Origin of the sequence: Streptomyces sp. DH41 (assembly GCF_029813785.1) — a bacterium.
Lineage (GTDB): Bacteria > Actinomycetota > Actinomycetes > Streptomycetales > Streptomycetaceae > Streptomyces.
Genome location: NZ_JARVKY010000022.1, coordinates 1 through 57,671, shown reverse-complemented (window position 1 = coordinate 57,671; position 57,671 = coordinate 1). Strand labels below are relative to the sequence as shown.

The 57,671-nt window shown below is 72.1% G+C and carries 43 protein-coding genes and 2 pseudogenes (1 of these 45 running past the window's edge); 10 read left to right on the top strand and 35 right to left on the bottom strand.

Features of this window, described 5'->3' with window-relative positions:
* The 5 genes from QC283_RS29785 to QC283_RS29765 all read right to left on the bottom strand — a co-directional run.
* A protein-coding gene (locus tag QC283_RS29785) for an arginine deiminase (protein ID WP_279564825.1) crosses the window boundary here: on the bottom strand, window positions 1–186 show its start. Its footprint begins 1,038 nt before the window's first position; only the first 186 of its 1,224 coding nucleotides appear in the window; the start codon lies at window positions 184–186; its stop codon lies off the left edge, out of view.
* Window positions 187–270: 84 nt separating this feature from the next.
* On the bottom strand, window positions 271–2,175 hold the full coding sequence (locus QC283_RS29780; protein WP_279564824.1) for an aKG-HExxH-type peptide beta-hydroxylase: 1,905 nt from the start codon (window positions 2,173–2,175) through the stop codon (window positions 271–273).
* Between the two features lie 142 nt (window positions 2,176–2,317).
* A complete protein-coding gene (locus QC283_RS29775) occupies window positions 2,318–2,554 on the bottom strand; it encodes a hypothetical protein (protein ID WP_279564823.1) in 237 nt (78 codons plus the stop codon).
* 101 nt (window positions 2,555–2,655) lie between these two features.
* Window positions 2,656–3,789, bottom strand: a complete 1,134-nt coding sequence (locus QC283_RS29770) for an effector-associated domain 2-containing protein (RefSeq protein ID WP_279564822.1) — start codon at window positions 3,787–3,789, stop codon at window positions 2,656–2,658.
* A complete protein-coding gene (locus QC283_RS29765; RefSeq protein WP_279564821.1) occupies window positions 3,786–4,961 on the bottom strand; it encodes a hypothetical protein in 1,176 nt (391 codons plus the stop codon). The genes QC283_RS29770 and QC283_RS29765 overlap by 4 nt, the downstream gene beginning before the upstream one ends.
* 130 nt (window positions 4,962–5,091) lie before the next feature.
* Here QC283_RS29765 and QC283_RS29760 point away from each other — a divergent pair, with 130 nt between their 5' ends.
* Window positions 5,092–6,414 carry a cation:proton antiporter gene (locus tag QC283_RS29760; protein ID WP_279564820.1) on the top strand — a complete coding sequence of 441 codons (1,323 nt, stop codon included), beginning with the start codon at window positions 5,092–5,094 and terminating at the stop codon, window positions 6,412–6,414.
* A gap of 46 nt (window positions 6,415–6,460) precedes the next feature.
* Here QC283_RS29760 and fxsT read toward each other — a convergent pair whose 3' ends face one another.
* The 10 genes from fxsT to QC283_RS29710 form a co-directional block, all read right to left on the bottom strand.
* Window positions 6,461–11,119: an FxSxx-COOH system tetratricopeptide repeat protein gene (gene fxsT / locus QC283_RS29755; protein ID WP_279564819.1), complete on the bottom strand. Its 4,659-nt coding sequence runs from the start codon at window positions 11,117–11,119 to the stop codon at window positions 6,461–6,463.
* Window positions 11,120–12,274 (bottom strand): MoxR family ATPase, encoded by a 1,155-nt coding sequence (locus QC283_RS29750; protein WP_279564818.1) that lies wholly within the window; start codon window positions 12,272–12,274, stop codon window positions 11,120–11,122.
* Window positions 12,271–13,761, bottom strand: a complete 1,491-nt coding sequence (locus QC283_RS29745) for a VMAP-C domain-containing protein (protein WP_279564817.1) — start codon at window positions 13,759–13,761, stop codon at window positions 12,271–12,273. Before QC283_RS29745 ends, QC283_RS29750 begins: the two co-directional genes overlap by 4 nt.
* A gap of 217 nt (window positions 13,762–13,978) precedes the next feature.
* A complete protein-coding gene (locus QC283_RS29740; RefSeq protein WP_279564816.1) occupies window positions 13,979–16,546 on the bottom strand; it encodes a polynucleotide kinase-phosphatase in 2,568 nt (855 codons plus the stop codon).
* Entirely contained in the window at window positions 16,543–18,039 is a 1,497-nt protein-coding gene (locus QC283_RS29735) for a 3' terminal RNA ribose 2'-O-methyltransferase Hen1 (RefSeq protein WP_279564815.1), read from the bottom strand. Before QC283_RS29735 ends, QC283_RS29740 begins: the two co-directional genes overlap by 4 nt.
* 158 nt (window positions 18,040–18,197) lie before the next feature.
* Window positions 18,198–19,121: an LLM class F420-dependent oxidoreductase gene (locus tag QC283_RS29730; protein WP_279564814.1), complete on the bottom strand. Its 924-nt coding sequence runs from the start codon at window positions 19,119–19,121 to the stop codon at window positions 18,198–18,200.
* A 120-nt stretch (window positions 19,122–19,241) separates the two neighbouring features.
* Window positions 19,242–19,712 (bottom strand): DUF6099 family protein, encoded by a 471-nt coding sequence (locus QC283_RS29725; protein ID WP_279564813.1) that lies wholly within the window; start codon window positions 19,710–19,712, stop codon window positions 19,242–19,244.
* Between the two features lie 224 nt (window positions 19,713–19,936).
* Window positions 19,937–20,323, bottom strand: a complete 387-nt coding sequence (locus QC283_RS29720; RefSeq protein ID WP_279564812.1) for a nucleotide pyrophosphohydrolase — start codon at window positions 20,321–20,323, stop codon at window positions 19,937–19,939.
* Window positions 20,320–21,483, bottom strand: coding sequence for an ATP-binding protein (locus QC283_RS29715; protein ID WP_279564811.1), 1,164 nt, complete (start codon window positions 21,481–21,483; stop codon window positions 20,320–20,322). Before QC283_RS29715 ends, QC283_RS29720 begins: the two co-directional genes overlap by 4 nt.
* Window positions 21,484–21,670: 187 nt before the next feature.
* Complete coding sequence (locus QC283_RS29710; protein ID WP_279564810.1) at window positions 21,671–22,063, bottom strand: cell division protein SepF; 393 nt, start codon at window positions 22,061–22,063, stop codon at window positions 21,671–21,673.
* Window positions 22,064–22,348: 285 nt separating this feature from the next.
* Between QC283_RS29710 and QC283_RS29705 the strand changes: the two genes are divergently transcribed.
* Complete coding sequence (locus tag QC283_RS29705; protein ID WP_279564809.1) at window positions 22,349–25,492, top strand: FAD-binding and (Fe-S)-binding domain-containing protein; 3,144 nt, start codon at window positions 22,349–22,351, stop codon at window positions 25,490–25,492.
* Window positions 25,493–25,566: 74 nt separating this feature from the next.
* Here QC283_RS29705 and QC283_RS29700 read toward each other — a convergent pair whose 3' ends face one another.
* The 13 genes from QC283_RS29700 to QC283_RS29645 all read right to left on the bottom strand — a co-directional run bounded on the left by QC283_RS29700 (window position 25,567) and on the right by QC283_RS29645 (window position 41,526).
* Window positions 25,567–26,034: a DUF7144 family membrane protein gene (locus QC283_RS29700; RefSeq protein WP_279564808.1), complete on the bottom strand. Its 468-nt coding sequence runs from the start codon at window positions 26,032–26,034 to the stop codon at window positions 25,567–25,569.
* A 344-nt stretch (window positions 26,035–26,378) separates the two neighbouring features.
* Entirely contained in the window at window positions 26,379–27,971 is a 1,593-nt protein-coding gene (locus tag QC283_RS29695) for an MFS transporter (RefSeq protein WP_279564807.1), read from the bottom strand.
* Between the two features lie 404 nt (window positions 27,972–28,375).
* Entirely contained in the window at window positions 28,376–29,035 is a 660-nt protein-coding gene (locus QC283_RS29690) for a TetR/AcrR family transcriptional regulator (protein ID WP_279564806.1), read from the bottom strand.
* 82 nt (window positions 29,036–29,117) lie between these two features.
* Window positions 29,118–30,491 carry an APC family permease gene (locus tag QC283_RS29685; protein WP_279564805.1) on the bottom strand — a complete coding sequence of 458 codons (1,374 nt, stop codon included), beginning with the start codon at window positions 30,489–30,491 and terminating at the stop codon, window positions 29,118–29,120.
* 114 nt (window positions 30,492–30,605) lie between these two features.
* Complete coding sequence (locus QC283_RS39680; RefSeq protein WP_370443954.1) at window positions 30,606–30,683, bottom strand: 50S ribosomal protein bL37; 78 nt, start codon at window positions 30,681–30,683, stop codon at window positions 30,606–30,608.
* Window positions 30,684–30,855: 172 nt separating this feature from the next.
* Window positions 30,856–31,191, bottom strand: coding sequence for a hypothetical protein (locus tag QC283_RS29680; protein WP_279564804.1), 336 nt, complete (start codon window positions 31,189–31,191; stop codon window positions 30,856–30,858).
* A 23-nt stretch (window positions 31,192–31,214) separates the two neighbouring features.
* Complete coding sequence (locus QC283_RS29675; protein ID WP_279564803.1) at window positions 31,215–35,975, bottom strand: putative T7SS-secreted protein; 4,761 nt, start codon at window positions 35,973–35,975, stop codon at window positions 31,215–31,217.
* A gap of 2 nt (window positions 35,976–35,977) precedes the next feature.
* On the bottom strand, window positions 35,978–36,631 hold the full coding sequence (locus QC283_RS29670; RefSeq protein ID WP_279564802.1) for a hypothetical protein: 654 nt from the start codon (window positions 36,629–36,631) through the stop codon (window positions 35,978–35,980).
* On the bottom strand, window positions 36,628–37,035 hold the full coding sequence (locus QC283_RS29665; protein WP_279564801.1) for an SseB family protein: 408 nt from the start codon (window positions 37,033–37,035) through the stop codon (window positions 36,628–36,630). Before QC283_RS29665 ends, QC283_RS29670 begins: the two co-directional genes overlap by 4 nt.
* Before the next feature lie 92 nt (window positions 37,036–37,127).
* Window positions 37,128–38,546 (bottom strand): Nramp family divalent metal transporter, encoded by a 1,419-nt coding sequence (locus tag QC283_RS29660; protein WP_279564800.1) that lies wholly within the window; start codon window positions 38,544–38,546, stop codon window positions 37,128–37,130.
* A 104-nt stretch (window positions 38,547–38,650) separates the two neighbouring features.
* Window positions 38,651–39,616, bottom strand: coding sequence for a phosphoglycerate dehydrogenase (locus tag QC283_RS29655; protein ID WP_279564799.1), 966 nt, complete (start codon window positions 39,614–39,616; stop codon window positions 38,651–38,653).
* Window positions 39,613–40,392 carry an HpcH/HpaI aldolase family protein gene (locus QC283_RS29650; RefSeq protein ID WP_279564798.1) on the bottom strand — a complete coding sequence of 260 codons (780 nt, stop codon included), beginning with the start codon at window positions 40,390–40,392 and terminating at the stop codon, window positions 39,613–39,615. The genes QC283_RS29655 and QC283_RS29650 overlap by 4 nt, the downstream gene beginning before the upstream one ends.
* Before the next feature lie 126 nt (window positions 40,393–40,518).
* A complete protein-coding gene (locus QC283_RS29645) occupies window positions 40,519–41,526 on the bottom strand; it encodes an aldo/keto reductase (RefSeq protein ID WP_279564797.1) in 1,008 nt (335 codons plus the stop codon).
* Between the two features lie 234 nt (window positions 41,527–41,760).
* Here QC283_RS29645 and QC283_RS29640 point away from each other — a divergent pair, with 234 nt between their 5' ends.
* From QC283_RS29640 to QC283_RS29630, 3 genes are read left to right on the top strand one after another with little or no spacing between them, the layout of a single operon-like run.
* A complete protein-coding gene (locus tag QC283_RS29640) occupies window positions 41,761–43,491 on the top strand; it encodes a four-carbon acid sugar kinase family protein (protein WP_279564796.1) in 1,731 nt (576 codons plus the stop codon).
* Entirely contained in the window at window positions 43,488–44,492 is a 1,005-nt protein-coding gene (gene pdxA, locus QC283_RS29635; RefSeq protein ID WP_279564795.1) for a 4-hydroxythreonine-4-phosphate dehydrogenase PdxA, read from the top strand. Before QC283_RS29640 ends, pdxA begins: the two co-directional genes overlap by 4 nt.
* Window positions 44,493–44,517: 25 nt before the next feature.
* The gene (locus tag QC283_RS29630; RefSeq protein WP_279564794.1) at window positions 44,518–45,300 is read left to right on the top strand and encodes a DeoR/GlpR family DNA-binding transcription regulator; all 783 of its coding nucleotides are present in this window, start codon (window positions 44,518–44,520) and stop codon (window positions 45,298–45,300) included.
* 153 nt (window positions 45,301–45,453) lie between these two features.
* On the opposite strand, the gene QC283_RS29625 is transcribed toward QC283_RS29630, so the two are convergent.
* From QC283_RS29625 to QC283_RS29615, 3 genes are all read right to left on the bottom strand, one after another.
* The gene (locus tag QC283_RS29625; RefSeq protein ID WP_279564793.1) at window positions 45,454–46,701 is read right to left on the bottom strand and encodes an SGNH/GDSL hydrolase family protein; all 1,248 of its coding nucleotides are present in this window, start codon (window positions 46,699–46,701) and stop codon (window positions 45,454–45,456) included.
* A 131-nt stretch (window positions 46,702–46,832) separates the two neighbouring features.
* Window positions 46,833–47,360, bottom strand: coding sequence for a carboxymuconolactone decarboxylase family protein (locus QC283_RS29620; protein ID WP_279564792.1), 528 nt, complete (start codon window positions 47,358–47,360; stop codon window positions 46,833–46,835).
* 219 nt (window positions 47,361–47,579) lie between these two features.
* Complete coding sequence (locus tag QC283_RS29615) at window positions 47,580–48,473, bottom strand: sigma-70 family RNA polymerase sigma factor (RefSeq protein ID WP_279564791.1); 894 nt, start codon at window positions 48,471–48,473, stop codon at window positions 47,580–47,582.
* 191 nt (window positions 48,474–48,664) lie between these two features.
* On the opposite strand from QC283_RS29615, the gene QC283_RS29610 reads away from it, so the two are divergent.
* Window positions 48,665–49,330 (top strand): maleylpyruvate isomerase family mycothiol-dependent enzyme, encoded by a 666-nt coding sequence (locus tag QC283_RS29610; protein ID WP_279564790.1) that lies wholly within the window; start codon window positions 48,665–48,667, stop codon window positions 49,328–49,330.
* A gap of 165 nt (window positions 49,331–49,495) precedes the next feature.
* Window positions 49,496–50,161: pseudogene (locus QC283_RS29605) on the top strand (ATP-binding cassette domain-containing protein); the annotation flags it as partial.
* 64 nt (window positions 50,162–50,225) lie between these two features.
* Here the strand turns inward: QC283_RS29605 and QC283_RS29600 are convergent.
* Complete coding sequence (locus QC283_RS29600) at window positions 50,226–50,531, bottom strand: hypothetical protein (protein WP_279564789.1); 306 nt, start codon at window positions 50,529–50,531, stop codon at window positions 50,226–50,228.
* Window positions 50,532–50,896: 365 nt separating this feature from the next.
* A complete protein-coding gene (locus QC283_RS29595; protein ID WP_279564788.1) occupies window positions 50,897–51,631 on the bottom strand; it encodes a helix-turn-helix transcriptional regulator in 735 nt (244 codons plus the stop codon).
* Between the two features lie 84 nt (window positions 51,632–51,715).
* On the opposite strand from QC283_RS29595, the gene QC283_RS29590 reads away from it, so the two are divergent.
* On the top strand, window positions 51,716–52,585 hold the full coding sequence (locus QC283_RS29590; RefSeq protein ID WP_279564787.1) for an NmrA family NAD(P)-binding protein: 870 nt from the start codon (window positions 51,716–51,718) through the stop codon (window positions 52,583–52,585).
* Window positions 52,586–52,653: 68 nt separating this feature from the next.
* On the opposite strand, the pseudogene QC283_RS29585 reads toward QC283_RS29590, so the two are convergent.
* Window positions 52,654–53,166 (bottom strand): annotated as a pseudogene (locus tag QC283_RS29585) (transposase); the annotation flags it as partial.
* A gap of 84 nt (window positions 53,167–53,250) precedes the next feature.
* On the opposite strand from QC283_RS29585, the gene QC283_RS29580 reads away from it, so the two are divergent.
* Window positions 53,251–54,195, top strand: coding sequence for a MerR family transcriptional regulator (locus tag QC283_RS29580; RefSeq protein ID WP_279564786.1), 945 nt, complete (start codon window positions 53,251–53,253; stop codon window positions 54,193–54,195).
* Between the two features lie 182 nt (window positions 54,196–54,377).
* Here QC283_RS29580 and QC283_RS29575 read toward each other — a convergent pair whose 3' ends face one another.
* Window positions 54,378–55,676: a cellulase family glycosylhydrolase gene (locus QC283_RS29575; protein WP_279564785.1), complete on the bottom strand. Its 1,299-nt coding sequence runs from the start codon at window positions 55,674–55,676 to the stop codon at window positions 54,378–54,380.
* Window positions 55,677–56,553: 877 nt separating this feature from the next.
* On the opposite strand from QC283_RS29575, the gene QC283_RS29570 reads away from it, so the two are divergent.
* Complete coding sequence (locus QC283_RS29570; protein WP_279564784.1) at window positions 56,554–57,528, top strand: ROK family protein; 975 nt, start codon at window positions 56,554–56,556, stop codon at window positions 57,526–57,528.
* Window positions 57,529–57,671 lie beyond the last annotated feature (143 nt).

Sequence of the window (57,671 nt, the reverse complement as noted above, 5' to 3'; positions counted from 1 at the left end):
GACCCCGCGGTCGCGGAGCACGTCGGCGAACCCGTCGTGCTCGGCGCGCGCCCGGCGCACCCACAGCACGTCGTCGAAGAGAAGGGCGTCCTTGTTGCTGGGGGTGAGCCTTTTGAGCTCGAGATCCGGCCGGTGCAGGATGACGCGGGTGAGCCGCCCGGCTTCGGAGTCGACTTGGAATCCCATGCCTCCATCCTGACCATTCGGGCGCCTGTTCACCCCCCGGTTGCGCAGACCCGTCCCCGGCTCGCGCGGACCCTGCGCGACGGGTCAGCCGCCCGGCCGCGGCCGGAGCAGCTCCGGGCGGGCGAGCGGACGGCGGGTGGAGTGGCCCGGGTCCAGGACCGCGCGGGCGACGATCCAGCCGGACAGCGCGTGCGGGTCGGCCGGGTCACGGGCCAGGTCCTTGGCGTAGCCGTCCAGCGCGGTGGCCGGATCGCCGGCGGCGAGGTGCTCGTCGGGGGTGCGGGGGTCGGCGGGGCGGAGGGCGAAGGCGCGGGTGCGGGTGTCGGGCCAGAAGCCGCGGTCCGGGCGGAAACGGAGGGCACCGTCGGCCGGCCCGGTCGGCGCGGCATCGTCGGCCGGCGTGTCCGGTGCGGCGACGTTGCGCAGCCGCCACTGGGTGCGGTGCAGGGCGGCGGCCGTACGGGCCCGCGCTCGTACGGCCGGGTCGACGGGCACACGCAGCCACCCGTCCAGGGTCCGGGCGAGTCCCGCCACCAGACGGTGCCCCGGGGCCGTGAGCCGGGCGCTGGTCAGCAGGGTGCGCACGACCAGCCGGCTCTGCAGCCGGCGCAGCGCGAAGTGATAGGCCGCGGTCTCGGCGTGCGCCGGCTCGGTCAGCCGGTCCCGCCAGAAGCCGGCGACGCCGGTGAAGGCGTACGCGCCGTGCAGCAGTCCCGTGAGGTGGCGCGGGTCGGCACGCCAGGGAGCGTAGAAGCGCTCCTCGCGATCGTCGTCGAGGAGGGGGAAGAGGTGCAGGAGCGCGGCGAGCTTGCTGTGCTGGAACTCGTGGACGAGGGTTTCGGCGAGGGCGAGCGCGGATCCGGGGCGGGATATCACCATGGCGCCGTAGGAGTCGCCGCTGGAGGCGGAGACCTCGACGGTCGGCGGAGCGGGCGGGGTGAGAGCGGTGCGGCCGTACGGCACGACGGCCCGGACGACCGCCGGGTCCAGCCGCCCCGGCCCCTGGCCGGTGCCCGCCCCGGCGAGGATCGCGACGGCGTCGTCGAAGAGCCGCTGCCACTGAGCCGCCTCCCCGGCGGCGAGCCGGGCGGGCGGCACCGGGTCGTCGAGGTCGCGGTAGGGGTCGAGATCGTCGAGGGGTATGGCGACGGGGCCGGTGGGGGTGGTGTGGGTGAGAGTGCGCAGGGGGAGCCAGGCGGCGGCTGCGGGGTCGGGGTCCGCACCCGGGTCAGAGCCCACTGCGGGGGCCGGCGGAGCTTCGGCCGGACGGGGAGCGGACGCAGGACCAGCCGCACGGGGAGCGGGCGCAGGACCAGCCGGACGGGCAGCAGGCGCAGGACCGGCCGGACTCGGGCCGGGTAGACCGGGGCCGGGCGGGCGTGGTTCGTCCGGCTCGCTTCCGTTCGCCGGTGATGTCGTCGGGCGGCATGTCACGGAGGTGCGGGAGCCGTCCGGTGCCGGGGGGCCGGAGAGGGTCAGTTCGCCCGCTCTTGCCACGGCCCGTGCGACGGTCGGACCCGGTGGTGTGGCCGGGAGGCGGAGCAGGCCGAGGCCCGGCAGGGGCAGAGCGCCGTCGGTGAGGGGGACCGTGAGCGACGTCTCCGTACCGGCGTGCAGGGCCGCGGTGAGCGCCAGGACGTTCAGCCGGCCTGCCTCCGCCCACAGGGGCGGACCCGTCGCGGTGCCGTGCACCCGGCGCAGCGTATGGGCGATCCAGCCACCTGTCGTCGGCGCGAGCAGCAGCCGGTCGGCCGCCTCGGGCGCACGCTCGGCAGCCGCCTTGAACGTGTCCCAGGCCTCGGCGACCGGGGTGAGCGGTGTGGGCAGCTCCGCGAGCCGGTCCAGCAGCGTCCGCAGCAGGAGCAGTCGCCGTGCCCGCTCACCGCGTTCCAGGAAGGCGATGGCCTCCGTGGAACCGCCTCCGGCGGCCAGCTCCGCGAAGAGCCGGTCCGGCACGCGGAACGGGGCGGGGCGCGGCTCGCTGGTCATGGGCGGGAACCTCCGGTCGGGGGCGGGCATGCGGGGGCCCCGGCGAGCGGGCGGCCTCGTCGGGGGCTTCGTCTCCGGGTCCTGTGTCCGGGTGTCTTCGGGGCCTCTGTCGTCGGGCTCCGTCGTCGGGTGCGGGCGGTGGCTATTCGGCCCGGGCGCCGCCACCGCCGCCCTCGCCGCCCCTGATGCTGCCGCGTGCGCGCAGGACCTCTTCGAGAAGGCGGACGGTGGGACGGAGCGGCGTGAGACCGTCCACGGCGGTCAGGGGCAGCGCCGCGACGTCCACCAGATCCGACTCCCAGACGTCGACGCGCCCTGGGGCGACCGGCTGTTCACGGGTGGCGACTTCGGCATGGCGCAGAGCGGGCGGCTGGTCCAAGATGCTCCCCCTTCTCGCACGGTGGCACTCGATGCCCCGTGTCCTTTTTCCATCATGACCATTCCGGCCCATGTCGAAAACCGTACGATCACGCCACCCGATCATCCCCCTGCTCGCGGTCGCCTCGTGGAGTCCGACAATTCCCCGAGCGCCGAGGCGAGTTCGGCTCTCCGTACCGGGTCGTCGTCGACGGACACCACAGCGTCGAACAGGTCCCAGACCGCGTGCGGATGGTGCCGTGCGAGCCCGTTGAGGATCCCCGTCGCGTCCGTGCGCGCCTTGGTGTGACGGGGCAGTGTCCCGGTGACGTGCGTGCCCAGCGTGGCGACCACCGTCTGACGCTCGGTCGGGTCGCTCATCAGCGGATAGGCGAGGAGGGCGTCCACGGCCCGCAGCAGCGGGGAGGCCTGCCGCTCCCGGCCGCCCGGTCCCACCGGGGTGAGGATCTCGGTGCGTTCGGGGCTGCGCAGCCGGATCTCGGGATACTGCAGAGTACGACCCGCGTCCCTGAGGGCGGCGATACGCGTTCGTACGGCCGGAAACAGTTCCTCCGCATCGGGCGGGGCGGGCAGTACGGCGGTCCGGTCCGCCAGCAGGGCGAGCAGAACGTCGGAGAACAGGCCCGTGGCGCGCACCGGGTCGTTGGCGGCGGCCCGGCCCCGCCCGGCGGCCCGCAGCTCGGTCTGCCGGTGCGCGGTGCTGCGCCGTCCCACGGGCAGCGCGTCGGGCGGCAGCGGCTCCCGGAAGGCGAGCGCCTCCTCGAAGGTCTCGCAGGCGTCCACGATCCACAGCTGGTCCGCGAAGCCGGGCACGGCGTCCCCGGCGTACCGGGCGAGTGCCGAGTCCAGGTCGATGCCCAGCTTGTCGTCGGTGGTGGCGTCCGCGCAGAACAGCCGCAGCTGCCCGGACCGGTCGAGGACACCGTGCCCGCCCCACCACACCCAGAGCACGTCGCCCGGGGCGGCGGGGAGTTCACGGACCAGGACCCGGCGCAGCGTGGCGTGGTCGGCGGGCGCGTACGGCACTTCGGGGACGTACGGCGGCAACGGGGCGAGGTGCAGCCGGATGTTGGCCTCGGGTACGCCGGCCGCCCGCAGCAGGCGGTGGAAGCGGACCGCGTCCCGGGCGGGTCCGGGCAGGTCCCAGCCGTCGCCGGCGTCGTAGGCCTCCACGCCGACGACGAGCGCGTGCACCCGCGCCGGGTCCACGGCCGGGGCGGTCAGCGGGCCGGTCACGGGAGCCGGTCCACGATGTGCCGGTACACGGCCGGGTTGGTCCAGTAGGCGCTGTGCGCGGCCGGGAACGGCTGACGGCTGTCGACGGCCACGTCGGTCACCCGGCCCGGGAACAGGCCGGCGCCCAGGTAGGAGAGCAGGTCTCGGGGGTCGTAGAGGTTCAGCCAGTCGGGGAAGTGGTCCGGCAGCGGCGCCGGGGGTTCGAGGGAGGGCAGGGACCCGGACTCGTACAGGAACGGGCCCTGGGAACCGGCGGTGACCAGCAGCCGCACCTGGGGCAGCGGGGTGAGGACCAGGGTGTCCAGGGCGATGATGCCGCCGAGGCTGTGGGCGACGATCGCGACGGGCGGCTCCAGCCCGCCGAGCAGGGTGCGCAGTCCGGCGCGGACCGCCTCGCCGCGGCTGAGGTAGCGCAGGACGTCTCCGGCGGCCGGGTGGGCGGCCTCGGTGAGGGCGCGGCGGCGGCGTACGACGGCGCGGGAGGCGGCGGAGCCGGCGACCCTCAGTGCCAGGGAGCGCGCGCCGCGTTCCGTTCCGGGGGCCGGTGCGCCGAGGGCCTGGGCGAGCCGGTCGGTGACGGCGTCCCGGGTGACGCCGGCCGGCACGAGGGGCGCGTCGGAGTCGAGGACTCCGGCGATGACCTGGGCGGTCAGGCCGCGGGCGGCGAGGCCCGGGAGGTCGTCCGGGGTGAGGGCGGCGGCCGCGGCGCCGAGCAGCGGGTGGGCGGCCAGGTCGGCGGCGGCGCGCGCCAGACCGGGGCCCAGGTCGGCCGCCGGTGCGTCGCCCTCGGCGGCGAGGGCGGCCAGCCTGGCCCGGAGGTGCTGGTCCGGTGGCGGGGAGCCCGGCGGCAGCTCGGTCGCCGAGGCGGCTCCGGCAGCGGTACCGGCGGCGAGGGCGAGTTCGGCGTACGGGTCGGCGTAGAGGGCGGCCCAGGCCGCCGTGTCGTCGTCACCGGCGCCCGGGACGGAAGGGCCGCCTCGGCTGGTGCCGGAAGCCGGCGGCAGGCTCGCCCCGCCGGCGGCGAGCGTCGCCCCGTGCTCGCCACCCCAGTAGTACGGCACGATGCGCAGTCCGCCGCGCAGCCCCGTCACTCCGACGGAGAAGCGCCCCGCGAGCGCAGAGAAGCCCGGTTCGCGAACCCCCGTGCCGTGGATGAAGACGACCGCCGTCATGTGCCCCCCGTGCTCCTGGTGAAAACCGGTGTACGACCTGCGCCGCGAAGCCAAGCTGCCCTCAGTCTAGGGAGGTTGGCGAAAACGGACGCGGATTGACGGCGACCGAACGATTCCTGCGGAGGCACGGTTGAGCCCTGACTCGGTGGTCACGCACTTCGTGGGTGCGTCGGCTCTCGTCCTGGTGGCCGCTCACGCGGCCGGCTGGCTGGCCAGGAGGCTGAGACAGCCGTACATCGTCGGCCAGTTGTCGGCGGGCATCGCGCTCGGTCCCTCTCTGCTCGGCGCCCTGGCGCCGGACGCGTACGCGTCGTTGTTCCCCGAGGAGATCGGCCCGGCGCTGACCGGCTTCGCGCAGTTCGCGCTGGTGGTCTTTCTGTTCGCGGTGGGCTACGAGCTGGATCTGAAGATCCTCGGGGACCGGGTCCGCGCCTCGCTGACCGTGGCGCTCGCCTCGTTCGTGGTGCCGATGGCCGTGGGTTGCGGGGGTGCGCTGCTGTTCCGGGAGGAGCTGCGTGCCCTCGGCATGCCGCGTGACCTCTCCCCCGCCATGGTGGTGTTCGCCGGGGTGGCCCTGACGATAACGGCGGTGCCCGTGCTGACGGCCATCGTGCGGGAGAACGAGCTGTCCCGGTCCGTGCCGGGTGTGGTGGCGGTCTCGGCGGCCGGGGTGCTGGACGCGGTGTGCTGGACGGTGCTGGCCGCGGCGCTGATGGACAGCGGCGGTGAGCAGGCCGCGCTCGCCTGGCCGTGGCGGGTGGCGCTCGCCGTCGGCTTCGTCACGGTGATGGTGCTCGCGGCCCGGCCGGTGCTGCGCCGGCTGCTGTGGCGCACGCGGATGGAGCCCTCGCTGCGGCTGGCGCTGCTCATCGGCTTCGCCCTCGGGTCCGCGTGGGTGACGCACTCTCTCGGGCTGCACGTGATCTTCGGAGCGCTGCTCGCGGGGGTGGTGGTCCCGCGCGAGGAGGGCGGCACGCTCGACCCGGACCTGCTGCGGCCGTTGCATGACGTCAGCTCGCTGCTGCTGCCGTTCTTCTTCGTGGTCTCCGGGCAGTCCGTGGCGTTGAACAGCATGAACGGCACGGGGTGGGCCGTCCTGCTGGTGGTGACCGTGCTCGCCGTCACGACCAAGATCGGCAGCGGAACGTTCGCGGCACGGCTCGGCGGACTGGACCGGCACGACGCGCGGACCGTCGGCGTACTGCTCAGCGCCCGGGGCCTGACCGAGCTGATCGCTCTCAACGCGGGCCTTCAGGCGGGCCTCTTGAGCGCCCAGCTCTATACGGTGCTGGTCTTCATGGCCCTCGCCACCACCCTGTTCACCCAGCCGCTCCTGCTCCTGACGCGCCGCCTGGCCGAGCGGGACCGCGCCGCGCACCCCGTTCACGGGTCCCCCGCGGCCCCGCGACCCCAGGACGGGACCTCGACGGCGCCGGCGGCGGACGTGAACTGAGCGGAACCCGGCAGCCCGGCCGGGCGGGCTGCCGGGCTGCCGTCCGTTACATCGGCACCGGCGCGATGTCGCACTCGATGTGGCGCCGCTGACGGGCCGCCAGCAACCAGGGGTGGTCGGCGCGGACCACGCGGGTGAAGCCCTCGACCGCCTTGCGCTGCGTCTCGTCGGCCTCCGCGCCCCGGCCCAGACCGCGCAGGTCGAGAGCGAGGTTGGCCATGCAGGACAGGGTGACCGGGTGGTCCTCTCCGGCGACCTCCGCGAGCAGCGGCAGATTGGTCTCGTCGATCTCGCGGGCCCGCTCGAAGTCCAGGCGCGCGTAAGCCGTGCCGGCCCGTCCCACCGCGGCGGTCAGCGTGACGATGTGCCGTTCCCCCACCGTCTCGGCCAGTCGGCGTGCCGCGTCGTCCTCCTCCTCCTGCGCGCTGTCCAGGGCTCCGAGCGTGCGCAGCGTCGCGGCGAGGGTGACCCTGGCCAGCAGGGTGCACACGTGGTTCTCGCCGAGCCTTTGCGCATAGCGCCGCGCGGTGTCCTCCGCCAGTTGCCGGGACCCCTCCAGGTCCCCGGCCAGGCGCAGGTCGACGGCGACGTTGGTCGCCGTGGCCAGCGAGTCGAAGTGGTCCTCCCCGTAGCGGCTGACGAAGTGCCGCAGGGTCTCCTTCGCCAGCTCGGCACCCGATTCCAGCGCTCCGTCCCGACGACGGCACACGGCGAGGTTGCGGGCGGTGCGCAGGGCGAGCGGGTGCTCGTCACCGAGCGCGGCACACGCCCGGCGGTACACGTCCTCCTGGACCTCGCGGGCGCCGGGATAGTCGCCGCTCTCACGCGTGTTGATCGTGGCGCAGTTGAGGGTGTTGAGGGTGTAGAAGCTGGTGGACCCGAAGTGCAGGTCGCGCAGCCGGGCGTTCTCCTGGTCCAGCGGCAGTGCTTCCCGGAACTCTCCGCACAGCCGGAGGTCGACGCCCCACGAGTGGGTCGCGCGGAGGGTGGAGGGATCGTCGAGGCCGAACAGGGACCGAGCCAGTTCGGTGGCCTCCTGGCTCAGGCTCCGCGCCTCCTGGAGCCGGCCCTGGTAGCGGCGGGCGTCGGCCGTCTCGCACAACGAGTCGATCAGCTCCTCGGGCTCGACGCCGAGCCCGCGAGAGGTCTCCAGCGCCTTCTCCACCAGCGGGATCGACTCCGGTACGTGCCCGGTCTGCCGGAGCAGGAAGGACAGGCACTTCGCCATCCGGATGACGTGGATGTCCTCCTCGCCGGAGGCCGCGAGCCAGGCGCTGTAGGTCTGCCGGGCGAAGTCCGCGGAACCGTCGTGGTCTCCCCAGTAGTACAGGAACCACACGCTGTCGGCGACGAGGTCCCGCACCCAGGTGTCGGTACTGGTCACCGCGTGCGAGGCACGGAGGTGGGGCAGCAGTGACTGGTACTCGGACCATTCCAGCGGAGATCCGTAGGGCCCCGGCTTGGCCGCCGACAGCAGCTGGTGCGCGGCGCCCCGCATCCGCTCCCGCTCCTGCGCCCCGAGCTTGGCCAGGAGCACGGTCTGCAACAGACGGTGCATCTGGAGGGTGTTGGAGCGGGTGTCGACCTTGATCAGGGAGAACTGGCTGAGGTCGCGGATGGCGCGGTTGAGCTTGATCGAGTCGCGCAGCAGGGGGTCGATCTCGGGGGTGATGCTGACGCCTCGGCTGCCGCGCAGGATGGAACGCGGGATCGGCTCGGGTGCCATGCCGGCGCAGATGTCGAGGAGCTGCCTGGCACCCGGGTTGTTCTGCTGGATGCGCTCCAGGGAGAGGTCCCAGGCGGCGGCGACGGAGACCGGGTAGTCGGGGTTGGGGTCCAGTTCCAGGATTTCCGGGCTGCGCTGGGCGAGCAGGTCGAGGTAGTCGTCGACCAGCATGCCGGTGACGGCCCGCCAGGCGCCCGCCTGCTCCACCGCCAGCGGCAGGTCGCCGAGTGCCTCGGCGAGCCGGTCGGCGTCCTCGGTCGTCAGGTGGGGCGAGCGCCTGCGGAGCAGCTCGATGGACTCCGACCGCTCGAAGACACTCACCGGCAGCGGGTTCGCCACCCGCTCCCAGCCGCGGTTGCGGGAGGTGACGATGACCTTCCCCGGCCCGTTGGCGGGGAAGTACTGGCGCACCACGTCGATGTCCTCGGCGTTGTCGAAGACGAGCAGCCAGTCGGCGTGCGGGGCGCCGGCGCTCAGTGCCTCCAGCACGGCGGGGACCGCGGTGTTCGCGGCCGGGGCGCCTCGGTCGTGGCCCGACGGAGCGATGCCCAGCCGGCCGGCCAGGTTGGCCAGCGAGGCCAGGATGAGGCTCTCCTGCTCGGCGGGGATCCAGCAGATCACCTTGTAGTCGTGCTGGTGGGTGTAGATGTACTCGAGGGCGAGTTGGGACTTGCCGACGCCGCCGAGGCCGTGCAGCGCGTGCGGAAGGACCGCGGCCGTGTCCTGGTCACTCAGTTGTTCCTCCACGGCCCTCAGCAGCCCCTGCCGGCCGACGAACGAGGTGTTCCGCAGGGGAACGTTCACCAGTAGGGCGGACGTCGCAGTCGTGGTGCTCTGCATGAGCTGCTCAGCCTCCGGGGCTTCGAGTGGGGTCGCGTCGGTTACCAGGGGCGGCACGTGATCTCCAGGTTCGTCGGGGTTGTTCGACGCTGGATCCATGCCTTCTCGGCCGCCGGATGATCCCCCGCCGCTCGCAGGGTTCACCTCAGTGGGTGTACTGGCGGGCAAACCGGCGCCCACCCGTTCGGCCGCACCGGGCGACGGGCGCCCGGAGAGTCGGGGTTCGATGCGCCTGGCCCGTTCGGAGTATGGCCCCGAAAGAGCGCGCATCACGGCGAGTTCGCTGCGCACCCAGCCGTGCTCGGCCGGGTCGGGCAGGGCGGCTCCGGCCGGGTCGTGCAGCGCCGCGCGCAGGGCGAGGCCGCTTTGGCCGGCGGCCGGGAGCTCGCCCACCATGGTGACGGTGCGGGCGAGTTGGCTGCGGGTGGTGGTGGCGAGCAGTGCCTCGCGGACCCCGTCGGCGAACTCGGGGCGGCCCTCGCCGCCGCTGTTCCAGTCGATCAGGCCGCCCATGAGGATCTCGGCCAGATGGTCGGGGCCGGTCTCCGGCATGGTGCGCCGCCGCATCTGCTCCACGAGATCGAACTCGAAGGGGATGGCCGCCAGTTGGGTGGCCAGTCGGCGCGCGGCAGGGGTGGCGAGGGTGAAGAAGCGGCGCACTGCCGCCGCGGCGGCGCGCGGCAGGCGCGGGGCGCGCAGACCGGGCGCGGGTGCGCCCTTGGCGAGGGCGCCGGCGAGGACGACGGGCAGGGACCGGCGCACGCCCCGCTCGCCGGTGACGAGGTCGGCCCAGGTGCCGAGGGAGCCGGGTTTGAGGGACAGCACGGGTACCGGTACGGAGCCGTCACCGGCCTCGGGCAGCGGGCGCAGCGGGTCGGGGCCGCCGGGCGGCGCCCAGTGTCCGAGGGCGTCGTTGGGGGCGCCGAACCCACCGGCCTCCAGGACCGCCTGGTACGGGTAGAGGGAGGTGCGGTGACGCAGGTGCGGCGGCAGCAGGTGGACGAGGGCCGTGGGGCCCGCGTGGCCGAGCCGGCCGAGCAGGTCGTCGGCGGCCGGGGCCGCCCAGCCGTGGGCGAGCCCGTCGGTGACGACGAGGAAGACCCTGCCGCCCCGGCCGTCGAGGAGTTCGGCGGGGTCGGCGGCGGGGCGGCCGGCGGACCGGCGCAGGGTGGCGGAGCCGGTGCGCGGCACGTGCACCCGGACCGCGCGGACACCGCGGAAGGCACCGCTGTGTTCGGCGGCCTCGGTGAGGCGGGCGCAGGTCTCCTGCCAGATCCCCATGGTCGGGGCGTCGTCGACGAGCAGGACGAGGTCGAAGGCGGTGGCCCGGGCCGGCCGCAGGAAGGGCAGCCACAGACCGTCGGACACGCCCTGCTCCGCGGTGGTTTCCTCGTCGAGCTCCAGGGTGTGGCGCGAGGGGATGCGCCGGGCCAGCTGGTGCAGGGCGCGGGCGAGCAGCGCGGTGGTCCGGCCGGGGCCGGGCCGGGAACGCTCCTCAGCGGGCAGCAGCGGCTGCCCGAGACGCAGCGTGAAGATTCCCTCCGCGTCGGGTAAGACCCGGCGCTGGGAGGCCGGTTCGGCCTGCGCGAGGTCCGGGTGGCCGGTGGGTTCGACCAGCTCCGCCGGGTCAGATGGTGGTGCGGGCGTCGCGGGGATGGCGGCAGGAGGGCTGCAGTCGGGGGCGGTCGGCCGGGCGGCGGGTACGGGGCCGGCTGCGCGTACGCCGATGTCGTCGATGTCGGTGTCCGAGTCGTCCGTGTCGGTGTCCGAGTCGTCGGCGTCGGCCGGGTCCGGCGGCCGTACGTCCTCGGCGACGGGCGGGTGAGTGGCCCGCGGGTGCGTGGGGACGGGGTCCGGCGGCGGTAACGGGCGGCCGCCGCCCGGGCCGCCGTGGCGGTCCCAGTAGGCGGCGAGCCAGACCGCGTCGGCGACCTCCCGCCAGTGCGGGTCCGCGGGCCTCGGCCCGTTCGCGTACGGCTGGTCGCGGCCGAACGCGCCGTGGGCCGGGGCAGCGGTGAGCGCCGCTCCGTACCCACTCGCGCCTTCGACGGACTCGGAGAACGCCGACGGAGGCGACGTCCCTGATACGGGATCACCGTCGCCCGGTCCGGATGCGCGCTCCCTGGGAAAGCCGGTCATTCAGCGGCCCTTCGCGAGGTCGCGGAGGAGCATTTCCACGAGCTTACGCCCGTCACCGTCCGCCTGGAAACCACCCGCGGTAGTCATCTGGACAGCGTTGAGCAGCTGATCCAGGGAGTGGGTGCCGCCGGACTGGATCTGCCGTACGAACTCGTCCACCAGTTCCTCGGTGGCCTCGGGCCGGACACCCAGGTGGCCTTCCACCAGGGCGAGCAGCTGCTCACGGCTGGGGGTGGGCATCTCCAGCGGCAGGCAGCGCCGGCGGAAGGCGGCGGGGAACTCGCGTTCACCGTTGCTGGTGATCACCACGACCGGGAACTCCCGGCACTCGACTCGCCCGTCCCGCACCAGAGCCTGGCCGGCGGGGTCGCTGGTGTGGACGCGCGCGGTGTCCGCGGCGTCGCGCACCAGTTCCGGGACGTCATAGCTTCCGTTCTCCAGGACGTGCAGCAGGTCGTTCGGCAGGTCGATGTCGCTCTTGTCGAGTTCGTCGACGAGGAGCACGCGAGGACGATCGTAGGGCAGCAGAGCGGTGCCCAGTGGACCGAGGGTGATGAAGTCACCCAGAGATGGCGGGAGTTGACGACGGCCTGGTACGGCCGCCGGGTTGACGCCCCCCGGTCCGGCCGCCGCGCCCGCCGCGCCCGCCGCCTGCTCCGCACCGTCCGGCACGAGCTCCGTACCGTCCGCTTCCGGTACCGGCTCCGGGGCCGCGGCGCCGCGCAGTCCGGCCTGCCAGGCGGCGATGGACTGTGCGCGGCCCATGGCGTCGTGGACGTACAGCCCGTCCCGCAGCGTGGTCCGGCTGACGATGCTCCATTCCAGGACCCGGCCGAGGCCCAGTTCCCGTGAGATCACATAGGCGAGCGTGGACTTGCCGATTCCGGGCGGTCCGGTGATCAGCAGCGGCCGGCGCAGCAGCAGCGCGGCGTTGACGATGTCGATCTCGTCGGGGCCGAGCTGCGGGGTGACGTGACCGGGACCCAGTCGGCGTACCGCGGCCTCCGGCTCGTCCGGCGGTGCAGGCTGGGACGGTGCGCCGAGGAACCGTCGCCAGGGCGGCGCCTGCGGCAGCGGGGGCGGCACGACGGGCGGCCGGCCGGTGCCGTGGAACACGCGCCAGCCGTTCGGGGACGTCTGCTCCTGCGCGTTCATGCCGGTGCCTCCTCGTCGGCGGGATCGCCGGGATCAATGGTATGCATGTCGACAACTCGGGTGGGGTCGTCCCAGAAGAAGCCAATATGGCGGCCGAGGAGCCGCCCGGGGCCCTGCTGGTTCAGTTCGGCGTTCTGCCGCAGCCGGTGGATGGCGAGCGGGATCTGACCGGATGTCGGTACCGCGGCGAAGACGGCCGTCACCACCTCACGCCGCTCCTCGGGGAAGGCTCCTCTGCGGTCCCACACCGCCAGCCCGACGCCCTCCGCTATGGCGGCCTTGAGGGCCTCCATCGCGGAGACGCGGGCCGGGGCGTCCAGCACCACGGCCGTGTGCCTGGTGTCCCCCGCGAGTGTCCTGTGCCACGCGTCGATGCGCTGCGCGTCCGGCTCGCTCCAGCCGTGCACGCTGACCCCGTGCTGCCGCAGCGCGTGCCAGCGCTCCTGCCACTGGTGTCGCACCAGTGCGTCGTCGGTGCGCATCCGGTCCAGGCTTCGCAGGTGCACCCCGTACTTCAGCCCGAGCGGCAACGGCCGCCCGTCGCCGATCTGGTACGTCAGACTCGCCACATCGTGGTTGAGGAGGTCGTACGGAAGGACGAACTCCACGTACGCCGACGGCTGCCGGTGTCCATCGGCGGGCGCGTCCCCCGGCCCGGCCCAGAGCCGGCCACCCTGCCGCAGCGCGTCGTCGACGGCCGGTCCGAGCGCGTCCAGGGTGGTCACGGCCGGTGCGCCGGGCCGCGGGTCCCAGTGGCCCGGCACGGTGTTGAGCCAGGGGCGTACGACGACGTCGTCGGAGCCGTCCCGGGCGGGCTCGACGGCGACGACCAGGCAGCGGGGGATGTCGGGGTCCCGCACCACTCGGGCGCGCGCCTCCCGGCGCCGCCTCAGCTCCTCGGTGAGGCCGGCCCGCCGTGTCCAGTCGTCGACCCAGCCGGACAGGGCGGCGCGATGGCCGCGCGTGGTGGCGAGCGGGCACGCCCGGTCGAGGAGGAGGACGGCGGGCGGCAGACCGTCCGGCTGGGTGTTCCACGCGAGGACGTGGAGGAACAGCTGGTCGGGCAGGAGTCCGGTGGGCAGGTCGAGCCCGTTGAGTTCCTCGGCCAGGTCGTCGCGCAGCCGGCCGGCGGGGAGTTCGCCCCCGGCCAGGGCGGAACGCGCGCCGGTCTCGTCGTCGCGGCCCAGCGGGCCCGGCGGTGCCTGGGGCTCGGCGGGTGGGTCGGGGGTGATCAGCCGGTCCAGTTCGTCACCGGCCGGATTCCCCTCGAAAATGCGCACCACCGTGACGAGTACGTGTTCCCCGCCCTCCACCTTCAGGGCGGCACTGATCAGGGCGATCACGTCCTGGCGTTGTTTGACGCCACGCAGATCGACGGCGTGGCCCAGACCCAGCTGACGCCCGAGCACATCGGCGAACTGGATCCGCTCCTGCGGATCCTCCGTACAACTGAACCCGCACATGGCCTCGGTCAGGTCGAACAGCATCGACCCCCGCGCATGCCCGGAACCGCCCTCTGCTCCGCCGACTCCCGCGCCTGTCTCCACCGACTGTCCCCCATGAGTCGGTACGCCTGCCTGACCGACCTGCGAAGTTAGCACGGTAACTGACGGTTCACCAGGGACACGTGGGGTGCGGGGACACGGTGTCCGGCCGAGACGCCTCTACGGGGCGACTCGGCCAAAAACGTTCGCCGGACAGGCCCTACAGCCGCGGGTCCACCGGCTCCGACTCCAGTGCCAGGACGCCGAACACCGCCTCGTGCACCCGCCACAGCGGCTCGCCGTCCGCGAGGCGGTCCAGGGCCTCCAGGCCGAGGGCGTACTCGCGGATCGCCAGGGACCGCTTGTGGTTCAGGAACCGCTGCCGCAGCCGGGCGAGGTTGTCCGGGCGCGTGTACTCGGGGCCGTAGACGATCCGCAGGTACTCGCGGCCGCGGCACTTGATGCCGGGCTGCACCAGGCGGCCCTTGCCGTCCCGCACGAGGGCGCCGATGGGCTTGACCACCATGCCCTCGCCGCCACGACCGGTCATCTCCAGCCACCAGTCGGTGCCCGCCGACACCGACTCGGGGTCGCCGGTGTCGACGTACAGGCGCCGGGTGGTCTGGAGCAGGCCGCTGCCGTCGTGCTCGACGAGCCGGTCGATGAGGCCGAGCTGCTCGTCGTGCGGCAGGGCGGCCAGGCTGCGGCCCTGGACGGCCAGGATCTGGAACGGGGCCAGGCGGACGCCGTCCAGGCCGTCGGTGGTCCAGCAGTAGCGGCGGTAGGCGTCCGTGAAGGCGGCGGCGTCGGCGGACCGGGCGCGCTGGCGGTCGAGGAGGTCCTCGACCTCGACGCCCCGCGCGGCGGCGCCCTCCAACGCGGCGAGCGCGCCCGGGAATACCGCGCCGGAGGCCGCGCCCACGGCGGCGTACTGGGAGCGCAGCAGCCCGGAGGCCTTCAGCGACCAGGGCATCAGTTCGGTGTCCAGCAGCAGCCAGTCGGTGGACAGTTCGTCCCACAGGCCGGCCTCTCCGATCGCGGTGCGCAGCCGGTCGAGGATCGCCTCGGTGACGGCCGCGTCGTCGAGGAAGGGTCGGCCGGTGCGGGTGTAGAGGGACCCGGTGGGTCCGTCCACCCCGAAGCGGGTGCGGGCCGCCTCCGCGTCGCGGCAGACCAGGACCACCGCCCGCGAGCCCATGTGCTTCTCCTCGCACACGACCCGGGCCACACCGTCCGCCGCGTACTGCGCGAACGCCTCCTTCGGGTGCTCCAGGTAGCCGTCCACTCCCGAGGTGGCGGTCGGTGCCATGGTCGGCGGGAGGTACGGCAGCAGGCGCGGGTCGGTGGCGAAGCGGCTCATGACCTCCAGGGCCGCCGCCCCGTTCTCCTCGCGTACGGTGATCCGGCCGGCGTGCCGGGTCTCCACCACCCGGCGGCCGTGCACGTCGGCCAGGTCCAGCGGTCGTCCGTCGTGTCCGCCGGGCGCCTCGGCGCGCAGCGGCTTGGCCGGCTCGTACCAGACCCGCTCGGCCGGTACGTCGACCAGTTCGCGCTCCGGCCAGCGCAGCGCGGTGAGCTTGCCGCCGAAGACGGCGCCGGTGTCCAGGCAGATGGTGTTGTTGAGCCAGGTGGCCTCGGGGACCGGGGTGTGGCCGTAGACGACGGCCGCGCGGCCCCGGTAGTCCTCGGCCCACGGATAGCGCACCGGCAGCCCGAACTCGTCGGTCTCGCCGGTGGTGTCGCCGTACAGGGCGTGGCTGCGGACCCGGCCGGAGGTGCGGCCGTGGTACTTCTCCGGCAGTCCGGCGTGGCAGACCACGAGCCGGCCGCCGTCGAGGACGTAGTGGCTGACCAGGCCGTCGATGAACTCCCGTACCTCGGCGCGGAACTCCTCGCTCTCGCCGTCCATCTGCTCGATCGTCTCGGCGAGTCCGTGGGTGTGCTGGACCTTGCGGCCCTTGAGGAAGCGGCCGTACTTGTTCTCGTGGTTGCCGGGGACGCAGAGGGCGCTGCCCGACCTCACCATCGACATCACACGGCGCAGTACGCCGGGGCTGTCCGGCCCTCGGTCGACCAGGTCACCGACGAAGACGGCGGTGCGGCCCTCGGGGTGGACGCCGTCGGTGTAACCCAGCTTGCCGAGCAGCGACTCCAGTTCGGCGGCGCAGCCGTGGATGTCGCCGATGATGTCGAAGGGGCCGGTGAGGTGGGTGAGGTCGTTGAACCGCTTCTCGGTGACGACGGTGGCCTGCTCGGTCTCCGTCACGCCGCGCAGGACGTGCACCTTGCGGAAGCCCTCGCGCTCCAGGTGGCGCAGGGAGCGGCGGAGTTCGCGGGTGTGGCGCTGGATGACCCGGCGGGGCATGTCGGCCCGGTCGGTGCGGGTCGAGTTCCGCTCGGCGCACACCTCCTCGGGGACGTCGAGGACGATGGCGATCGGCAGGACGTCGTGCTTCCTGGCCAGCTCGATGAGCTGACGCCGGGCGTCCTGCTGCACGTTGGTCGCGTCGACGACGGTGCGGCGGCCGGCGGCGAGCCGCTTGCCCGCGATGTAGTGCAGGACGTCGAAGGCGTCCCGGCTCGCGCTCTGGTCGTTCTCGTCGTCGGCGACCAGGCCGCGGCAGAAGTCGGAGGAGATGACCTCGGTCGGCTTGAAGTGGCGCCGGGCGAAGGTGGACTTGCCGGAGCCGGAGGCGCCGATCAGCACGACGAGGGAGAGGTCGGTGACGGGCAGGGCGCGGGCCCGCACGGGGGTGCCCGCGGTGTCGGTGGTGCCGGTGGTGGTCATGCGGCCTTCGCCTCCTTCTCGGTCGCGGTCTCGGGCGCGGTCTTCGGGTCGTTCGTGGCCTGGGTGAACACGGCCATCTGGGTGGGCGGGCCCACCTCCGGGTCGTCGGGGCCGACGGGGCGGAACCCCACGGTGTAGCCGTGCCGTTCGGCGACCGCGTCCGCCCAGGTGCGGAACTCCTCGCGGGTCCACTCGAAGCGGTGGTCGCGGTGGCGGACGCGGCCGGCCGGGAGGGCCTCCCAGCGCACGTTGTACTCGACGTTGGGGGTGGTGACGACGACGGTGCGGGGACGGGCCGAGCCGAAGACGGCGTATTCCAGGGCGGGCAGCTTGGGCAGGTCGAGGTGCTCGATCACCTCGCTGAGCACGGCGGCGTCGTAGCCCTTCAGGCGCTTGTCGGTGTAGGCGAGGGAGCCCTGGAAGAGGTTCACGCGCGCGGCCTGCCGTTCACCCATGCGGTCCAGCTTGAGTCGCCGGGAGGCGATGGTCAGGGCGCGCACCGACACGTCCACGCCGACGATCTCGGTGAACCGCGGCTCCTTGAGCAGCTCCCGCACCAGGTGCCCCTCGCCGCAGCCGAGGTCGAGGACGCGGGCGGCGGCGTTGTCGCGGAGCGCGGTGAGGATCGCCTCGCGGCGGTGCACGGCCAGCGGCGTGGGCTTCTCCTCCTGCTCGGCCTCCGCATCGACCGCGTTGTCGATGTCGGAGACGTCGCTGTCGTCGGTCTCGGCCAGCCGGATCAGCTCCAGCTGGTCCATCACCTCGCGGGTCAGGGACCAGCGGCGGGAGAGGTAGCGGCTGGTGATCAGCTTCTGCTCCGGGTGGCCGGGCAACCAGCCCTCGCCGGCCCGCAGCAGCTTGTCGACCTCGTCCGGGGAGACCCAGTAGTGCTTGGCGTCGTCGAGCACCGGGAGGAGGACGTAGAGGTGGCGCAGGGCCTCGGCGAGGGTGAGGGTCTCGGACTCCAGCACGAGCCGGACGTAGCGCGAGTCGCCCCATTCGGGGAACTCGGTGTCCAGCGGGACGGACTCGACGGTGACCGTCCAGCCGAGCGGCTCGAAGAGGCGTCGTACGAGGCCGGGGCCGCCGCGGGCGGGCAGCGCCGGGACCTCGACGCGCAGCGGCAGCGGCTCGGCCGCGCGCTCGGGGCGGGTCTTGCACACGCCGCGCATCGCGCTGGAGAAGACGTTGCTCAGCGCGACGGCGAGGAGCGAGGAGGCCGCGTAGGGGCGGTCGTTGACGTACTGCGCGAGTGCCGCGTCGGGCGCGCCGCCCCGTCCCTTGCCCTTGCCGCGCCTCACCAGCGCCACCGCGTCGACCTCCAGCAGCAGCGCCGCCGTGCAGCGCTGTTCCCCCGCCTCCGGGTAGAGCACGTGGGCCGTGCCGAAGGAGGTGGAGAACGCCTGCGCCTTGTCCGGATGCTTGTGCAGCAGGAAGCCGAGGTCGGTCGCGGGGTGCTCGGGAGTACCGGTGGTGGTGATGGTCAGGAACATGCGGAGGGCCTCTCCGGCCGGCGGATGGTCACGAGACGCCGTACGCGCGGGAGCCCCCAGGGTGGTTGATCCCGGGGGCTCCGGCATGACGGCGGTCATACCATCGCACGGGGCGGGTGACCGGCGCCTTCTGTTATTCGAGAGTGGGCGTCACGGCTTCATGACAGCTGGGACTGGACCTGTGAGGAGATCAGCTCCAGGTGGTCCAGGTCGTCGAGGTCGAGGATCTGGAGGTAGACCCGCTGCGCGCCGGCCTCGGCGTAGCGGCCGATCTTCTCGACGACCTCGGCCGGGGATCCCGCCAGGCCGTTGGCCTTCAGCTCCTCCACCTCGCGGCCGATCACGGCGGCCCGGCGGGCGACCTCGGCGTCGTCCTTGCCGACGCAGACGACGAGGGCGTTGGAGTAGGTCAGCGCGTCGGCCCCGCGCCCGGCCTCCTCGGCGGCGGCCCGCACCCGGCCGAACTGGCGCTCGGTGTCCTCGATCGAGGCGAACGGGATGTTGAACTCGTCGGCGTACTGGGCGGCCAGGCGGGGGGTGCGGGTGGCGCCGTGACCGCCGATGAGCACGGGGACCTTCGCCTGCGCGGGCTTGGGCAGCGCGGGCGATTCGGCGAGGTCGTAGAACTTGCCGTGGAAGTCGAAGGTCCTGCCCGTCTCCGTGGCCCACAGACCGGTGACGATCGCCAGCTGCTCTTCCAGGCGGGCGAACTTCTCCTTCGGGAAGGGGATGCCGTACGCCTTGTGCTCCTCCTCGAACCAGCCGGCGCCCAGACCCAGCTCGACCCGGCCGCCCGACATCTGGTCGACCTGCGCGACCTGGATGGCGAGGACACCGGGCAGCCGGAAGGTGCCGGCGGTCATGAGCGTGCCGAGCCGGATGCGCTTGGTCTCGCGGGCGAGTCCGGCCAGGGTGATCCAGGCGTCGGTGGGGCCGGGGAGGCCGTCCACGGAGCCCATCCGGAGATAGTGGTCGCTACGGAAGAAGGCGTCGAAGCCAAGGTCCTCGGTGGCCTTGGCCACGGTGAGCAAGGTGTCGTAGGTGGCCCCCTGCTGGGGCTCGGTGAAGATACGGAGATCCATGTCTCCATCCTGCCCGCTCGGCGCGGGTGCGCCGCACAGGCTCCCGGTGGCTCGGCGCGTTCCCGGCCTCTTCGGCGGGTGAACGGGGGTGCGGTCGGCGGCTCGCGGGGTTCTGGCCGGCTAGCTCGCCTCCCGCTCCGGTAACTCCGCGTCCCGGTCCGCCAGTCTGCGGAGCATTTCCAGGACACGGTCCCGCGACTCGTCCGCCGCGTCGATCGCCTCCATGCACTGCCAGTACGTCGCCTCGTCGTCCGCGGCGCAGGCGATGCCGATGAGGGCGATGCCGGTCTCGCCGAGCAGGGTGCCGAGGCGCATCAGGGCCTGACGGGCGTCGCCCAGTTCGGTGAGCTGGGCGGCGCGCAGCTCACCCGGGGCCAGCTCCGGGGTGCGCAGCACCCCGCAGCCGCGGCCCGCGAGCTCGGTCAGTCCCAGTGCCTCGCCACGCAGCTCCGGTGGTCCGGAGACCGCCAGCCGGCTGCCGATCGCCTGCGCCAGTGCCTGCACCTGCCACACCTCCGTCAGGATGTCCGGCACCTCGCCGCCGGCCGCCAGGGCACGCCCACTCGTCACGATGAGCCGCACAGCGTCCATGCGCTGCCCCCGTCTGTCTCCGACGCGCCCCTCGACGCGTCTGCCCGAACTCCGTTGTCCACTACCCAGAGTGAAGGCATGTGGGGCGAAAAGCCAGAGGAAGGCGGAAATCTTCGGACACCACATCGCATCCCGGCCCGTTATTGACTGCGGAGCGTGATAACGGAGTTCGCGGCTCCTTCACGGCTCCGACGCGCTCAGCGCTCGCGGCTCCTCCCGCGCGCTCAGCCGTCGCGGTCTTCCCGTTCCACATGACCCGCCTGTTCCCCCTGCCCTGTGTGCCCTCCCGGCACGGGGAACCGGAGCTCGTTCCGCTCGATCTTCGCCTCCAGCGCGGCCAGCGGGTCGACACCCAGCACCTCGCAGAACTGGAGCAGATACGCCAGTACGTCGGCGACCTCGTCCCGCACCCGGTGCGCGGTGTCCGGGTCGGTCATGACGCGGGCCGACTGCTCGGGCGTCAACCACTGGAAGATCTCGACGAGTTCGGAGGCCTCCACGCTGAGCGCGGCGACGAGGTTCTTGGGGTTGTGGTACGGCTGCCAGTTCCGCGCGGCGGCGAACTCGGCCAGCCTGCGCCGCAACGCCGCGAGGTCGGGGTGATCGGTCACGGGACCAGGTGTACCACCGTGACACCGTCCGCCCCGGCCGTCCAGGAGGCGTCGGCGACCGCCGCGACGAGGCGGATGTGCCCGCGGTCGCACATCCGGGCCGCCAGCCCGAGGAGTTCCGCGCGCTGCCGCACGTCCAGGCCGCGGTCGAAGCCGTCGGCGAGGACGGTGAGCGTCTGCAACGCGGCGGGCACCTCGCCGGCCGGGTCGACCTCCAGCACACCGGGGCCGGTGAACAGCACCAGCGCGAGGGCGAGGTAGCGCAGCTCGCCGTAGCCGAGCCGCCCGAGGGCGGTGCGGGTGCCGTCGCCCCGGTCCAGGAGCGCGCGGACCACGCCGTCGACGGCCGGCTCGGCCAGGACGTCCGCGACGGGGCCGGCGCATCCAGCCCGTACCGCCGCGACGAACTGCGCGTGCCGCCTCCCGCATTCGGCGCGGGTGCGCCACAGCACGTCGGCGAGGTTGTCGCAGCCGCCGAGCAGGCGGCCGAAGCCGGTGGGCACGGGCTCCCGCATCCGGCCGGGCCGCGGATCGCAGGCGAAGACGGAGCGCAGGGCCACCACCATCTGCTCGGCCGCGGCCAGCACCCGGCGCTGCCCGTCCGTCCTGCCCGCCACCCGCAGCGGCAGCAGGGGGGTGCCGAGCCGGTCGTCCGGCAGCGGGGCGCGGGTCACGGGCGCCGACCCGGCCGTGTGCCAGGCCGCCTGCACGGCACGGCGGCCGGGGTCGCGCAGGGCGGTCTCCAGCAGTACGACGCCGTCCGCCGTCAACCGCTCCCCCACGACGCGCAGCTCGGGCTCGGCCTGCACGGCGACATCGAGGTGGACCGGGCCGGCGGGCCCGTCGGCGGTGCACCCGATGCGGAAGCCGCGGCGCTGCTGCGCGTCGGGCCGGGCCCGCTCGGGCACGCAGGCGACCGGGTCGGGGAAGACCGCGCCGAGCTCGGCACCGCCCCCGAGCCGGGCCAGGGCGTCGTACGCCCTGAGCGCGCTGGTCTTGCCGCAGCCGCTGGGCCCGGCGAGCACGGTGAGCGGCCCGAACCGCAGCACGGCACGCCGGTGCCCGGCGAAGGCGGACAGCCGCAGCTCCGTGACGTGGGGCCGGGCCGGGTGGAGCGCGGCGGGAGCGGCGGACACCGTTGACGCAGTCGACACGGCCATATGCGGACCGTAGGGAGTCCACCTCGTGGCGAACCGTGGTGAACCGTTCCGCCCGGACGACGTTCCCCCGATCGGGGGACGAGACCGTCAGGGCGGGGAGGACCGTCACACCTGGGGGGTCGAGAGGATCACTTGTCGGCCCTGTCAGTCCCCTCGGCCCCGATCGCTCCGTCGCCGGGTCGCCCGGTCACATCCCGGGGACCTCCGCCGCGCTCTCCATCAGCCCGTTCACCTCGGTCCCGGCCGGTGTCAGCAGGAAGACGTTGCGGTCGACGCGGTGCATACCGCTGGCCAGGCCGAAGACGACGCCCGTACTGAAGTCCAGGACCCGCTTGGCGACATCGGTCTCCGCACTGGTCAGGTCCAGGAGCACCGGAATGCCCGCCATCAGTATCTCCGCGACCTCGCGGGCGTCCGCGAACACGTTGACCCGCAGGACGACGAAACGCCGACGCGTCTCCGTCTCCGCCTCCGGCATCGCCCGGTGGCCCACCGCGGACGGCCAAGCGTCGCGCCCGCGCAACGGAACGACCTGGGCGAGCCCTTCCCACTGTTCATCGGTGACGTCGTGGCTGTTCACCGGCTCCCCCGATTTCACTCGCCTTCATTGCCTGCACCAGCCAATTCTTACGCCAAGTCACCCGTTCGGCCCAACACCGACACGGTTCGCCACGCTCCGTGTCCGTGGGTTGCGCCGCGACGGCCGGGGTACTCAGCGACGGCCGCTCCGCACGCGCGGGCGCCGTTGTCCGCTCGCACGGGCGCCATTGCCCGCACGCGCGGGCGCCATTGTTCCGCACGCGCGGGCGCCATTGTTCCGCACGCGCGGGCGCCGTCGTACGCGCCGACACCCGAAGGAGAACACATGGGTGCGCTGGACCTGCCCGAACCCGTCACTCGTGACGGCGCACCCCCGCCGGTCGACACCGCCTCCCTCCAAGCCGCCCTGCGGGAGCGGGTCGACGGTGAGGTCCGCTTCGACGCCGGGAGCCGGGCCGCGTACTCCACGGACGCCTCCAACTTCCGGCAGACACCCATCGGCGTGGTCGTCCCGCGCACCCCCGAGGCCGGCGCCGAGGCGGTGGCCGTGGCACGGGAGTTCGGCGCACCGGTGCTGTCCCGGGGCGGCGGGACGAGTCTGGCCGGGCAGTGCACCAACGCCGGTGTGGTCCTCGACTGGTCGAAGTACTGCACGCGGGTGGAGTCCGTGGACGCCGATGCCCGCACCTGCGTCGTCCAGCCGGGGATCGTGCTGGACGACCTCAACCGGCAGCTCGCGCAGCACGGTCTGCGCTACGGGCCCGAGCCCGCCACCCACGCCAACTGCACCATCGGCGGCATGATCGGCAACAACTCCTGCGGCGCCACCGCACAGGCGCACGGCAAAGTCGTCGACAACATCGCGCGCCTGGAGGTGCTGCTCTACGACGGCACCCGTTTCTGGTGCGGGGAGACCGGCGACGAGGAGTACGCCGAGATCGAGCGGCAGGGCGATCTGCGGGCGACCGTCTACCGGCGACTGCGCGCCCTGCGCGACACCTACGCGGACGAGATCCGCCGCCGGTTCCCGGACGTCCCGCGCCGGGTCTCCGGCTACAACCTGGACTCGCTGCTCCCGGAGTACGGCTTCGATGTCGCCGGGCTTCTGGTGGGCAGCGAGTCGACGCTGGTCACCGTCCTGCGCGCGGAGCTGGAACTGGTGCCGGTGGTGAGGGAACGCACCCTGGTGGTCCTCGGATTCGGCACCATCGACAAGGCCGCCGACGCGGTGCCCGACATCCTGCCGCACGAGCCGATCGCGCTGGAGGGCGTCGACGCCCGGCTGGTCCGCGACGAGCGGATCAAGCGCCTCAACGAGAAGGCCCTCGCCGAGCTGCCCGACGGGAACGCCTACCTGCTGGCGCAGTTCGGCGGCGACACCGTCGAGGAGGCGGACGCGCGGGCCCACCGGATGCTCCGCGCGGTGCACCGCTCCGAACACGACGCCGACTGCGCCTTCATGGACGACCCGGCGAACGAGCGGCGACTCTGGCAGGTGCGCGAGGCCGGACTCGGCGCCACCGCGCACATCCCGGGCAAGCCCGACACCTTCGAGGGCTGGGAGGACTCGGCGGTCGCCCCGGAGAAACTGGGCGACTACCTGCGGCGGCTGCGCGCCCTGTTCGAGGAGTTCGGATACCAGAGCGACACCGGGCCCAGCCTGTACGGCCACTTCGGACAGGGCTGCGTGCACACCCGTATCCCCTTCGACCTCTACACCGCGGGAGGGGTGGCGACGTACCGGAGGTTCATGGAGCGGGCGGCCGATCTCGTCGTCGAGTTCGGGGGGTCGCTGTCCGGCGAGCACGGCGACGGGCAGAGCCGGGGCGAGCTGCTGCCGCGCGTGTTCGGCCAGGAGCTGGTGGGGGCGTTCGGGCGGCTGAAGGCCGTCTTCGACCCGCTGGACCGGATGAACCCGGGGAAGGTCGTCGCGCCGTACGGGCTGGACGAGAACCTGCGCCTGGGCGGCGACTGGGCCCCGTACGAGCCCCGCGACCTGCGCTTCCGCTTCCCGCACGACGGAGGCTCGTTCTCCCAGGCGGCCAACCGCTGCGTCGGCGTCGGCAAGTGCCGGCAGCACACCAGCGACGGCACGGTGATGTGTCCGTCGTACCAGGTGACGCGGGAGGAGGAGCACTCCACCCGGGGCCGGGCCCGGCTGCTGTTCGAGATGCTCGACGGGCACGGGGACGGCGCGATCCAGGACGGCTGGCGGTCGGAGGCGGTCAAGGACGCCCTCGATCTGTGCCTGGCCTGCAAGGGGTGCAAGAAGGACTGTCCGGCGGACGTGGACATGGCCACCTACAAGGCGGAGTTCCTGTCCCACCACTACGAGGGACGGCCCTGGCGCAGGCCGCGCTCCGACTGGTCGATGGGCTGGCTGCCCGCGCTCGCGCAGGCCGTGGGCCGCACCCGCCTCGCGCCGGTCGTCAACGCCCTCACGCACGCCCCGCTGCTGTCGAAGGTCGCGGTGGCCCTCGCGGGAGTGGCGGACCGTGAGGTGCCGCTGTTCGCGGAGCGGACCTTCGAGCAGTGGTTCGCACGCCACGAGGCGTACGGCGACGGGCGGCGCGGGACCGTGCTGCTGTGGCCGGACACCTTCACCAACCATTTCCACCCGCACATCGGACGGGCGGCGGTACGGGTGCTGGAGCACGCCGGCTGGCGGGTGGAGCTGCCGGCCGAGCCGCTGTGCTGCGGACTGACCTGGATCTCCACCGGGCAGCTCGGGACGGCGCGGAAGGTCCTGACCCGAACCGTGCGCGGCCTTGCGGAACATGTGCGGGCCGGTGGTCTGGTGGTGGCGCTGGAGCCGAGCTGCACGGCGGTGTTCCGGGCGGACGCGGCGGAGATGTTCCCCGGCGACCAGGACGTGCTCAGGCTGCGCGAGCAGACGGTGACGCTGTCGGAACTGCTCACCGAGCACTCCCTGGGCTATGAGCCGCCGCGGGTGCCGGAGCGGTCCGCGCGGGCGGTGGCCCAGGTGCACTGCCACCAGCACGCGGTGCTCGGCTGGGAGGCCGACCGGGAACTGCTGCGCCGGGCCGGGGTGGACGCCGAGCGGCTGGACTCCGGCTGCTGCGGGCTGGCCGGCAACTTCGGTTTCGAGCGCGGCCATCTGGACGTCAGCGAGGCCTGCGCGGAGCGGGTGCTGCTGCCGCGGCTGCGGGAGGAGGACGAGTCGACCGTCGTACTCGCCGACGGCTTCAGCTGCCGGACGCAGATCCACGAGTTCGACAGCGGCGGCCACGAGGGCGTGCACCTGGCGGAACTGCTGGCCTCCGCGCTGCCCGGCGCCGCGAACGACAGGGATGTGCCGGGCAGCGCGTACGGGACCGCGCCGGGCGCCCGGCCCTCGCCTCCGGCTCGGCGGGCGAAGACCCTGGCCCTCGCGGGCACGGGGGCCGCCGCCGGCACTGCGGCGGCGCTGGCGCTGGGGCTGGCGCGGGGGCGGGGGCGCCGCCGCTGAACCGCGGAGCCGTCAGCGCCCTCCGTCAGCCGGACGGCTGACGGAGGGCGCTGACGGTTGCCGGCCGGCGGCGCTCAGGCCCGCTGGTCCGCCTGGTCCTGGCGACTGGCCAGCGCCCAGATCACGAACACGTCGATCGCCATCATGATCACCGCCCAGACGGGCGCGTACGGCAGGAACAGGAACTGGGAGACGAGGCTCAGCGAGGCCAGGAAGATCCCCGCGAAGCGCGCCCAGGCCATGTCCTTGAGCAGGCCGTAGCCGGTGACGAGGACCAGGACGCCCAGGATGACGTGGATGACGCCCCAGCCGGTGAGGCTGAGTTCGTACACGTAGCTGCCGACGCGGGCGTACACGTCGTCCTCGGCGATGGCCGCGATGCCCTGGAGGACGGCGAGGGCGCCGTTCAGCAGCATCAGGACACCCGCGAAGACGACGCCGCCGGTCACCCAGCCGCTGGAGCGGTCAGCGGATCGCGGGGGCCACGGGCCCTCGGCACCCTGGGACGGCCTGCCGGGAGAAGGTGCGGCGTGCTGGCTCATGAGCGGAGTCCTTTCTTCGTGTCCCCGTACGGGCCTCGGCCCACCGGCGCCCGGAGGCACCGACAGGTCACTCCGAGCCTGGGGTCAGCCGCCTCGCGGGGCCATGCGGGTCCGCCGAACGGGTGAAGGGGGTTTGACCGCCCCGCGCTGCCCGGTTCCCGGCACGGAACCGTGCGCGTGCGACCCGCCTCCGCCTCACGTTCGCTGAAGCGCATATGCGAACGCGCGCTACGTGGAACGCGCGACATGGTGGTCCGGCGGACCGAGCGGGACCGGCCCGACTGACGGAGCCGTGCCAAGGCCCGCAGGCCCGCCTCCCTGGAGCAGCGCTCCAGGAAGTCTTCCTACTCCGTCTCCCGGGCCCCGGCCGGCTTCTCCCCGGGCCGCTGCCGGGCGCGGCGGCCGGGCAGGACGGCGAGGACGATCAGGGTGCCGGCGGCCATGATGATCCCGCCGACGAGGCTGGTCGTGGCGACGCCGTGGGCGAAGGACTGGTTCACCGCGTCGGCGAGGGCCTCGGCCTGGCGGGGTCCGGCGGCGGGGTTCGTCGCGAGCCGCTCGGCGACGGCCAGGCCGCCGCCCACGGAGTCCTGGGCGGTGTCCAGCGCGGCGGCCGGAAGGCGATCGCCGGCCAGGCCGGCGAGTTCGTCGCGGTAGGCGGTGCCGAGCAGGGAGCCCAGTACGGCGATGCCCAGCGAACCGCCGAGCTCCAGGGCGGTGTCGTTGGCACCGCCGCCGACGCCCAGTTCGCTCTCCGGGAAGGAGCCCATGATGGTGTCGGTGGCCGGGGACACGCTCAGCCCGATCGCGAGGCCGAGCAGCAGCATCGGGGCCAGGAAGTCGGCGTAGGCGGAGTCCTTCTCGATGAGGACGAGCAGGAAGACACCGACGGTGCCGATCACCATGCCGGAGCCGACCATCGCCTTCACACCCAGCCTCGGGGTCAGCTTCCCGGTCACCGCGGCGCCGACGAACACGGCCCCGGCCAGCGGCAGCAGCCGTACGCCGGTCTCCAGCGCGCCGTACCCGAGCACGAACTGCAGGAACTGCGTGGCGTAGTAGATGGCGCCGTAGGTGCCGAAGAAGAAGAACAGCACCGCCAGCATCGATCCGCTGAAGGGCCGCAGCAGGAACCTGCGCACGTCCAGCATGGGGTGCGGGTGACGCAGCTCCCACCACACGAAGGCGACCAGGCCGACGCCCGCGACGACGGCCGCGGCGACCGGGCCGGCGCCCCAGCCGAAGTGCGGGCCCTCGATGGTCGCGTACACCAGGCTGCCGACGGAGACGATGGAGAGCAGGCCGCCCACGTAGTCGATCCGGCCCATGCCGGCCGCCTTGGACGGCGGTACGAGGAGCAGCGCACCGACGACGGCGGCGACCGCGATGGGGACGTTGACCAGGAAGGTCGAGCCCCAGGAGTGGTCCTCCAGGAGCCAGCCGGCGACCAGCGGGCCGACCGCGATGGCGAGGCCGGAGGTGGCAGTCCAGGCGGTGATCGCGCGGGCCCGCTCCCCCTTGGGGAAGACCGCGACCAGCAGGGACAGCGTGGCCGGCATGACGACGGCGGCGCCGACGCCCATGACAGCACGGGCTGCGACGACCAGTCCGGTCTCTTCCACCAGACTGCCCATCACCGAACCGCCCGCGAAGATCACCAGACCGGTGATCAGGGCGCCGCGACGGCTGTACTTGTCGCCGATCGAGCCGAGCACCAGCATCAGCGCGGCGTACGGGACGGTGTAGCCGTCGATGACCCACTGCAGATCGCTGCTGCTCAGGCCGAGGTCGGCGGTCATGGCCGGTGCGGCCACGATCAGGGACGTGTTGGCCATGACGACGATCAGCAGGCTCAGACACAGCACGAGGAGAGCCCACCAACGCCGTGCGTACGGCCCGGTCATCTTCTCGACGGGTGTGGTGGCCAGGAGTGGCATGGGGGGCTCCCAGGAGAACGCAGGCAAGTTAATTGCCCACCGATGTGCAGACTGTCGCAGAGTAGTTTGTTGCACAGGGGTGTGCAAATAAGGTTCGGCATTCCCCGTGGACGGCGGGCGGCCGCCTCCCCCGAGGCGGTACGGCGCGCGGTCGTCGGCTCGGACGCGCCGGGACGGCAGGCGTGCTCGGCGCGGCACTGGAGGCCGCCTGCCCGGCACTCCTGGGCTGCGCGCGGTGCCGGGGCCCGGGACGAGGACGGCACGGGCGCCGCCGTGGCCGCGTCGACCGTCGCCGGGGTGGAGAGCGGAGACGTGACGGGGGCGGGGACGGTGCGGGGGCTGCGCGGGGCCGGCGGCCCGCTCTCAGGCGTGAGCGACCGCCGCACGGAGGTGCGGCCGGTGCCTCACTCTGCCGGGACGGCCTCCGCCGGCACCGTCGGGGCGACCTCACCGACCACCGCGCGGGCCCGCCGCTCCGGGACGCCGGCCGCGATGAGCTGGGCGACCGCCACCCGGGTGCCGTCGTCCTCGAGCGCACCGGTGTTGACCTGCTCCAGCAGCGCGACGGTCATCGCCTCCAGCCCGGCGCTCAGCACGGCGGGCGGCAGGTGACCGGGGAAGACGCCGTCGCGCTGCCCACGCTCCAGGATGGCGGTGACCTCGGCGCGGGCCGGGGCCAGGATCTCGGACACGCGCTCCACACCCAGGTCGTGCCGGGCCAGCGCCAGGAGCATCCGGTAGCGGTCGCCCACGGGCCACATCAGCAGGGTGAAGTGGGCAAGCGCGCGCTCGGCCGGTTCGGCCGGCCCGGTCAGCTCCGCCCCGGCGTCCATCGCGCCGCGCAGCACCTCGGAAGCCTCCTCGGCAAGGGCCTCCAGCAGCGCCGAGCGCCCGGGGAAGTGACCGAAGAGGGTACGCCGTACGACACCGGCGGCGCGGGCGAGCTCCTCGAGGGTGGTGTCCGGGTTCCGGCCCAGCTCCCGGCGGGCCGTGGCCAGGATGCGCGCCCGGTTGGTCCGAGCGTTGCGTCGCTGCGGCTCACGGGCGACGGGCGGCTTGGTCACGGTTACCTCTGGGGCGGGGCGTCGGGGCCTCTCATTCTGGCACGGAGGCCGCTCTCCGCCCCGACCAGCGGCCCGCCCCCGGTCACTCGCTCCCGTCCCGCCCCGCACCCCGGTCGGTACCCCCGGCTGTCCCCCGTACGGCGGCGAACGCGGCGAGCACCGTCCCCACCGCCACGACCAGCAGCCCGCGCAGCCACACCGCGGCCTCGATCTGCGTGGCGAGCACGACGCAGGACGCGATGCCCAGCACGGGGAGCACGGTCGGGGCCCTGAAATGGCCGGCGCCTTCGTCGGCCTCACCCGGGTCACGGCGCAGCACGAGCACGGCCGTGTTGACGATGAGGAAGACCACGAGCAGCAGCAGGACCAGGGTGGACGCCAGGGTGGCGACGCTGCCGGTGAGCGCGAGGAGCATCGACAGCAGGGTCGTGACCGCGATCGCGGCCCACGGCGTACGGCGGCCGGGCAGCACCTTGGTCAGCGCGGCGGGCAGCAGCCCGTCCCGGGCCATGCCGTAGGCCAGGCGGGAGGACATGATGCCGGTGAGCAGCGCGCCGTTCGCCACGGCGACCAGCGCGATGGCGCTGAACAGCCGGGTGGGCACGCCACCGGCCGCCTCGACGACCTCCAGCAGCGGTCCGCTGGACTCGGCCAGCCGGTCGGTCGGTACCGCCACGGACGCGGCGATGCCCACCAGCACGTACACGGCGCCCGCCGTGGCGAGGGCGCCGAACAGGGCGCGCGGGTAGGAACGCCGGGGGTCGCGGGTCTCCTCGGCGACGTTCACCGACGTCTCGAACCCGACGAAGGAGTAGTACGCCAGTACGGACCCGCTGAGTACGGCCGCCGCGGCCCCCTTCTCCGGTGTGCCGAGCTGCCCGAGCCGCGCCACGTCGCCGTCGCCGCGCAGCAGCAGCCAGCCGCCGAGGACGACGATGACGAGGAGGCCGCCGACCTCGACGACGGTGGCGACGACGTTGGCGCGGGTCGACTCCTTGATGCCCCGCGCGTTGACCAGCGCGAGCAGGGCGAGGAACAGCACGGCGACGAGTCCGACCGGCAGCGTCACGAAGGCCGACAGGTAGTCGCCCCCGAAGCCCCGGGCCAGCGCGGCCACGGAGACGATGCCGGCGGCGAGCATGCAGAACCCCGCGACGAAGCCGGCGAACGGTCCGAAGGCGCGGGTGGCGTAGTGGGAGGCACCGCCCGCCCGCGGGTACTTCGTGGCCAGCTCGGCGTAGGAGCCGGCGGTGAGCATCGCCAGCAGCAGGGCGACGGCCAACGGCACCCACACCGCTCCCCCGGCGTCGGCCGCCACCTGCCCCACCAGCACGTACACGCCTGCGCCGAGTACGTCGCCCAGGATGAAGAAGTACAGCAACGGGGTGGTCAGCGCCCGCTTGAGCGCCGGGCCGCCCCGGGTGTCCGCCGGTTGCCGCTTTCCGAGTCTCGCCATGGCGCCTCAGGTTTCCCGCCGGACGAGAAGCACGCCATGATCTTCGTGCGGGCCGCGCCCGGAACGCACTCGGGTGGGCGGCATGTGCCACCCACCCGATGCGTCGACCCGTCCTCAGCTCTGCGGACGGCTGCCGTGGTTCGCGCCGTTCTTGCGGCGAGCCTTCTTCTTACGACGTCGCTTCGAGGACATCGAACCCTCCACTTCCTGTGCTTTCACGTGCTATCCACCGGATTGTGACCCCGGAGACCAGGGAGCGCCTTTCCCACTGACGCGACGGCAAACACCCGACCCCGAAATACACCCGGGTGGCCTACGTCACAGGGCTCACCCGCGCAGGCCACGTCACCACGGCCGGCGCTTCCTACTGGAAAAGGAGGCGATCGCGTACCGACAGGCGGGGCGTCAGCTGGATCTCCGTCGTCCCCGCGCACTCACCCGTATGGAAGTCGATGAGGATGTGCTTGGCCGATTGCTCCGAGGTGGTGGAAAGACGCGTTGCGCCCTCTCGGAAGAGATCCATCATCTCGATTCCCCGGTCGTTCACCCAGCGGATCCTCACCGACCTCGCCAGCCCGTCGTAGGAAAGGGTGAGAGATTGCCCGCCGGCATCCCGCACCGTGAGCACCCGTGCGCCGTCCTCGTCCGAATCCGGCCACTCGCCGACGGCCTCGTAGACCTCTTCGTCGTCGGGGATCACAAACTCTCGGTACACGTCCGCCTTCACTTTCCACTGTACGGCGGCCAGTGGTCCAGGCTGCCGTGAATGCTCACGTTCGGGCCGCTGCCGCGGAAAATAACCGTGGACAGTCTATGTCCGCCCTCCGGCAGGATCTGCCAGGTACTTTCGACGCCGAGCGCTCCGTGCGGACCGTGGAGGACGGATTCGGTCACGCCGAATTCGCCGCTTCCGCCGGGCCACTCCTTGGTGAACGTGCGCCCGAACGGCTGTTGGGCAGCGCTCGCCAGATGGTCGGTGAGGTACTGCCGCATCTCCGGAGTGTCCGGTATGCCGATCCGGTGGAGTTGCAGTTCGTTCTGCAGTGCACGGGGTGAGTTGTGCGAGTCCTGCTTGATGTCCTTGTTGAACAGGTAGTCGAGTTTTCGTGAATCAATCTCCGCTTTTCCCCCCTCTTCCCGATAGGGAGAAAGACCCAGCGGGTCCGTCCAGGTGTGTGGATTGTGGACGTAGGAGGCCGGGTTGGGCGCCGGAGCGAGACCGAGCGGATCCGGGGTGAGGTAGCGGGCCGTGGCGGGGTCGTAGTGCCGGAAGAGGTTGTAGTGGAGGCCGGTTTCGGGGTCGTGGTACTGGCCGGGGAAACGGAGGGGCGTATAGGTGGTGCTGCCGCGGTTCCAGGCGGTGGTGCCCCAGAGGGTGGACCGGGTACGCCAGGCGATGTCCCCGTTCTCGTCGACCAGTTCGGTCGGGGTGCCGACGAGGTCCGTGACAATGGCGAAGAAGCGGCGGTCGATCTCCCGCTGACCCGCGTCGCGGGCGAGGACGCGTTCGGTCTGGACGAGGGGAGCCGAGCCGTGATGGTCCCAGGTGAGCGCGACGGTGTTGGGCAGGTCACGGGAGACGGTCGTCTGTTCGCACAGGACCATGCCGTCCCAGGCGAAACGGGTTTCCTCCAGGACGGTCTCACCGTCCTCCGCGAGACGCCGCTTGGCGATGCGGCGGCCCAGGGGGTCGTAACGGTAGTTCCAGAGGGTCCCGTCCGGCGTGACGACAGAGGTGAGGCGGCTCTCGGAGTCCCACGCGTAACGCCAGGTCCGCGGCTTGCGGGACAGGCGGGTCTGCTGCCTGAGGACCACGCGTCCGAGAAGGTCGTGTTCGAAGCGGCTGTCGCCGGCACGGGCGATCGTGGTGCCGGTGTACGTGCGGGGGCCGGTCGTCTCGTGGCCTGGATGCGTGGCGGGCCAGGAGGCTTCGGTCTGGTTGCCGGAGAGGTCGTAGGCGTAGCGCTCGGTCCATCCGCGGGCTTGGACGGCGGTGACACGGCCGGCGGCGTCGAGCTCGAAGGACCGGGTGCCGGACAGCTGATCGGCCACGGAGGTCAGGTGACCGTCGGCACGGTAGGTGTACCTACGACTGTTCAGGGCCTGCCCACCCGCCGTGAGGTACTGGGCGGAAAGCCTGCCGACCTCGTCGCGGACGGACGACAGGGTCATCGTGTCACCATAGGAGCGCGACACCTCACGGTCCGCGGCATCATGGGTGAAGTCGACCTGGTGGCCGCTCGTGTCCATCAGGCTGAGGCGGCCTGCCACGTCATAGGCGTACGTGGTGACATGGCCGGCCGGGGTCACGCGTCGGGTCCGGCGGCCGAGGGCGTCGTACGCGTAGGTGATGGCGTGGCCGTCGACGAGTTCGGTCTTGAGCAGGCCACGCCGGTCGTACTGGCGGATCAGGTCGCCGTCCGGGCCGGACGCCTGCGAGAGCCGTCCCGACGCGTCGTACGCGTAGGTGGTGATCCGGCCTCCGGCGTCCTTCCTGATCATTCGGCCGAGCTGGTCGTGCTCCAGAGTGAGCACGCCGCCGAGGGCGTCGGACCGGGACGTCAACTGCCCCGCCGCATCGAGACGGTAAGTGAGGGTCCGGCCGTCGAAGTCGGTCTCCGATACGAGGCGTCCCGCCGGATCGTACTCGTAAGTCCAGGAAAGACCCTGCGGGTTGGTCACACGGATCAGACGCAGGTCGGTGTCGTACTCGAACTCGTGACGGGAGCCGTCCGACTCGGTGCGGGCGGCGAGGAGGTCGAAGTGGGTGTACTGGAAGCGGGTCACTCCTCCGGACGGATCGGTGTGGGTGAGGCAGTTGCCCTCGCCGTCGTAGGTCCATGAATCGGTGGCGCCGTCCGGGACGGTTCGGCGAACGAGACCGCCGTCCGCGCCCCAGGTCAAACGAGTCACTCCACCGACCGGGTCGGTGATTTGTACGACTCTGCCGAGGACATCGCGTTCCAGGCGGGTGGTGCCGCCGGCGGGGTCGGTGACTTCCGTCGGCAGGCCCGCGCCGTCGCAGACCATCCGCGTCGTGGCGCCGAGAGCGTCCGTGACCGACGCGAGGCGGCCGTGCTGGTCGTACCCGTAGTGCGTGGTGTGCCCGGTCGGCTCGGTGACCGAGGTGCGGTTGCCGAGCTCGTCGTACGCGTAGGCGGTGCGGTGCCCGTCCGGACCGGTCACCTCGACCGGCAGGCCGAACGGGCCGCGCACGGTACGCAGAACGCTCCCGTCGGGCCGGGTGGCGGACACCACGCGGCCCTCCTCGTCGTAGGAGTGGGTGGTGGTGCGGCCGAGGGGGTCCGTGCGGGTGAGGAGGTTGCCGTGGGTGTCGTAGGTGAAGCGGGTGGTGTGGCCGAGAGGGTCGGTGGTGGCGATCACCCGGCAGCGGCGGTCGATGAGATGACGGGTGGCGCGGCCGTCGGCGGTGGTGAGGGTGGTGGTGCGGTGGCCGGTGTCCGGATGCGGTTCGGTGTAGGTGAGGGTGATCTGGATGTGACCTGCTTCGCCGCCTTCGGCGATGACTCGGTCGCGGTCGTCGTAGGTGTAGTCGTAGCGGCTGTCGTTGGAGTCGATCCAGGCGGTGACGCGGCGGCGGTCGTCGTAGACGAAGGTGGTGGTGGCGCCGGAGGGTTTGGTGACGGTGGTGAGGTTGCCGTCCCGATAGCCGTAGGACATCAGCGGCAGGTCGGTGCCGTTCTCGCCGGCGCCGGCGACGGCGAGGGCGGTGACGCGACCGTCGGTGGTGGTCAGTCTCACGCGGTGACCGGCGGAATGGACCAGGGAGAGCGGGAGGCCGTCGTCGGTGCGGTCGATGGTCAGGGCGTGACCGCCTCGGTCGGTGACGGAGGCCAGCCAGGCGGTTCCGTCGCCGCCGGGTTCACTGCCGGGCGGGGCGGTGAAGTGGCGGGTCAGGCCGGTGTCGGGGTCGGTGAGCGTGTAGTCACCGTCGGGATCGCGCGCGAGGAGGGCGCGGGTGGCGCCCGTTTCGTGGTGGGTGGGGACACCGGGGACGGGGTGCGGGTAGGTGATCAGCAGGCCGTCGGCGCTCACGTGGACCACGCCGACCGGGTCGATGGCCAGGCGTTCGTCGACGGTGCAGGTCCAGGCCGGGCCGAGGAAGTGGCCGGCCGCGCAGCCGGATTCGGTGCGACGGGTGAAGGCGAGCGGCAGGATGCCCGGGATCGCGAGATCCGTCTGCGGGAGGAACATGCGGCCGGAGGCCAGGTCGACGGGGTCGGTGCCGTCGGTGGTGCGGGTCGAGTCGGGGCGGTCGTGGGCGCCGTCCGGTGCGTCGTCGACGAGGTTGCGCAGTCGGGCGGCGTCCGCGGCGTCGGCGGTGAGGCGTACGGCCTTGACAGCGGCGCCGCCCCCGCCGGTGGCCACGGTCAGCGCGGCATCGGGCACCAGGCGGCCGAAGCCCTCATAGGGGTCCTTCATGAAGTCGCTGATCATCTGCCTGCCGGTGCCGACCGGATCGTTCGCGGCGACGACCAGCCCCGCGGCCAGGCTGTTGAGGCTGGTGGCGTACTCGGCGGGGTGGGTGATGTTGTAAGGGTCCAGCGGGTTGATCCCGCGGACGAAGTTGAGCAGTCCCGCCGTGCCCTTGATGATCCCGCCGCCGACATGGTCGCCCATGATCTGCAGCTCCGCGAGGCCGCCGATCGCCTGCTCCGCGTACGACGGCTTCTGCGGAGCCTTGTCCCGGGCGGCTCGGACCGAGGAGCGGGCGGTCTCCGCGGCCGTGTTCCGCTGCGTACGGGCTTCGGTCAGGATGTCCTGCGCCTCCTGCATCAGCTTCTTGCCCGGGTCCTCGAACGTCGGCGCGGGACAGGGCGGCAGCGTGGACGGGTCACGCCGGTCGGCGGGCTGCGCGTTGTAGCGGTCGACGGCCCCGTTGTAGGCGTCGACCTTCTTGCGGTGGGCGTCAGCGGCCTCCTCCGAGGCTTTGACACCTTCCTTCCACTTGTCGATCGCCGTCTGCGCCTGCGTCTGCGCCCATGTCACCGTCCCGGCGAACGCCTCCAGAGCGGCGGCCGCCTCCTCCACGGCGTCCGCGCCGGTAAACCACTTCGGCGGCTGCGTCGTCACGGCCTTGCGCAGGGCCTCGGCCGTCTCGCCCTTGAGCTGCGAGGAGTCCAGGCCCTTCAGGCCGCTTCCGGCGTCGTCGAAGGCCGTCTGGAACGCGCGCAGTGTCTGTGCGGTGGACCGGATCTTGTCCGGGCTGCCGTAGACGAGCTTCGTCTTGTCCTCGGTCTGCCCGAGGTCCATCTCGTCGACCTCGGCGCCCATCCGGTTCGCGACCGAGCGCGACTGTTCGCGCACCCAGTCCGCGCCGGACTCCCAGCCGACGTCGTCGAGCCGGTCCGCGGTCCAGTTGCCCGCGTCCTCGACCCGGTTGCCGGCCCACTCCACTCCGTCCTCGACCACGTTCTCGACGGAGTCCGGCGTGATGTCCTTGATGAAATCGCCGATGCCCATGTTCAGCTGCCCCCGTGTTCACCCTGCTGCGTCTGCCGGGCGCGTTCCTCCGGCGACGGGCCGAACGTGTCGTCCAGAGCCCGGTTCCATTGGTCGTCGGAGATGCCGAGCGCGTCGGTGAGGATTTCCGAACGCTGCCCGCCCTGCCCTTCGGTCATGACGGTGCGGCCGGTGTCCTTCCAGGTCTGCTCCATCTCCGCACCGGCCCGCTCGAACGACTCCGCGCTCCAGTCCGGGTCGAGGTAGTCCGGGGTGAACACGTCTCCCCAGCCCTGCTGGGTGATCTCCTCCTCAGAGGCGTGCGGGTTGCCGCCCATCACGGAGTTGAGGCCCACCTTCAGCGTGCCCGCGATGTACTGGTCGTGCTCCCACTGCGTGCCCGCTGCCAGGCCCAGCCGGTGGGAGAGCGCGCTCGCGTCGCTGACCAGGGCGCGCACTCCCCACTCCCAGCGCTCGCAGAAGTCCTCGAAGTCCACCGACAGGCCGTGGTGCCCGGCCTCCATCCCCGTCATCGACAGCTCCGAGAAGCCCTTGCCCATGACCGACCCCGTGGCGCCGCCCAGCTCACCGAGCTCGTCGATGACCGCGCCCACGCCCCGCGTGAATCTCGCGACGGCCTCCCGGCCGAGCTTGATGTCCAGCCCGTCCTCGCTCACACCCGGCTCCCTTCCCGGGCGCCCACGGCGGCGGCGTCCGGGACGATGCCCGCGACCGGCGGGAAGAACATCGACCCGTCTTCGGAAGCGATGTCCACGGCCACACCCGCGGGCTCGCCCAGCGACGGCACGACCTCGTCGACGAGACGGGCGCCCAGCAGCGCCGCGTAGTCCATCGGCCGGTCACCGCTTCCCTGCCGAAGGGCGAACCGGGCCAGCGCGGTCTCGTCGGTGAAGGCGCAGATCCAGCGCACTCCGCCCGAGTGCGCCGACCACAAGCCCCCACCATCGATCGGCACCAACAGGACGGCACGCCGCATCTCACCGACCATGGCCCGAGGGTCGCCCACACCCGCTCGACGCTCGGCGATCCGCTCCGCCAGCGCTGTCCCTGCCCGCTCCATGAGTACCTCTCACATCCCCTGCTGATCGTGGAAACCGTAGATCAGGACGCGTGCGGCGGTGCCGACGGTTCTCCTGCAGAGGGCGGAGGCGCCTACTCCGGTACCGCGCCCAGCGTTTCGAGGACTCCGTAGACGCCGACGCACAGGATGGCGATGCTGCTGACGACCAGGGCCGCGGTCAGCCACGGGTTGTTGCGGAAGCGGGGCGGTACTCCGGTGTAGCGCAGTCGCCAGACGGCGACGACCACGGCGAGCAGGAAGATCCCGCCTCCGATGCCGCCGATCTGCACCATCAGCACGGGCGACTGCACCCACAGGAAGAAGACGGTCCACAGCAGGGGCAGGCACCAGGTGAGGATGCGGATGGTGCGAGTACGGGAGCGGACGTCGCTCCAGTCGATGACGCCGAGCAGGCCTAGCGTGTTGGTCCACAGCCGGGGCACGGACGCCGTGGAGCCGATGAGGGTGGAGAAGAGGACGGCGAGGGCTCCGAAGAGGAACAGGTACTCCGCCCAGGGGCCCATGGTGTCGGTGTAGATGCGCGAGAGCGTCGTGATCATCTCGTTGCCCTCGGGCACGAGGCCCTGCGGGTGCAGCACGGACGCGCCGATGACGTAGAAGGACAGGGTGCACAGCACGCAGACGGCCAGGCCGGCCAGCGCGTCCAGGCGCATCACCTTGATCCAGCCCTCGGCACGACGGGCCCGCTCCTCGCTGCCGTCGTCGGGGCCGGTCCAGCGGGCGTAGCCCTTCTCCAGGCACCAGTAGGTGTACGTCGTCATCTCGTCGGCGCCGACACCGGTGATGCCGAAGACCGCGAGGGCGATGCCGACGGTGCCGGCCGGGATCTCGAAGCCGAAGCCGCTGCCCAGGTCGTCGGTGCCGTAGCCGAACTCGGTGCCGGGCAGACCGACCGCGAGGCTGACCGTGACGAGGGTGAAGACGACGACGGATACCAGACAGGCGCGTTCCACGAGGCTGTACTTGCCGGACTGCAGCAGCAGGATGGCGGCGAGGGTGACGACCACGGCCCACAGCGCCAGGGACCCCCAGCTGAGCGGCTCGCCGACTATCGGCCACAGCACCGAGCACGCCGCCGCCGTACCGCCGATGATGCCTCCGCGCTGGAACATCTTGGCGAAGTCCATGCCGATCCACAGCCAGTTGATCCAGCCCAGGCGGCCGATGCGCGGGCCGACCTCGCGGTAGCCCTCCAGCGCGGTGCGCCCGTTGAGTATGGTCCAGCGGGCCAGTTCCATCTGGACCCAGACCTTGACCGCGGTCGAGACGATCACCAGCCACAGCAGTGCGAAGCCCGCTTCGGCGCCGAGGGCGGTGGTGGTGATCAGTTCTCCGGAGCCGACGACGGCGGCCGACAGGACGAAGCCGGGTCCGAGATGCCGGAGCCGGTCACGGAAGACCGTGGGTGCCGGTCGGGCGTCCTCGGGGCGCAGGGCGTACGGATCGGCCTGCGCGTGCTCCGCCTTGGCGGCGGTGGCGGTGGTCGACATGGCGGTGTTCCTTTGCTGGATCCGGCGTCGTCGCCGGAGCGGAAGGCCAAAAGGGCGGGTGGGGGCAGTGGGGTCAAGGGGGGGGCTTGGATCGGCGGCCGAGGTCAGCGGGCCGCGTGGTGCGGGGACTCGCCGGCGAGGACGCGGAGGATGTCCTCGGCGACCATCAGGCCCATCGCGCGGTTGGCCTCCGGGGTGCAGGCGGCCATGTGGGAGGTGAGGGTCAGCCGGGGGGCCGTGCGCAGGACGTGGCCGTCCGGGAGGGGCTCGACGGCGAAGGCGTCGAGCGCGGCGGCGGCCAGGTGACCGGAGTGCAGGGCGGCGGCCAGCGCGGCGTCGTCGACCAGGCCGCCGCGGGCGGCGTTGACGAGGATCGCGCCGGGCTTCATGGCGGCCAGCCGGGCGGCGTTCAGCAGCGGTTCTCCGGTGGGCGGCAGGTGCAGGGTGACGACGTCGGCGTGGGCGAGGAGCGCGTCGAGCGTGACGGGTTCGGCGTCCGCCTCGGTGACCGCGTCGCCGGGGACGTACGGGTCGTGGGCGAGCACCCGCATGCCGAAGGCGCTCGCGTAGCCGGCGACGAGTCGCCCGATCCGGCCGAAGCCGACCACTCCGATCGTCCTGCCGTGCAGTTCCGGGCCGAACAGCTTGGGCCAGCCGCCCTCGACGACGGCGGTGTGGGAGGCGCTGATCCGGCGAGTGGCGTCGAGGACGAGCCCGAAGGTGAACTCGGCGACGGCCCGCGCGTTGGAGCCGGGCGCGCAGACGACGGGGATGCCGCGGTCGCGGGCGGCGGCCAGGTCGATGGTGTCGGTGCCGACGCCGTGCTTGGCGATGACCTTCAGGCGCGGGGCCGCGTCCATGACCTCGGCGGTGACCGGGTCCATGCCGGCGACCAGCGCGTCGGCGCCGGCGATCCGCCGCAGCAGCTCGTCGTGTGGCAGGGCGCGGTCCTCGTAGGGGCGGACCGGGCCCGCGCCGCCGTCCGCGAGCAGGGTCCAGGGGTCCGGCGAGTGCCGGGCGAACGTGGGGGTGGTGATGAGCGTGGTGCGGCCCCGGCCCGGTGTGCTCATTTCCCGTCCTCCTCGCGCGCGGCGTCGAGGTGCGCGGCGGCGGCCTGCTGAAGGTGGACCACGTCGGCGGCCACGGAGGCGAAGGTGAAGCCCTCGGAGAGCCGGCGGGCGGCGCTCGCACCGTCGCCGTTGTGGATGCCCGCGGCGATGCCGGCGGCCTCGGCGGCCTTGCGGATCCGGGTCAGGGCCCGCTCGAACTCCTCGGCGACGTCCGGGTCGGTGGAGGTCTTGCCGCCGATGGCCAGGCGCAGGTCGGACGGGCCGACGTAGATACCGTCGAGGCCCGGGGTGGCGCAGATCTCCTCGACGTTCGCGAGCCCGTCCGCGGTCTCGATCATGGCGAGGACCGCGGTCTGCTCGTGGGTGTCGGCCGGAGCGGGGCCGATGCGCAGCTGGGCGCGCATGGGACCGTAGGAGCGGCGGCCGTGCGGCGGGTACCGCACCGCGGCGACCGCGTCGGCCGCGTCCCGGGCCGTGTCGACGAGCGGCACGATGACGGCGGTGGCTCCCGCGTCGAGCGCACGGCCGATGTAGGTCGGATCATTGGCTTCGACGCGCACCATGCCGACGGCGGTGGAGCCGCGGGTGTCGGTGGCGATCAGGTTGTTCAGCAGGCCCTGGTAGCCGAACAGGCCATGCTGGGCGTCGAAGGCCAGGTAGTCGTAGCCGACCCGGGCGAGACGCTCGGCGGCGACGGGCGAGTCGAGCAGCGACCAGTAGCCGATGAGGCGCTGGCGGTCGCGCAGTGCGGCGGTGAAGTGCGCGGCGGTGGTCATGAGGGGTCTCCGGACTTCTGAGGGCGGTGGGTCAGCGGTCGCAGGCGCGTCAGCGGCTGGGGCGGCGCGCGCCGGCGGCTGGGGCGCGCGTCAACGGTCGCAGGCGCGTCAACGGTCACAGGCGCGTCAGCGGTTGTAGGCGGGCATCGGGCCGCGCAGCGCGGCACCCACCGCGTCGCAGGCGGCGGTCACGTCCGCGGGCAGCGGTCCCGCCTGCGCGGCGGCGATGTTGGCCCGCAGGTGTTCCGGCCGTGAGCCGCCGAGCAGCAGCGCGTCGGTGGAGGGGCGGTCCAGCAGCCAGCGCAGGGCGAGGTCGGTGAGGGGGAGGACCGCCTCGTCGGCGATCGCGGCGAGGCGGCCGACGGCGGCGAAGAGGTCCTCGTTCCAGTAGCGCTGCCGGTACATCGCGGCGAGCTTCGAGTCGCCGAAGCGGCCCGCGGCGGGGTCGGCGTCGAAGCGGTGCCGGCCGGTGAGGAGGCCGCCGCCGAGGGGGTTGTAGACCACGGTGCGCAGACCGCTCACCGCCGCGTACTCGACGTACTCCTCCTCGATCCGGCGAGCGAGGAGGTTGTGCAGCTGCTGCGCGACGACGGGCCGCGGGGCGCCGACCTCGTCGGCGGTGCGGCACAGTTCGGCGATCTGCCAGGCGGCGTGGTTGGACACGCCGAGTGCGCGGATCTTCCCCTCCGCGAAGAGCTCCGCCACGGTCGTGAGGGTCTCGGCGAGCGGTGTACGGCGGTCCGGCTGGTGCAGGTAGAAGAGGTCCACGTGGTCGGTACCGAGCCTCTTGAGGCTGCCCTCGAGCGCGGCACGGAGGCCGGCCGGGGAGAGCGGGGCGTGCTCACCCTGGTCGGGGTGCGGGATGCCGGCCTTCGTGGCCAGCACGATCCGGTCCCGGCGCCCGGGCAGCAGTTCGGCGAGGATCCGCTCGCTCTCGCCCCCCGCGTAGCCGTTGGCCGTGTCCACGCCCGTGAGGCCCGCGTCGAGCGCGGTGTCCAGCATGGCGGCGGCGCCCGCGTGGTCGACGGTGTCGCCGAAGGTCATGGTGCCCAGCACCAGGCGGGACAGGGGGACGGGGACCTGTGGGAGCTCGATTCCCTGTGGGCCGGGGCCAGGGCTGGTGCCGGTGCTCACGCGCTGTTCCTTCCGAGTGCGGATGCCGTGCCGTGGCGCCCTTCCAGGAGTGGCGGTGCGGGGACGACGGCCGTTTGTCGCGGTGGAGGAACGCTCGCACGACTGCGCGTTCTACGCAAGAGTCTCGCGCGAATCACGCAAGCTGTGCCATCATCGGAGCACTGCGGACGCCCAGGCCACGGGTGCCGCGCGACCGCCCGTGCGCACCGGCGCCGGGCTGCGGAGGAGGTTCGCGTGTGCCGTCGGGACGCCATCCCAGTCGTCGCGCTCGCCGATGACCTGTCAGGGGCGGCGGAGGTGGCCGCGCTGCTGCGGCTGCCCGGACGTCTGACACTGCACCCAGCCGACCTCGCGGTATCTCCCGCCGCCGGGGAGTCGGTGGTGGTGGACCTCGACTCCCGGTACCTGGACGACGCCGCCGCGGCCGCCGCCGTGCGCAGCGTCCTGCGCGGGACGCGCACGCCGGCCGGAACACCACTCGTGGCCGGGGCGGGAGGCGTCACCGGCGACCGGGTGGGCGACCTCGCGGTGCCCGGCACGGCGTTGCGTCCGGGCTCGGGCGGCGAGGACCCTCGCGCGTTTCGCGCAGCCAACTCCGCTTCGCCACCCGGTCGTACGCTCTGGTACAAGAAGTGCGACTCGCTGTTGCGTGGCGCGGTGGGCGCGGAGGCCGTCGCCTTCGCCGAAGGGGCCGAGGTCCTGGTGATCGCGACGGCTCTGCCCACCGCGGGGCGCGTGGTGCGCGACGGTGTGGTCCTGGTCGACGGGGTGCCGCTGCACTCGTGCGCGGCCTGGCGGGCCGAGGAGCGCCCGGCTCCCCGTTCCGTCGCCGAGGCCCTGGCACCGCTGCCGACCGAGGATGTGCCGGTGGCGGCCGTACGTCTCGGGCCCCGAGCACTTGCGGCGCGGTTCCGGGAGATGGCGGCCCGTGGGCGGCATCCCGTGTGCGACGCGGAGACCGACGCCGACCTGACGGTGATCGCCACGGCGGCGGCGCTGCTCGGGCCGGGTTGCCGGCTCCTGGGCAGTGGCGGTCTGGCGGACGCGCTGGGCCGGCGCATCGGGTCGCACCCGCCGGCGCCGGACGGGAGGGTGGTGCCCGCGCCACCGGAAACGGCTACGGGGCGGGAAACGGTCGGCCGACGGGAAACGCCCCCGGCACCGCGAGCGGGCGCGGTACCGGAAACCCCCGCGACACCGGAAAGCCCCGCAGCACCGGGAGCGGGCACGGCACCGGAAGCCCCCGCCGCGTCACTAGGGGGCGCGGCACCGCGTACGCCCGCCACGCCGACAGCCGCCGGAGTGCCGGAAGCCGGGCTCCACGAGCGGCCCCTCCTCGTCGTCGCCGGGAGTGCGGAGCCCGGTGTGGTGGCGCAGGTCGCTCGGCTCGTGGCGGTCGGCGCCCGCCATATACCGCTTTCGCCCGAGGAGTTGGCGGGACCGACCCCCGTCTCGCTGCCGGAGCTCGACTTCGGCACGGTCACCGTGGTCTCCGTCGACGGATCCGGCGGCGTCCGGTCCGGCGCGGCACGCTCGATCGTGGCGGGCCTGGCCCGTGCCGTGGCGGCGCTGCCGACCCGCCCGGACCTCGTCCTGACCGGGGGCGAGACGGCCCGCCGGGTGCTCGACTCGATGGGCGTGTCCACGCTGTGGCCCGTCGGCGAGATCCACCACGGTGCCGTGCACTGCCGGACCGCCGACGGCCGGTCGGTCGTCACCCGTCCCGGGAGCTTCGGCGGCCCGGACTCGTTCCACCGCATCGCGGCGGCGCTCCGCCCCCGCCTGCTGCCCCCGCCTGCTGCCCCACCCGCACTCCCGTCACCGCCCGAACCCCCGTCACCGCCCGAACCCCCGCCACCGCCCGCACTCCCGTCACCGTCCGCGCCTCCGTCACCGTCCGCATCCCCACCGCCGGCCCCACCCGTCATGCCGTCCTCTCCCTCTCAACAAGGAGTCACCCAGTGAACGCGCAGCAGCCCCTCCCCCTGATCGGTCTCACCATGGGCGACGGCGCCGGTATCGGACCCGAGGTGATCGTGCCCGCCGTACTGGACCCCGCGACACTGAGCCGGTGCCGGCCGGTGGTGATCGGTGACGCCGCGCGGCTGCGGGAGGCGGCCCGGATCCTCGGGACCGACTGCGAGATCGTGGCCGTGCCGACGCCGGCCGCCGCCGAGTTCACGCCCGGCCGGATCAACGTCATCGACCTCGGACTGCTGCCCGCGGACCTGCCCTGGGGCGAGTTGTCCCCCGAGGCGGGCAACGCCGCCTACGAATACATCAAGCTGGCCGCGGAACTGGCTCTCGCGGGAGAGATCGACGGTATCTGCACCGCCCCCCTCAACAAGGAGGCGCTGCACGCCGCCGGTCACGTCTTCCCCGGCCACACCGAACTGCTCGCCCACTTCACCGGGGTCGAGGAAGTGTCGATGATGCTCTCCACCGAGAAGGTGAAGGTCATTCACGTCACCACCCACATCGGCCTGATCGACGCGGTCAACCGCATCGAGCCCGGCCTGGTCGAGCGGACCGTACGCCGCGGGCACGACGCCCTGGTCCGCACGGGACTGGCCGAACCCGTCATCGGCGTCTGCGGCATCAACCCGCACGCGGGCGAGAACGGGCTGTTCGGGTACGGCGAGGAGGAGGAGAAGATCGTCCCCGCCCTGGAGAAGGTGCGCCGCGACGGCATCGACGCCCGTGGTCCCCTCCCCGCCGACACGGCCTTCTTCCTGGCCTCCCGCGGCGACTACGACCTCATCGTGGCGATGTACCACGACCAGGGCCACGGCCCGGTCAAGGTCCTCGGCATCGAGGCGGGCGTCAACCTCACCGTCGGCCTCCCCGTGATCCGTACCTCCGTCGACCACGGCACGGCCTTCGACATCGCCGGTACGGGGAAGGCGGAGGCCGGTAGCATGATCGAGGCGCTGCGGCAGGCCGCCGAGATGTCCACCGCCCGCTGAACCGACGTACCGCTAAGGACACTTGATGCCGCCCACCGCTTCGCAGGACCGGCGCGAAGAGATCCTGCGACTCGCCACCACCTCCGGCCTGGCCAGCGTCGAAGAACTCTCACAGCACTTCGACGTGACCGCCTCCACCATCCGCCGCGACCTCGCCCGGCTCACCGCCGACGGCCGGCTGGCCCGCACCTACGGCGGGGCGATGGCGCTGAACGCGCATCCGGAGGCGTCGCTGCGCCAGCGCACGACGGAGGCGTACGCGCAGAAGCGGGCCATAGCCCGATGGGCGGCGGCCCAGATCCAGCCGGGCGAGACCGTGCTGCTGGACGCCGGGTCGACGGTCGGGGCACTGGCCCACGAGCTGCGCACGGCGAACGACCTCACGGTCGCCACCACCGGCCTGACGGCGCTGCATGAGCTGGCGGACGTCGAGTCCGTGCATGTGGAGTGCCTCGGCGGGACGTTGCGCCCGCTCAGCCAGGCCTTCGTCGGCCCGCTGACCGAGGCGGCGCTGGAACGGATGACGTTCGACCGGGTCTTCCTGTCCGCGGACGGTGTGACGGCGGACGGCGGGATCTGCGAGGCGGATCTGCGGCAGACCCGGCTGAAGGAGCTGATGGCCCGCCGGGCCGCCCGCGTCTACGTGCTGGCCCATGCGGCAAAGCTGGGCCGGGCCCCGTTCCACGCCTGGGCCGCGCTGCCGCGCGGCTGGACCCTGGTCACGGACGCCTCGGCGACGGACGCCGACGTGGCGGCGTTCACCGAGCGTGGTACGCGGGTGGTGCTGGCCGATCCGGTGGCGGATTGAAACGGAATCGGCCCGAGCCGAAGGGCCCGGGCCGGCCGTCGCACTGTCGCTCCCGGAAGCCATCGAAGCCAACCTGCTGCCCACCGGGTCACGATGACGGAGCCCGGCTGAGCGGGCCACGACGACGGACAACCGCTCGTATGGCGCGGGGCTCTACTTGAGGGTGTCGAGGTCGATCGCCCCGGCCATGGCCCGGTACCCGGCGGGGCTGGGGTGCAGGTGGTCACCCATGTGCAGCCCGTCCGGCAGCCGGCCGGTGCCCTCGGGGTCGAGCGCGCGGTCGAAGTCGGCCACCGCGTCGTACTCCCCACCGGTGCGGATCCATTCGTTGACCTCGTCGCGGATCGCCTCGCCGTCGGCGGACCAGGTGGCCGAGCCGCCCCAGGGGAGCAGGGTGGCCCCGACTGTTCTCACCCCTCGGGCGTGCGCGGCGCGGATCAGTGTCCGATGGCCGGCGACGAGCCGCTCCGCGGTCACCGGCGGGTCGTCGCCGTCCGCCCCGCACATCCGGTCGTCGTGCAGTTGTATGTCGTTGATGCCGATCAGGACGATCGCGGTACCGATCCGGGGCTGTTCGAGCACATCGCGGGCGAATCGGGAGACTCCCGCGTCACCGCCGCAGGCCGAGTCGGTGAGCAGCTTGTTGGAGCCGATCCCGGCGTTCAGCACCGGACGGGACCGGCCTGCGGCCAGGAGCCGTTCGGCGAGCGCATCGGGCCAACGGTCGTCGCCGTCGACGGTGGCCCCGAACCCGTCGGTGATCGAATCGCCGAATGTCACGACCGCGTCCGGCCGGGGACGTACGTCGGCGACCTCGACGCCCTCCAGGTAGTACCAGGACCCGAACCCGGACTCCACGCTCTCGGTGAAGGCGGTCGCCGAGGTGTCCTGGTGGTGGTCGCCGGTGGCGCGGTAGGAAGTGGTCATCGAGACCTGGTGGTAGCTGGCCGGGCCGGTGGCGCCCTTGAAGTAGAGGGTGATCGTGAGCCGCTCCCGCGGGTCGGTGGGGAACGCGATCGGATCGCTGACGATCCCGCCTCGGGCGGGCAAGGCGGCTGAAGGCAAGCCTGCGAACCGCAGGGTGCGGATCGTACCGGGCCGCACGGCCGCGCCGTCGGCGGTCCGTCCGACACAGGCTCCGGTCAGGTGCAGCGGTGAGTCGCCGTACGCGTTCGACAGCCGGATCCGCAGCTTCGAGCCGCCCGTGTTGACGCGGATCACCTGGCGCACCGACTGGTCCTCGAAGCCCTGTTCGGCCCAGGTCGGGAACCAGGGCGCGCCGGAAGGACGCATGATCGCCGCCGTCCAGGCCCCGTCCCAGCGGTCCGTGGCGGCGAGGGCATCGGCGGCTGCGGGCACGCCCGCCGTGAGGGAGGCAGAGGTGGTGGAGGTGGAGGACATGGGAATTCTCCTTCTTGTGTGCGACTCAGGTCTTCGACGAAAGCGGCAAGTGCGGAAGTCGAAGGAGAGCCGGCCCCGGGACGGAAATCGGGGGAAGACGTCCGTCCCGGGGCCGGCCGCTTCCAGGGGGACTACTCGGCCTTCGCCGGACGCCACTGCTCGGCCGGCGAGACGCCGGGCAGCGGCCTGCCGATCAGCGCGAGCGGGATGAAGAAGTTGACCTGCCCGATCACCATGGCGAGCGTGGCCAGCGCAGTGGCGTCGTAGTGCTCGGCCGCCCGCGCGTACAGGTCGTCGGGGACACGCTCCCCGTGCGGGTCGGGCGTGAGCACGGCCTCCACCAGCTCCAGTGCCACCCGCTCGGCCTCGGTGAAGTAGGGAGCGTCCCTCCAGGAGGCCACCGCGGTGATCTTCTCCTCCGGCACCTTCGCGCGGCGCAGGTTGCCGGTGTGCAGCACCGTCAGGTACGTGTTCGCCACGAGCTGCCCGGCACGCAGGTGGACCAGGCAGACGGTGCTCCTCGGGACCGCGCCGTTCCCGGCGATCTTGAACAGGGCGGCGCTGACGTCGCCGAGTTGGGGCACCAGCTGCTGCGGGTCGGAGAACCGGACGGTGACGGCGTCGGACTTGAGCGAAGTCGCGTTCGAGTTCGCGTTCATGGAGGGTGTCCCTTCGTAACTTCGGATACGCAGGTGTTTCGCACCCGCTTGATCTGCTGCTGCACCTCACTGACGACGCGCAACGGGTAAAGGTGACCGACTGGGCCGGATGTCTTTCCGGGACTTTCACCCCGGGGCGGTTGCCGTCTGCCCACCGCACAGGTCGGCCCCCTTCCGATGCCCGGAGTCATCGGAAGGGGGCCGCCGTAGGTGAGCAGATCAGTCCTCGGTGGAAGCGAGGTCGAGCCGGGTCAGGCGTTCGGGGTCGGAGAGGATGTCGATGGCGGCGATCCTGCCGTCCGCGACGGTGAAACTCATGACGGAGAGCAGTTCGCCGCCGACGGTGTTGACCAGCCCGGCGAGACCGTTGACCAGCGCGGGGTGAGTGGTTGCGGCGGTGGCCATGCGCTGGAAGGTGGCGGCCTGGCCGGCGACGGCGGTGGCGCCGCTGATGACCCGCATGCCCCCGGTGAGGACGCCGCCGTCCGCGCGCAGCACCACGTCCGGATCGAGAAGTGCCAGCAACCCGTCGAAGTCGCCGCCGCGTGCGGCTGCCAGGAAGGCGTCCACCACCCGCCGCTGGTCGGCCGGGTCCGGGTCCGGCGGCGGGGTCGCCCCACGGACCCGCTGCCGGGCCCGGCTGGCGAGCTTCTTCGCCGTGGCGGGCGTGCGGTCGACGATCGGCGCGATCTGCTCGAACGGCAGCCCGAACAGGTCGTGCAGGACGAACGCCAGCCGTTCCGTCGGGCTGAGCGATTCCAGCACCACCAGCAGCGCCAGCCCGACCGAGTCGGCCATCAGCGCCTGCTGCTCGGGGTCGGCCACGTCCGCCCGGCTGACCACCGGGTCGGGCAGCCGCGCCTCCAGCGGCTGCTCGCCCCGGCGCTTGCGCGCGCGGAGCATGTCCAGGCAGACCCGGCCGACCACGGTGGTCAGCCAGCCGCCGAGATTGTCGACCTGGCGCCCCTCTGACCGGGTCAGCCGCAGCCACGTCTCCTGTGTCGCGTCGTCCGCCTCGGCAAGCGAACCGAGCATGCGGTACGCGACCGCCTTGAGGTGGGGACGTTGCTCCTCGAACTGAGCGGCCAGGAAGTCGGAGGGGTTCACGGTCACACGGTCCTTTCCACGGCGGGTGTCGTACCCTCTGACGCTCCGAACCCGCCGAAGGTGACAGGACCGCGGTCCGGAAGTTCCCCCACGGGCGATGACTTCGCTCCGATGCGGGAGTCTTCTCCTCAACGCCCGTGCCGGCACCGCTCGTTCCGGCTCCCGGGCAGCCCTACTGTGACAGGAGACGCTCCCGCATGACTGACCCGAGAACGGCAACGGACCACAACCGGCGTACTGACGTCTGGCCCTTGATCCACGCTGAGCGGACTGCGCTGGCGGCTGATCTCGCGGACCTGACCGACGAGCGGTGGGCGACCTCGTCACTGTGCGCCGGACTGACGGTGCGCGAGGTACTGGCGCACCTCACCGCGGGGGCGAGCCTCAACACCCTGCGGTGGCTGGCGGGTGTGGTCCGGTGCCGGTTCGACTTCGACAAGCAGGTGGCAGTACGGCTGGCGGAGCAGTTGGGTCCCGCCCCGGCCGGGACGCTGGAGAGATTCCGGCGCACGGCACTGAGCACGACCAAGCCTCCCCTCCCTGCCGTGGCCATGCTCGGCGAGACCATCGTGCACGGAGAGGACATCCGGCGTCCGTTGGGCATCGACCGGGACTACCCGATCGACGTGGTCACGCTGGTGGCCGAGTACTACCGGGGCTCGGACCTCGTGGTCGTCGCCAAGGGGCGTATCGGCGGCCTCGAACTCGTCGCGGACGACAGCCCCTTCAGGGCCGGTTCCGGGCCGCGCGTCTCCGGTACCACCCTGGCCCTGGTCATGGCGATGACCGGGCGCTCGACGTACTGCGACGACCTCGAAGGCGATGGTGTCGAACTCCTGCGCAGCCGCTGCGGGGTGGCGTGACAGTGCTCAGGCTACTGATGTCCCGGCCCCGCCCCCGACTGCCGTGACACGCCGCCAAGGTTACCTACCACCCGGTGGGTAACGGCGTCGGAGTCTCGCTGCACCGCCTGCCGGGCACCGGCGCGCGCTCCGCCGGGAGGTATCGGCTTCGAGCGCTTGAGGGGCGGCAAGACCACCATCGGCCGCGCGGTCCTCGGCCTGGTCCCGTCGCCTCCGGAACCGTCACCTTCGACGGTGAACGCGTCGACACGGCGAGCACCGCCCGCCGTCGCGCGCTGAGCCACGAGCTCCAGGTCAGCTTCCAGGACCCCTACACCTCGCTGAACCCGGCGCGGACCATCGGCGACACCCTCTCCGAGCCCCTCCTCGCCCGGGGGATCGACGCCCGCGACGCCCGCGGCAGGGTCGACGGCCTCCTGGAGCAGGTCCGGCTGCCGGGCGACGCCGCCGGCCGACTGCCGCGTGAGTTCTCCGGCGGCCAGCGGCAGAGGGTCGCCCGCGCCCTGGCCCTGCGGCCCCGTCTCGTCGCCTGCGACGAACCGGTCTCCGCGCTCGACCTCACCACGCAGGCGACCGTGCTCGGTCTCCTCCTGGACATCCAGGAGGAGACCGGGGTCGCCTACCTCTTCGTCTCCCACGACCTGGCGGTCGTCCGGCGCATGAGCCACCGCGTCGCCGTGATCCACCACGGCGGGATCGTCGAGACCGGAGACGCGGACACACTCACCCGCACGCCACACCCGGACCCTCCTGCTGTCGTCCCCCGTCGCCGACGTCACCGAACAACGCAGGCGCCGGGAGCGGCGAGCAGCTCTCGCCAAGTGCGAGTGAGCCCGGGGCGGACGCGCGCGGAAGAGTCCCCGCCCCGGGGCTCGCGCCGCGGCCCCGGGTGACGTCAGTCCGTACCGCCCGGCGCCGCGGTCCGTCCGGACGTCCGGCAGTAACCCCGCTCGAACGCAGCCCAGAAATCCTCGTCGATCCCCGTGTCGGTGAATGAGCTCCAGGTGGTGTGGGCGACGAGTTGCTCGCGCCCGTCACGGCTGTTGAGTGCGTAGGTCAGGTAACCGGGTGCGGCGCCGCCGTGGCCGTACGCACGGCCGCAGTCGGTGGCGTAGACGTAGATGCCCAGGCCGTAGGCGACGGCGGGCGGGGCGGCAAGGAGCACATGGAACGCATTGAGGCCATCACCTGAGCCCGTCATGGATTCCCTCTACGCGGCATGCCTGGATCGATATCGAGGGACGAGATCTACGGACCGAACCTCTCGTGTCCGAGAGTCGACCGATTGATGAGCAAGATCGGTAAGTGCCGGCGCGCGACCGGATCGACGCCGGATCATGCCCATGAAACGGTGTCCGAATGTCGACTTACTCAAGAAGTTGAGGAGCACCATTTTCTGGACGATCTGGCAGGTGCAGCCGCCCCAGGACGACGAGACCGCCGAGCTCCTCGCCCCCGTTCCGGCCGTACGGACCGGGGCAGCCTCGTGGGATAGGCACGCGTGTCCACCCAGGGGCAGTTGCTCGACCGGCCGTCCGGCCTGCGCAAGCGCGGCGTCAGCTTCACCTAGCCGTACTGACCGGAGACGTTGATCGACGGCTGGTCGTCTTTACCGAAGTTGCTGGCGAGCCAGAGCTCGATGGAGTCGAACGGAAAGTTCTGAGGGTGATGCGACCCTGGGATGATGGTCGCTGCCTGCATCCGGTCGAGCCGGAAGAGACGCCAGTCCTCGCGGCGGGTGTCGTACGCAACCAGGTACCAGTGCCGCTGGCGAAGCAGGTGGCGGTAGGGCTCTACCGTGCGTTGGGAGTGGCGGCCGTCCTGGTCGACGTAATCGAAGCGGATGCTGGCGCCCGTGGCTACGGCGTCGGCGAGGGTGCCGACGAGCGCCCAGTCGACGGGCGCTGGGTCCTCGTGGAGGATCTGGGTGGAGATAGCGGTTGCTGCGGCGCGCCGGCGCAGGGTGGGCGGGAGTATCTGCTCCAGTTTCGATCGGGCTGCGGTGACCGATGGGTCACCAGGTGCCCAGGCTTCGAGCACCAGCAGACTCGTGATGATTGTCGAAACCTCATCGGGACTGAGCAGCAGCGGTGGAATCTTCGTGCTCGGGCGCAAGCGGTAGCCGGCGCCGGGGCCTGGCCGTGATTGCACGTCGTAGCCCAGGCTACGGAGGCGTTGGGCGTCACGGCGCACTGTTCGTTCGCTCACCTGCAGCCGAGCTGCCAGAGCGCTGGTGTTCCACTCACGGCCTGTCTGCAACAGCGACAGCAGTTGCAGGGTGCGAGTCGATGGCGTATCCACCTTCCCATAATCAGCGTAGATGCGGCCCAAAACAGGCCGCATCTAGTCCTAGCGTGCTTTCCGACCCCAACGGAAGGACTCGCTATGCGAATCGCGGTAACTACGCCCACCGGGAATGTCGGCCACCACCTGACACGGATGCTGGTCCGGGCTGGCGTGAGGCCGCTGCTGCTGACCCGCCGTCCGGAGCGTCTTCCCGAAACGCTGGCGCAGCACGTCGATGTGGCGCGTGCTGATTCAAGGGACCCGGACCAGGTCGTGGCCGCGACTCGCGGTGTGGATGCGATCTACTGGGTCGACCCGCCCGCTGAGTCGGCGGATCCCCTGGCCGACTATGCACGCGCCACCGACGCGATCGCGATGGCGGTCACACAGAACGGGATCGTCCGAGTCGTGTTCCAGAGCAGCGTTGGCGCGGAGAAACGCCACGGCGCCGGGGAGATCGATGGCCTTGCAGCAACCGAGGTAGCCCTGGACGGCCTCGACACTGGCGTCACCCATCTGCGGTGCGGCTACTTCTTCACCAACCTGCTGTTCGACATCGAGTCATTGAAGGTCGGCAGGATCCAGACGGTGCTCCCGTTGGACGCGTCGATGAGCTGGGTGGCCCCTCGCGACATCGCCGAAGTGGCAGCCATGGCCCTGCTCAACCGCGACTGGGAGGGCCGGCGCGTCCAGGCCGTCCACGGGCCCGAGGACCTGACCTGGTCCCAAGTCGCCGAGATTCTGACGGATGAGCTCGGTCGCGACGTCGTCGTCGACCGTGTTGCCGACGCGGAAATGTACCAGCAGTACCTCGCGGTCGGCATGCCCACGGCGATGGCCGACGCAGTCCTGGGCATGTCGACCGGGCTGCGCGATGACTTCGTTCCCGAGCAGCAGCGTTCTGTGGTGACCACGACGCCCACGACCTTGCGCGCTTGGGTACGCGACCAGCTTCTCCCGGTTGCCTGAGGCCACACAACGTCCTACTTGTCCATGTCTGACGGCCGGGGGGCGCCAGACATGATTTGGACCGTGTCCTACGTGGTGAGGCGGATGAGTCGCTTGTAGCAGCGCAGGGCGGCGGCGAGTCCGAGAAGGGCCAGGTAGTTGCGGGGGTCGCGTTCGTAGCGAGGGCTGAGCCGACGGTAGCCGGACAGCCACGACATGGTGCGCTCGATGGCCCATCGTCGTCGCCCTGATCGTTCGCTGGACTCGATGCCGTTGCGGGCGATGCGCACGCCGATCCACTTTCCACGCAGCCATCTGCGCAGGTCAGCCCGGTCGTAGGCTTCGTCCGCACGCAGACGCCGCGGCTTGAAGAACCGGCCGCGGTGGGGGGCGAGTCTCGTTTGGTGACCCTCCACCATCGGCTTCAGCCCTTCGCTGTCGTGGATGTCGCCGGCCGAGACGCCAACAAGGACAGGCAGTCCGTCCGCGTCCGACAGGACGTGCGTCTTGGAACTAGGCTTGCCCCGGGCCACGGACTCGGACCTGTGTGTTCGCCCCTTTCCAGCCCTCCCGTGGGCGGTGTCGAGGACGACGCGGGTGACGCCTCGATCTGCCCGGACCTCCGGTCCCGGATGGTCCGAGGCCGCCTTGACTCTCCAGTGGCGGGAGACATCACAGTAGGAGACATGGACGGCACGACTCTCTACTCGATCGGGGAACTCTCCCGGCGCACCGGGCTGCCGGTGAAGACGATCCGGTTCTACTCCGACGCGAACGTGGTCGCGCCGACCAGTCGCACTCCCGCCGGATACCGGCTGTACGACCTCGACGCGTTGCTTCGTCTGGAACTCGTCCGCACACTGCGCGAGCTGGGCATCGGTCTCACCATGATCCAGCAGGTGCTGAACAGCGAACTCACGGTGGCGGAGGTCGCCTCGGCGCACGCCGATGCCCTGGACGTCCAGATCCAGACGCTGCAACTGCGACGGAGTGTCCTGCGTGCCGCGGCCAGATTCGGTTCCAGTCCCAAGGAGACCACACTCATGCACAGCCTCACGCAGTTGTCAGGCGAGGAGCGCCGCCGTCTGATCGGCGACTTCATCGACGGCACTTTCGGCACGGAGGGCACCGACCCGAACGCGGCGGCCATGGTTCGCGCCGCCACTCCCGACCTGCCGGACAATCCGTCCGCCGACCAGGTCGCCGCCTGGGTGGAGCTCGCCGAGATGATCGGCGACGACGACTTCCGGGCCCGCATGCGCCGGACGGCCGGCCACCAGGCCGATCAGCTGCCGCTCGCCATCGAGAACGAAGCCGGCGACGAACTGGTGGAGTTCACCCGGCAGAGACTGGCCGAGGCCAGGGATGCCGGCATCGACCCGCTCAGCGAGGAGGCCGCACCCGTCGTCGACGATCTCGTGCGGCGATTCGCGGAGGTGTTCGCACGCGACCCCGACGCGGAGTTCCGTGACTGGATGGCCCGGCAGTTCGAGGTGGCCCACGACCCCCGCGTGGACGAGTACTGGCGGCTGGTGTGGATCGTCAACGGCTGGCAGGTGGTGCCGGGCCTGGTCCCTGTGTACTCCTGGCTCGTCCAGGCCTTGCGAAGGGATCGGGATGGGGATCGCTGAGCACAGCGCACCCGTACTGTCATGCCGTCAGCACGCTCGGCGGGTGGCCGACAGCCGGCGCCCGCCGTCTCCCCCGGGGTGACGGCACCCGGGCCGCCTTCGTGATGAGCCGGGGCACGCGTGGGGTTGCCTCCCTCCCCCGAAGGGCAGGAAGGCAACCCCGTCAATGTGCGCGAGGGATGTCAGTTGTCCGCGCCGCTGCCCGGGACCACGCAGGAGCGGCTGTTCTCCCAGCCCCACCCGTCACCGTCGGGGTCGGACGAACTGCCGTCGACGCAGTACGGGTAACCGTTGGGGGCCGTGCCGCCGCCCGTTCCGCCCCCGCCGTCCGCGCCACCGCCCGGAACGACACAGGAGCGGCTGTTCTCCCAGCCCCACCCGTCACCGTCGGGGTCGGACGAACTGCCGTCGACGCAGTACGGGTAACCGTTGGGGGCGGTACCGCCGCCCGTTCCGCCCCCGTCGCCGCCGCCGTAGACGGTGGCGGTCTCGGACGTGGCCGCGATGCCGTTGGCGCCGTTGAAGAGGCGCTCGCCCCAGTTGGTCAGGGAGTTCGCGTTGAAGCCGTTGACCAGGTCGAGGTACTCGACGCCGCTGCCGTTGCCGCTCCAGGACCAGCCGAGGTAGCCGACGCCCAGGGACTGCGCGGTCGCCATGATGGCGTCCTCGTCGGGGTTGCCGTCGCTGTGCTGGTCGCCGAACTCGCCGACGACGATGGGCAGTCCGTTGTTGACGAAGTGGTTCAGGTAGTCCCGCGCCTCGGTGGCGGTGTCGTAGACGCCGTACATGTGGATCGAGAAGATGGTGTTGCGGTCGGGGTCGGACGCGAAGACCGAGGCCGCGTTGTTCCTCATGGTCCCGGACCAGTCCTGGCCCCAGTTGGGGGCGTCCACCATCAGGGCGTGGTCGAGGCCGGCGTTGCGGAGCTTGCCGATCGCGCTCTTGGTGGCGTCGGTCCAGGCCGTGTAGCCGGTGTTGCCGAAGGGCTCGTTGCCGATGTTGACGACGACGTAGTCCTCCTGGCCCTGGAGCGCGCTCTTCACACCGATCCAGTAGTCGGCCGCCTTGTCCAGCGTGGTGGCGGCGCCGTCCTCGCCGTAGCCGGTGGTGTCGTGCACCTCCAGCACGCAGATGACCTTGCTGGCCTTGCACTGGCCGATGAGGGTGGAGACCTCGGAGGCGCTCGTCCGTGTCCATCGGTCGCCGCTGCTGAGAACGACACGGACGGTGTTGGCGCCCTTGGCCGCTATGTCGGCGATGGAACTCGTCCGGTCGGGATACCAGGTGTACGCGTGGTTGACCCCGCGCATGACGAACTCGTTCCCGTTCGCCTCGACCACGTTCCCGTTGCTGACCCGGATACCGGTGGGTGCGGCCTCGGCGTCGCCGACGGACGGGCCGGCGATCGAGACCAGCAGGCCCAGAGCGGCGGCGAATGCCATACCCGCCTTCGTGATCAGGGTGTTTCTCGGCTTTCGCATATCTCTCCTCGGGTGTGGTTGCGGGTGTGGAGGGTGACGGAGTTTGTGGGCAGCGTGCACCCCATCCGTTCCGTTCATGACAACGATGTCTCGCGGCGACGTCGATCCCTGAAGGCGTGCTTGATGAGCGTCGCGCGCACTTCGGCGGGAGTGTCGCCGAAGGCAGGCTTCACAGACGTCGCGGGTATGGAGCACGAACCGAACAACTGACGCCGGCCCGACGCGACTTCGGCCGCAGAGGGCTCGAACGGCCCGTCGCCACACCATGAGGCACCGGCTGTTACGCCCATGTCAATAGACGGTTCACGATCCGTCCGCCGAGCGAGGGAGCGCCCTCCGTGCTAAACCGCTAAACGCGCTGACCAGCCCTCCCAGGGGTCACAAACTGGTCATTCACCAGCGCAGACACGGAGTGCGCAACCGATTGACAGCCGGACTACGCCCTCTTACGGTCCTAACCAGTTAACCGGTACATACCTCACGCGCCTGCACCGAGAGGGCCCGCCCAGCGAACAGCGGGCCCGCTTTCAACGGTCGCCTTCGCTTTGCGCTGCCCGCTGGTCGACTGCGCCCCACCTCGTTGCCTCGCCCCAGCCACTATACCGGTTCAATAACAAGGGTCGGATAAGTCGCGTGAAGCTTTTCGTACGCCATTACCGTTGCGCACGTGGAACTGCTTCAACCGTCATCGCGCCGTACCCATGGGGCTCGCACGGCTCACTGACACGGCCGCAGGGAAGGGACGCACCCTCGGTCGGCCCGTAAGCCTCACTTGCCCCCATTTGCTGACAACGTTGTCCGGAGGGGCCCCGTCTCATTGCCGTCAGCGCGCGGTGCGCGGAGACGGGCCCGGCCGGTCTGAGAGAGGACTGAATCGGTGTACGCCGCCCTGGACATCGGAGGGACGAAGATCGCGGGAGCCCTGGTGGACGAGCGGGGAACCGTCGTCCACCGCGCCGAACTCCCCACCCCCGCACGGGAGTCAGCTCACCGCATGGCGCGGACCGTCGATGCCGTGATCGACGCCCTGGCCGCCGCCCCCGCCTGGGGCACGGTACGCGGACTCGGCATCGCCAGCGCGGGCCCCGTCGACACGGCGAGCGGCTCGGTGAGCCCCGTGAACATTCCCGCCTGGCGGGCCTTTCCCCTCGTGGAGAGCGTGCGTGCCCATCCCATGGTCTTCGCCGGCATCGCACCGGTCCTGCTCGGCGATGCCGTGGCCATGACCGCTGCCGAACACTGGCTCGGCGCCGCTCGTGGCGTGGACAACGCGCTGTGCATGGTGGTCTCGACCGGCGTCGGAGGCGGCTATGTTCTGGGCGGCCGACTGCATCCGGGGCCCTCGGGGAACGCCGGACACATCGGCCACATCTCCGTCGACCTCGACGGGGCCCCCTGCGTCTGCGGTGCGCGGGGCTGTGTGGAGGGATACGCCAGCGGAACCGCCATCGCACGGTACGCCGTCCAGGCGGGGTGGGCGCCGCAGCCGGGCTCGGAACCGACTGCCGCCGCCGTCGCCGCCTCCGCCCGCGCGGGTGACGAACGCGCCCTGGCCGCGTACGACCGCTCGGCACGGGCCCTGGCCGCCGCCATCGCCGGCAGCGCGACACTGCTGGAGATCGAGGTCGCGGTCATCGGCGGGGGTGTCGCCCAGGCCGGGGAGACACTGTTCACTCCGCTGCGCCGACACCTGCGGACCTACGCGGTGCTCGACTTCGTCCGCGGTCTCGAGGTGCGCCCGGCCGCTCTGGCGCGGGACGCGGGCCTTGTCGGCGCGGCGGCAGCGGCCCGGCAGCGGCTGCGGGAGGCCGGTGAAGGTGTGACGCGAAGCGCACTCGCAGCCGGTAGTTAACCGGTTTTGGTCATTGCGCCAGGCGAGCCGTCAGACTCCCTCAGTCCTCCTCCAGGCGAGAGCCGAGCACTGTCCCTTTCCTGCAGCGGCGCACAGGGGCACCAGGCGCGGACGTGTGGGGGGCGCGGCATCCTGCCGCGCCC

Excerpts from the sequence above, each read along its gene's own strand:
- QC283_RS29780 (WP_279564824.1), bottom strand. The coding sequence starts at position 2,175 with ATGACCAGCGAGCCGCGCCCCGCCCCGTTCCGCGTGCCGGACCGGCTC.
- QC283_RS29765 (WP_279564821.1), bottom strand. The coding sequence starts at position 4,961 with ATGACGGCGGTCGTCTTCATCCACGGCACGGGGGTTCGCGAACCGGGC.
- fxsT (WP_279564819.1), bottom strand. The coding sequence starts at position 11,119 with ATGACCGGCTTTCCCAGGGAGCGCGCATCCGGACCGGGCGACGGTGAT.
- QC283_RS29750 (WP_279564818.1), bottom strand. The coding sequence starts at position 12,274 with ATGAACGCGCAGGAGCAGACGTCCCCGAACGGCTGGCGCGTGTTCCAC.
- QC283_RS29745 (WP_279564817.1), bottom strand. The coding sequence starts at position 13,761 with ATGCTGTTCGACCTGACCGAGGCCATGTGCGGGTTCAGTTGTACGGAG.
- QC283_RS29740 (WP_279564816.1), bottom strand. The coding sequence starts at position 16,546 with ATGACCACCACCGGCACCACCGACACCGCGGGCACCCCCGTGCGGGCC.
- QC283_RS29735 (WP_279564815.1), bottom strand. The coding sequence starts at position 18,039 with ATGTTCCTGACCATCACCACCACCGGTACTCCCGAGCACCCCGCGACC.
- QC283_RS29730 (WP_279564814.1), bottom strand. The coding sequence starts at position 19,121 with ATGGATCTCCGTATCTTCACCGAGCCCCAGCAGGGGGCCACCTACGAC.
- QC283_RS29725 (WP_279564813.1), bottom strand. The coding sequence starts at position 19,712 with ATGGACGCTGTGCGGCTCATCGTGACGAGTGGGCGTGCCCTGGCGGCC.
- QC283_RS29715 (WP_279564811.1), bottom strand. The coding sequence starts at position 21,483 with ATGGCCGTGTCGACTGCGTCAACGGTGTCCGCCGCTCCCGCCGCGCTC.
- QC283_RS29705 (WP_279564809.1), top strand. The coding sequence starts at position 22,349 with ATGGGTGCGCTGGACCTGCCCGAACCCGTCACTCGTGACGGCGCACCC.
- QC283_RS29700 (WP_279564808.1), bottom strand. The coding sequence starts at position 26,034 with ATGAGCCAGCACGCCGCACCTTCTCCCGGCAGGCCGTCCCAGGGTGCC.
- QC283_RS29695 (WP_279564807.1), bottom strand. The coding sequence starts at position 27,971 with ATGCCACTCCTGGCCACCACACCCGTCGAGAAGATGACCGGGCCGTAC.
- QC283_RS29685 (WP_279564805.1), bottom strand. The coding sequence starts at position 30,491 with ATGGCGAGACTCGGAAAGCGGCAACCGGCGGACACCCGGGGCGGCCCG.
- QC283_RS39680 (WP_370443954.1), bottom strand. The coding sequence starts at position 30,683 with ATGTCCTCGAAGCGACGTCGTAAGAAGAAGGCTCGCCGCAAGAACGGC.
- QC283_RS29675 (WP_279564803.1), bottom strand. The coding sequence starts at position 35,975 with ATGGGCATCGGCGATTTCATCAAGGACATCACGCCGGACTCCGTCGAG.
- QC283_RS29665 (WP_279564801.1), bottom strand. The coding sequence starts at position 37,035 with ATGGAGCGGGCAGGGACAGCGCTGGCGGAGCGGATCGCCGAGCGTCGA.
- QC283_RS29660 (WP_279564800.1), bottom strand. The coding sequence starts at position 38,546 with ATGTCGACCACCGCCACCGCCGCCAAGGCGGAGCACGCGCAGGCCGAT.
- QC283_RS29655 (WP_279564799.1), bottom strand. The coding sequence starts at position 39,616 with ATGAGCACACCGGGCCGGGGCCGCACCACGCTCATCACCACCCCCACG.
- QC283_RS29650 (WP_279564798.1), bottom strand. The coding sequence starts at position 40,392 with ATGACCACCGCCGCGCACTTCACCGCCGCACTGCGCGACCGCCAGCGC.
- QC283_RS29630 (WP_279564794.1), top strand. The coding sequence starts at position 44,518 with ATGCCGCCCACCGCTTCGCAGGACCGGCGCGAAGAGATCCTGCGACTC.
- QC283_RS29625 (WP_279564793.1), bottom strand. The coding sequence starts at position 46,701 with ATGTCCTCCACCTCCACCACCTCTGCCTCCCTCACGGCGGGCGTGCCC.
- QC283_RS29620 (WP_279564792.1), bottom strand. The coding sequence starts at position 47,360 with ATGAACGCGAACTCGAACGCGACTTCGCTCAAGTCCGACGCCGTCACC.
- QC283_RS29610 (WP_279564790.1), top strand. The coding sequence starts at position 48,665 with ATGACTGACCCGAGAACGGCAACGGACCACAACCGGCGTACTGACGTC.
- QC283_RS29600 (WP_279564789.1), bottom strand. The coding sequence starts at position 50,531 with ATGACGGGCTCAGGTGATGGCCTCAATGCGTTCCATGTGCTCCTTGCC.
- QC283_RS29590 (WP_279564787.1), top strand. The coding sequence starts at position 51,716 with ATGCGAATCGCGGTAACTACGCCCACCGGGAATGTCGGCCACCACCTG.
- QC283_RS29580 (WP_279564786.1), top strand. The coding sequence starts at position 53,251 with ATGGACGGCACGACTCTCTACTCGATCGGGGAACTCTCCCGGCGCACC.
- QC283_RS29575 (WP_279564785.1), bottom strand. The coding sequence starts at position 55,676 with ATGCGAAAGCCGAGAAACACCCTGATCACGAAGGCGGGTATGGCATTC.